Raw genomic sequence first — 57,671 nt, forward strand, 5'->3', positions numbered from 1 at the left:
TGTGTCTTGACGAGTACGTACGAATACGATTGAAGCGTCTGTCTCTTCAGTTTCAAGCATACGAGACATGGCTTCGTCTTTTTCTACGCCTTTAACAACCCAGAACTGCTGCTCTACTTTGTCTACTGTGTGGTTTTTTCCTGCAACGTCAACCGTTTCTGGATCACGCAGGAAACGCTCAACAATGCTTTTCAGCATAGGAGGCATAGTTGCAGAGAATAGAACGCGTTGTGCTGATTCAGGAGCGTGCTCCATGATCTCAGTTACGTCATCAACGAAGCCCATATTTAGCATTTCATCGGCTTCATCAAGAACAAAGGTATGTACTTCGTCAAGGTGTAGACGGTCACGGTTGATAAGATCTTGAACACGGCCAGGTGTACCAACAACAATGTGAGCACCGCTCTTAAGAGCACGCATTTGATCAACGATAGATGCACCACCGTAGATTTCAAGAACTTTTAGGCCCGAGATGTTCTTACCAAGGTTTTTGACTTCAGCGGCTACTTGAATTGCTAATTCGCGAGTTGGCGCCAGAACAATTGCTTGAGGCTTACGTTGTGCAAGGTCAAGCTTGTTAAGAAGAGGTAGAGAGAAAGCTGCTGTTTTACCAGTACCAGTCTGAGCTTTACCTAGTGCGTCTTTACCAGCCAATAGGTGCGGGATAGCAGCAGCCTGAATTGGAGTTGGTGAAACAAAACCCATACCATCAAGAGCTGAAAGGATAGAGTCGTTAAGCGCTAGATCGCTAAACTGAATTACAGAATCTGTCATTGGGATCCTACTATATAATGTCAACAAAAGGTCCCACGAGCTCTACCAATTCCAATACCAATCCAGTTGAGAGCTGATTCCGTTCAGATGCGGAAAAGTCGTAAATCGCATCAAGCCACTAGGGACGTAAGAATATCGATGCCGCTAACTATTTGCTCATTATTGCAGTGCATGTCAATAAACACATAGTTAGTAGCATCAATATAAGGGTGCGGATTATTCCCTAAAGGCACAAAAAAAGCTAGAAAAAATTGAATTTCATCACAATTTTTTCCTGATGTGAGAATTTTTGTCTACATCTCGTTCACCTAAGCGCTTGGTTAGGGTGAATTATGGTCAACTTCTTTCATTGCTAACTGTTTGAATTGTTCATGAAACACCAGATTGTCATGCTTCTAAGCTAGCAGGGGCATGGGCTGAATGGTATAGTGGGCGCAATTTTTCGGTTAGTGACTTACTCGGTAAAACAATATAAATGTTTCAAGATAACCCTCTACTGGCTCAACTTAAGCAGCAAATCCAAGAAACTTTGCCTAAAAAAGAAGGCACGATCAAAGCGACTGAAAAAGGCTTTGGTTTTTTAGAAGTCGATAGCAAGACAAGCTACTTCATTCCGCCTCCGTACATGAAAAAATGTATGCATGGTGACAGAGTGAAAGCGATCATCCGTACAGAGAAAGAGCGCGAGCAAGCAGAGCCAGAAGAGCTATTGGAACAAGGTGTCCACCGTTTTATTGGTCGCGTTAAGCTGTTTAAAGGCAAGTTAAACGTGGCACCAGATCACCCTCAACTTAAAAAGTTATCTTTGAAGGCGAAGACGCGCAAAGGGATCAAGAGCGATGATCTAAAAGAAGGCGATTGGGTTGTTGCTCATCTTACGCAGCACCCATTAAAGGGTGATAACGGCTTCTTCGTTGAGATTAGCGAAAAGATCACAGATACCGATGATAAGATCGCGCCTTGGTGGGTAACACTGGCTCAAAATGATTTACCTAACAGCGAACCTGCGGGTATCGATAACTGGGAGATCAAAGATGATGCGGATCTAGAACGTGTTGATATGACGCATGTTCCATTCGTAACCATCGATGGCGCATCAACCAAAGATATGGATGATGCACTGTACGCTAAGAAAACAGAATCTGGTGATTTTGAGCTGACGATTGCGATTGCTGATCCAACGGCTTACATCACACCAGATAGCGAAATGGATAAAGTGGCGCGTGAACGTGGCTTTACGATTTACCTACCAGGTCGCAACATCCCTATGCTGCCTCGTGACCTAGCGGATGAGCTATGCTCGCTAATGCAAGACGAAGTGCGCCCAGCGCTTTGCTGTACGGTAACAGTGGCTAAAGACGGCGTTATCGCTGATGACATCAAGTTCTTCGCTGCGAACATTAAATCACACGCTCGTCTTGTTTATGATCACGTGTCAGATTGGCTAGAAAATGGCGAATCAACCGAGTGGCAACCAAACGAAGAAATCGCACAAATCGTTCGTGACCTATATAACTTCTCTTTAGCGCGTGCAGATTGGCGTGAACAGAACGCGGTGGTGTTCCCAGATCGCCCAGACTACCGTTTTGAACTGAGTGAAGATAACGATGTTGTCGCTATTCATGCAGACGTGCGTCGTAGCTCTAACCGCTTAGTAGAAGAGGCAATGATTACAGCAAACATTTGTGCGGGCAAAACTCTGCAATCAAGCTTTAATTCCGGCGTGTTCAATACTCATGCCGGCTTTAAACCAGAGAAAGTTGCAGATGTCATTACGCTGATTAACCCTGAAGGTGAGCTACCATTCACGGTTGATTCTGTTGCGACACTTGAAGGTTTTGCAGCGCTTCGCCGTTGGTTGGCAAACCAAGAAACTTCGTATCTTGATAACCGAATTCGTAAATCACAAGCTTACAGTGAAATCGGTAACCAGCCACTTCCACACTATGCAATGGGGCTTAACCTCTATGCAACGTGGACTTCGCCAATTCGTAAGTATGGTGACATGATCAACCACCGTATGCTCAAAGCGCACATCCTAGGTAAAGAGCCTATTCAAATCGCTGATGAGACTGTTGGTGAAGAGCTGGCGCTGCACCGTAAGCACCACAAAATTGCAGAGCGTAATGTAGGTGATTGGTTATACGCGCGTACATTGGCTGAAGAGCCTGCGAAAGAGACCAAGTTCAACGGTGAGATCTTTGATATTAACCGTGCAGGCATGCGTATTCGCCTAATTGAGAATGGTGCCGCTGCGTTTGTCCCTGGTACGCTTATTCTTGCTAACAAAGAGCGTCTTGAGTGTAACGGTGAAAGTGGGACAGTCTCTATCGACAAAGAAGTGACTTACCGTTTGGGTGACGTACTCGAAGTGGTACTAACGGATGTTAATCAAGAAACGCGTAGTTTAGTTGCCAAACCGACTCAAATCTTTGAAGACGTTAAAATCGTAGAAGAAGCGGCGACACCAACTGAATAGTATGTTTCGATGAGAACTTAAAGGCGCCATCAGAGCGCCTTTTTTAATACCTGGTTAATGATGGTGATTGATTGAGTGAATAATGAGTTGGTGAAGTATATGCATTGCCAATTACAAAGCGCGGACAATTCCGTACATTTATTGTAAAGACCCTTATTGAGTATTCCTATAGTTTTGTAGTCGATTCAATCCACTAAGGAATATTAGGTAAGATTTATGAAAAAGGTTATTTTGCTGGCAGCTCTTATTTCACTCCCAACCTATGCCGCTCAGAAGGTTGAAGGGTTTTATATCGGTGCAGGTATTGGTGATACAAGTTACGACGATGATGGATTTGGTAAAAGTGTTACTAATGGGACAACTTCAACCGAGATAGATGGTGCTTCGTTTAAACTGATTGGTGGCTATCAGTTTAACCAAATTGCGGCGATTGAAGCACAGTATACAAAATACGGCACAGCAAACACTAAATTGTCTAACACCAAAGCTCTAACGATGGACAGTGAATCTCTCATGGTTGCGGCTAACTTAGGTTACACCTTTGATAATGGTCTAAGACCTTATGGCGTTATCGGTGCTGGTATTGTTAGCTGGGATGTGCGAAATGCCGGTGCGACAAACTATTTGGTTAACAAATCTTCAAGTACTTTTGCTGTTCGTGCAGGGTTGGGCCTTGAGTACGCACCTGCGATGTTTGACGGTTGGGCAGTTCGAGCAGGCTACGAAGTGGATGCATTTGAAGCGGAAGTAGAAGATTCATTAACCAAGAAGACAAGTTCACACACACTTGGAATGGGTTCTTTCTATGTAGGGTCTACCTATAAATTTTAAGCAAGAGCGCTACCACTAGGAGGGGGGGCACTCTCCTAGTCTTGCCAAAACATCTCTTTTGGATCTTTATCAATTTCGCGCATGATCGCGGTCAAATCGCTGCTTTGTGCAAGATAAGGATATGGGATCCATTGCTCAGTACTTGAATCTTGCTGTATGAACAACTGCCACTGATTTAGCTCACTGTTCCACGAGACCTTCGCGATAGGGTTCATGTAATCGCAGTGGCTCGAATCAAGCAGAAAGTGTTGCTTGATAAAAATTACCCCATTGTTCATGGTTTCAAAACTTGCCTTGCCTAACTCTGCGGGCATGCTTTGATTACGTTGCTTACATATTAGCTGCGCTCGGCTTTCGACTTGACGCTGTAGTAGACTCACTAGCCCCATGATGTTCCCACTTCACAATATGAGTATCTGTGTAACAGGTTACACTCCCCTAACCTAAGCATAGTATGTACAAGATATTTCATTGTCTGCATAGGTTTTCACAAAAATGTCATCTAACCGCAATAACATAGCGCTGTATATTTATTTAGATATTTGACCAGTCGTCGTATCAGTTGGGAGTTTATTATGGTTCGTGTCGCTTTGGCTGCACTTTTGTCTACATCACTGCTTTCATTGCCAGTATTGTCAAAAGAAGTGAATGTTTCTGGTTCAACTTCGGTGGCTCGCGTCATGGATGTTCTAGCTGAAGATTACAACAGTAGTCACCCTGAAGGTTTTGTAGCGGTGCAGGGAGTCGGTTCTACTGCAGGGATAACCTTGGTTAAAAAAGGAGTTGCGGATCTAGGGATGAGCTCACGTTACTTAACTGAAAGTGAGCAAGATGAGTCTCTGACGGTAAAGCCTATTGCGTTTGATGGATTAGCGGTAGTGGTTAACAAATCCAACCCGATACAAAATGTGACGCGTGAGCAGTTGTTTGACATTTACAAAGGAAAAATTACCAATTGGAAGCAACTGGGGGGGCACGATCAGAAGATTGCCGTTGTGACGCGTGAAGCATCCTCAGGATCGCGATACAGCTTTGAAAGCTTGATGGGATTGACAAAAATCATCAATAGTCGCTTAGTGTCTGACATCAACCCAGATAACTTAGTGGTAAATAGCAACAGCATGGTGAAGACGATTGTTAACCACAATAAACAAGCGATTGGCTTTGTTTCAACGGGTTCCGTTGACCGCTCTATCAAAGCGATCCAATTTGACGGAGTTGAAGCCAATAAGAAGACCATAGCAAGTGGGCAATACCAGCTGTCTCGCCCATTTCTAGTGCTGTACGAGACTGAAAAAATGAATGAAGATTTAAAGTCATTCATCAACTACCTAAATAGCGGTCACGCGAAGGCGCTGATTGAAGAGTATGGCTATACGCCAGTTAAGCATTAACATAAATGCAAGATAGAAGGAGGGCTGCGGTCCTCCTTTTTTCTTATAGCTGTATCCCAAGTGTCGGTATAAGAAGGGAAAATATAGTCTAAACTCATAGAAGACCTAGCCAACTGGAAAGTTAGATGTCCTCATGGGTTACCAAAGTGCTTGTGTTTTGCCTTGCACTGTTTTCTGGACCATCTGTTTTGAGCTCAAGTGAGCCCACGCATAATGCGACCAAGGTGGTTCCTGTGGTCAAGATCAGTGGAGCAATCGGCCCTGCTGTGGGTGACTACGTCATCGAAGAAATTAAACTTGCTAATAAATTAATCAATACGTCTGCCCTGATCATTACTCTTGATACGCCTGGTGGGTTAGTGAGTAGCCTAAGAGACATCAATCAAGCGATACTCGCTTCCCAAGTGCCTATCTTGTGTCTGGTGCACCCTCAGGGGGCACGTGCAGCGAGTGCGGGCACTTTTCTCCTGTATGCATGTCATATCGCCGCAATGGCACCCGCAACCACACTAGGTGCTGCGACCCCGGTCAGTATTGGTGGAGGATCAAGCCCACAGCCAACAGATGAGTCACCGAAAGAGCCTTCGGCCATGGAGAAGAAAATGCTAAACGACTCGATTGCTTACATTCGTTCATTGGCCCAATTGCGTGGCAGAAACGCCGAATGGGCAGAAAAGGCGGTTCGTGAGGCGGCGACTCTCTCATCTAGTGAAGCATTAGAGCAAAACGTGATAAACATGATTGCCGACACGCCAGAACAATTACTCATCAAGTCTGATGGGCTGATGGTTAACTTAAACGATGAGGACACCCCGCTAACAACTGCGGAAGCGGAGCTTGCATATAAGACACCCGATTGGCGTCATCAATTTCTCTCTACCATTACAGATCCAAATATCGCCTATATATTGATGATGATAGGTATCTATGGCCTATTGCTAGAGTTCTACAGCCCAGGGTTCGGCGTGGCTGGCGTGACCGGAGCTATTTCTCTACTGATCGCGACTTATGCTTTTCAAATGTTACCAGTCAACTACGTTGGAATTGGCTTGATCTTACTTGGTATCGGACTGCTCGTTGCTGAGTCATTAATACCTAGCTTTGGTATTTTCGGTTTCGGTGGAGTTATTGCCTTTGTGCTGGGTTCTATATTTCTTATCGACAGCGATCTCCCGGAGTTGCAGGTTTCGCTAAATCTAATCTACTCCATTGCATTGATTTCAGCTGCACTTGTCGTATTTGTACTGCGTAGAATAATGCAACTAAGAAAAAGTCAGGTTGTCAGCGGGATAGAGAACCTTATTGGTCGGCAGGCGGTAGTTGATAGTCACTTTACCACAGACGGATATATCCTTGTTGAAGGGGAGCGTTGGGCCGCACATGGTGATGGTCAGTTTTGTCAGGGAGAGGTTGTGATTGTGGAGGCCATTGATGGCCTAATTTTAAAAATTAAGAAACAGCAAGGAAGTGACTATGATGGAACAAATAATCACTAGTGGCATGCTGACTCCAGTACTGATTGTGGTACTGGTGTTTATGGTCGCGTTCAGCATGTTCCACGTGTTGCGAGAATACGAGCGTGGCGTCATTTTTTTCCTCGGACGCTTTCAAATGGTCAAAGGCCCCGGGTTGATCATTGTTATTCCCGTAATTCAACAAATCGTTAAAGTTGATATGCGGACAGTGGTGATGGATGTACCTAGCCAAGATGTTATTAGCCGTGACAACGTATCTGTTCGTGTCAACGCTGTCATCTATTTTCGAGTGGTTGACGCTCAAAAGGCGATCATCAACGTTGAGGATTATTTAGCGGCGACGTCTCAACTTGCACAAACGACATTACGTTCTGTCCTTGGGCAGCATGAGTTAGATGAGATGCTAGCGAATAGAGATATGCTTAATACCGATATTCAGACCATACTCGATGCCCGTTCTGATGGATGGGGGATTAAGGTATCGGACGTGGAGATTAAACACGTCGATCTCAATGAAAATATGATTCGTGCAATAGCAAAACAAGCAGAAGCCGAGCGCGCGAGAAGAGCGAAAGTGATACACGCGTCAGGTGAGATGGAAGCGTCAGAAAAGTTAGTAGAGGCCGCTAGTAAGATGGCGACTCAGCCTAATGCAATGTTGCTACGTTACTTGCAAACTTTGACGGAAATTGCAGGAGAGAAGAGCTCTACCATCGCTTTTCCACTGCCTATGGAGTTAATGGAAGGATTGTTTAAACGGAGTGGCAGTAGTGACAAAGAAGAATAGCCTGAACAACAGCAAAAATTGGCTCTCTAATCAAAAGAGAGCCACGCTTGCATGGGTTATTTAGAGACAGTTCTGAGCTGGTGCCCCTCTACATTAACAACCACATAGCTAACCAATTGCCCGTTGATGTCTTTTTGGTTAGTTGCCGTTGGTTGTCCATCAACTTTTAACGACGAGTAATCACCATAGAACCAAGCTTCCCACTCGAGAGAATTAGCTGAAGTGTTGGTCACACTTGTTTGATCAAGCCCCTCATGTCGAATGGTAAGCTCATGCTCGCCCATGATTAAGTGTTTAGCTTCTAGCCACTCAATGTCTTCTGTTAGATGTGAAGCAGTAACGATTCGATCTTCAGATGCATTTGGCTTAATACCCATTAGTCCTTCAATGGTGTTGGAAATAAAGGTGAATGATAGCTCAGGATAGTCTCCGTTCGTTCCTTGAGTCGGGCGTTCGTGCGGCTCGTCCTTGTTGTCCATGATGTATTGCATCCACTTCCAAGCTTCTTCATTGCGATTATAAGGGAAGTACGTCTCAGGGATGTAGGTATAGGCTTCGATGTTGTTCGGTGCTTCAGGAGTAGAGCCGATACCATCGCCAAGGTTAGCAGCGATAAAGTCGAGATATTTGTCATTGCGCTCACCCGGATTAGTAATGCGTTTCATCGGCATAAACCAGCTGTTTTCTTTACCAAAGTCATTTAGACGCAAACCGTCTTTTTGCACAATGTTGACGTAGTTCCCTAGTGGCTCGTTGGGATCCGCTATACTCCATTCTTGATTAAAATAGGTTTTAAGCTGTTGCGCTTTTTCACTCCAAACCGCCGCTTGACTGTATTCTTGGCGAGCTTCAAGCATTTTTGAGTAGGCTAGGGTAGCTTGATATTGAGAGCCAATAGCGTCGCCGGCTTCAATTGGAAATTCACCACGTTCATTATAGGTTGCCGAACCCTCGAATATCCCCCCATACCCCTCCGCGATACCATTGGGGTCTTGGTCGTCGTGAAGAGCGATATAGTCAGTTAGCACTTTTGTATAGAATTGCCAAAGGTCTGAATCTTTGATATAGCGTTTGTCACCTGTCCAAAGGTATTGCTGCCAAGCTTTTTCTACAAACTCGAATTGGGCTGGTACTTCTCTTACAAACCAAGAATCGTCAACGTAATCGATAGTGTGGGGTGTGCCATCAAAGTTCACTGCCCAAAGTGTGTACCATTTTCTTGACTCTGTAGAGTGCTTGGCAAAGGTCTTAAACATTGAGAAGTTCTCAGTATCTAGACCCGCCAACTTAGCTCCACTTGCCTGATGCAAGAAGTCACGCGAGTAAAAAGCGGTTCGATCAAAATATCCCGCCCAATAAGAAGGGATGTAATCAGCTGTTCCGGTACCATCGTTATTGTTTTCATCTCGGTTCACTAGGTCGTGTTGCCCTGTCATTACAAACCGTTCAGTTTTATCCATTGCCCACGAAAAAGAGTCTTGTAGTTTTACATTCGAAGAGGTGACAACGAGTTGCTTGGGTTGTTCTATGGCGATAAGTACCCAGTTTTCTGGCTTGTGGCCCTCTGCAGTTAGCTTGACTTTAATAGGGTGAGTAAAGTCGAGAGTGTCTCCCTCTTTGATTGAAGTAACGCTACCGTCTGATATTTTAAGGTTGCTGATAGTAACTTGGGTCAAGTCTGTCCCGTATGGCACCTGAAACTCAATGCGTTTGTTGTTTCGGTTGACGTTTGTCAGGCTAGATTGCTCTCTTGCATTGAATTGTACGATTTGATTGAAGCTTAATGGTTTGTTTTTGTTACTTTTAACTAAGCTTACGTTGTCGACACTCACGCCGCCTTTGTCAGATCCAGTTAGTGAGACTTTTATCTGTTCGCCTCGCTCTAACGCGATATGTTTAAGCGTATTCAGCTTATATTTTTTGCTTTTCTTTACGGGTTTACTGAATAAAACTTCATCGTAAAGGTTTATAATAGACATTGTGGCATCAGTGGAAGGGCTGACTACATAGGCAGACAGGTCATAATATCCTGTTTCTAAGATGGTGATTGTTTGGCTGATGCTATGACTGGTTCCCATTGCGATTCTGCCGTGGTATTGACCTTGGTAAGCCGAGTCATTTTTGATATTGGCGAACCAATAATCCCAGCCAAGCCCCTTGTTTTCAAAGCTAGGATTCGTGATTAGGTTGACGTTATGTTTGGCATAAGCAACGCCAGACGCAGCAATCGTACAGGCGATAGCGTAGGTTAATAGGTTGCGTTTCATAAACTTCTCGTTATTGATTTATTAGAGGTAGGGAAGGTTTGTATATTAAAAAGCGGGCATTACCCCGCTTATTTACTATGTAGCTTGCGCAGGATTGACGGCTTTTGGTTTGCCGACTATTTCTGTTTCGCTGTCCGTAACATGCTGGTACTTTTCGGTAAGCTGGTCTTGGATGTTTTGGTGGAACTGACCGTTTAATTTGTAGAAGCGGAAGTAAACAACCAATGCTATCGCGAAGAAGAGTGCGGGTAAGCCAACCATGATGCATTGCATGCCAAATACTGTCTCTGGGCTTTGCTCAACGTTCGGCACATAGTCGACGGCAGTAAGCGCAATACCAATAAAGAATGCGGCGAAAGCTGACCCTGCTTTTACAACCAAAGTTTGAACAGAGTAAGCGATACTTTCACAACGTTGGCCGAGTTTGAATTCGCCATAGTCTACCGTGTCCGCCACCATGATAACGTTCAGTACCCAGAACAGAGCGGTTCCGATTTGTAGCAGAACACCTGCTGCGGAAATTAAAAGGATACTTTGTTTATCGTACATACCCACATAGATAAGCACAGCACTACCCAAAATCGGCAGAGTTGAGGCGCACGCCCACAAGACTCGGCGAGAAAACATTTGGGCGAGTTTAGGGAATAGAACTAGCGTGATTAGGTTAGCAATACCAGCGTATGCCATGTAGTAAGGGAAGAGGTCTTCGTTGCCGACGACATAAGTAAAGTAGTAAACAGCAAACGCGGTAATGATGTTGGTCGCAAGGTTGTAAGACAGCGCCATACACAAGACGCTGGTTAGCTGATCGTTCTTGTAGATAAGCTTAAGGAGTTTGTTTAATGTAACTTTTTCTTCGGGTTGACTATGGTCGAGCTTGCCAGTTGAGTAGCGCTCTTTAACATTTCTCAATGTGATATAGGTTGAGATAACAAAACAACCAATCAGTAGCAGGGTGAATACTTGGAAACCGTAGCCTTTATCTTCGCCTCCCACATAGTTTACAAACGGTATTGCGATGGCTGCGGTGACAAGCCAAGCAAGGCTAGCAAAAAATCTAGGGTAAGGGACGAGATCTTCTCGTTCTCGTTTATCTAAGGTCAGAGTAGGGACTAAAGACCAGAAAGGAATGTCCATTAAGGTGTAGGTCATACCCCACAATATGTAGGTAACAGCCGCATAAGCAATAAGCCATGGGCCTTCTATATGGTGGGCGCTAAACAGCATAAACAGCACGATTGAGTTGGTAATCGTGCCAATTAAAATCCAAGGTTTGAATTTACCCCATCGACTACGAGTATTGTTTACAACCCACCCCATAATTGGGTCATTGACGGCATCCCAAATTCGGGCGACGAGAAAGATGGTACCAACCGTAGCAGCAGAGATGCCGACTACGTCTGTGTAGTAAAACATCAAGTACATGTAGACAATGGTAATGGCAAAGTCCTTACCAAATGCCCCAAAGCCGTAACTCAGCTTTGTGTTCATTGAAATGCTCATGGGTGCTCCTTACGCCTCCTATACAGAAGGCGTATCTTGTTCACGTTATATTGTTATTAAAATAATTTGTTATTAGAAGTTAAGCGTGTGGGTAAACCCAATCTGGCAGCCAACCTCGATGTGCTTCGATTAAGTCATCAACCAATGCATAGATCTCTTCCAAGCCTAAGACTGCTGCTGTATGAGGGTCGAGCATGGCTGCGTGATAAATTCGGTCACGGTTTTCGGTCAAAATTGCTTCTGTGAGTAGCGTTTGTACATTAATGTTGGTTTGCATTAATGCTGCAAGGTGGTTTGGCAGACGGCCTGCTTTGATTGGCTGAACTCCATTTGCATCCACAAGACAGGCGACTTCAACACAACACCCGTGAGGTAAGTTGTCAATTAGAGCCTCGTTCTTGACGTTGCCATAGACGACGCTCGGCTCACCTGTCCAAATAGAGTTCATGATGGTACTTGCATACTCATGAGATTCATTGACCGTAATTTCATCCGCATTTTTAAACGCTTGCAAATCTTTCTTCCAATCAGCAATTTGTTCTACACAACGTTTTGGATATTCATCAAGAGGCACTTTATAACGTTCAATTAAATCCGGACGATTGGGTTTAATAAAATATGGAGTGTATTCAGAAAAATGTTCGGATGATTCAGTAACAAAATAGCCGAGCTTCTTAAACATTTCGTATCTAACTAGGTTAGTGCAGCGACCGTTATGATGAAGACCAGGTTTAGGAGCCTGACCGCTTTCAAAAGCGGCGAGTAAATCCGGGTAAATGTCGACATAGTCACCTTGATCTGTTTTTTTCTCTAGAGTTAAGTAGTACGCCATGTGGTTGATTCCAGCACAGGTATAACGTAGATCTTGGTAGTCTAGTTCAAGATCGCGAGCTAACTCTTCTGCTGTGCCTTGTACGGAGTGACATAGGCCAACCTGTTTGATGTTTGGGTATTTCTCATACATCGCCCAGGTATTCATAGCCATTGGGTTGACATAGTTGAGCATAGTTGCGTGAGGGCACACTTCACTCATGTCTTCACATACTTTCCACAGATGGGGAATAGTACGTAGAGAACGCATGATTCCTCCAGGGCCAAGAGTATCCGCGATGGTTTGTTCCAAACCGTGTTTCTTGCACACCTCAAAGTCCGTCACGGTACATGGCTCGTATCCCCCTATTTGGAAGGCAATTACGACGAAATCTGCGCTATCTAGTGCTTCTTTTTGGTCGAGGTGACAGCTTATAGAGCCGGTTGCTCCAGCGGATTGCATTAGTTTACTTACAACAAGGTAAGATTCTTCTAAACGAGTACCGTCTATGTCCATTAGCGCAATATGGGCGTTCTTCAATGCAGGCTTATGGAACACGTCGCCAAGAATGTTTTTGACAAAAATGGTCGAACCAGCACCGATGAAAGTGATCTTAGGGCTATTCATTATCTTGTTCCTTATTTATCACGTATTTGATTGGATAAGTACACATTACCTGCGTAAGCCGCACCGATTCGTCTCACTTAAAAACCGCAAACTCCTATTTCCTAATATTTATCCTCCCTGTTTCGTTAATCTTATTTTTTGGGACACATTGAAGATAAACCGGGACGGAAAACTAAGTTATTGATCATAAGAATGGTTGTCGGTTAGAAGGTGGTTTGACAGTATGGTTTAGCATGATCGCGGTCTGCGTATTTTATTGATAGGTTTGCTACAAGTACGTCATAGATGATTTAAAGGAACGGGCAATGGGTGACGACAATAGCGATGCGACGCATATAGTGACTCAAAACGAGTACACGGAAGATAATATGTTGGTGAGTCCGCTTTCTCTATACTCATCTTATGAAAAGATAGACGTTGAGTTTCGAGCTCCCCATTCAATGCCGGGTTATCATTGGCATGGTCAAGTTGAGGTCAATATCCCGTTTGGTGATGATGTCGAATATATCGTTAATGGTACACCAGTAGTAATAGAAAATGGTGCTATTGGCCTATTCTGGGCTTCAGTGCCACACCGACTAACCAATCCTGGTAGCAGCCACAATATGGGTATAATCAATATCCCCATTCATCAGTTTATGTCTTGGCCATTGAGTCGCGATCTCGTCAATCAAATCACTCATGGTTGCGTTTTACAATCGGAGTCTAAAACACTTATCAGTGAATTTGAGTTGGAGCGTTGGGCAAGGGAAATGAGCGATAATTCAGAAAGCAGGAGGCAACTTGCCACTGATGAAATCGGCTTGATGCTTAGACGAGTTTGCATCGACGGTTGGAAGCAGTTGGTGTCGACCCAAGCGGATAAATCGGCAAAAAAAGGCGTTTCCAAGCATTCTCAGTTTTATGTCAGCCAGATGCTCGAATATATAGCGACTCATCATAATATGCCGCTAACGACAAAGAAAATTGCCGAGCATGTAGGGCTTCACGCCAATTATGCGATGAATGTATTTCAACGAACGATGCAGATGACGATTAAGCAGTACATCACAGCGATGCGAATCAATCATGCAAGGGCATTGTTGAGCGATACGGACAGAACTATTTTGGATATAGCTCTGACGGTGGGGTTTAATTCTAGCAGCAGATTCTACGAAACTTTTCAAACCTATATAGGCGTCACACCTACTCAATATCGCAAGCTCGCTAGAGAAGAGCACCGCTGGAGTCTTCATGGCAGCAATCCTTTGTATGATCTTGAGAAAGGGGCATGTGATGGCAAACGACCCGTTGGTGTGGCAAGCAACAGCAGATAATAAAAAAGCTCCTCGAAAGGAGCTTTTTCAATCAAGCGGGTAATTACTCGAAGCTAAGGCCAGCTTCTTTGTACAAGCGGCGACATGCATTGCCATCGCTATGGAATAGATGGCAACGGTGAGCTGGAATGCCAACAGCGAGTTTGTCACCCGGCTCAACATCTAACGTGTCTGGTTGGCGATAGATCATGTCAGCATCAGCGGCATCGATATGTAGGTAGGCTTGAGTTTCGTTACCAAGCTTCTCAACAATGTTGACTTCACCTTCGATGGTTGCATCACCTTCGTTTGCAGGTAGTAAGTGCTCAGGGCGAATACCTAGCGACATGCGCTCACCGCGAGTTACGGTAGTGCCATCAACAGGAATCCAGAAAGCTGTACCGTTGGCAAGTTGAACCATCACGCGATCTTTTTCTGCTGCTTCAATGAAGACACTCATAAAGTTCATCTTAGGTGAACCAATGAAGCCCGCAACAAAACGATTTTCAGGGTAATGGTATAACTCTAGCGGGCGACCAACTTGAGAAACAAAACCAGCGTCAAGAACCACGATTTTGTCTGCCATTGTCATCGCTTCTACCTGATCGTGCGTTACGTAGATCATGGTACAACCAAGTTTGCGCTGCAATTTAGTAATTTCAGAGCGCATTTGTACACGTAGCGCCGCATCAAGGTTTGAAAGCGGTTCATCAAGTAGGAATACGTTAGGCTGAGAAACTAGTGTACGGCCGATAGCAACACGCTGACGTTGACCACCGGACAGTGCTTTAGGTTGACGCTCAAGCAAGTGGCTAAGCTGAAGAATTTCAGCAGCGTGTTCAACACGTTTGCTGATTTCACCCTTGTCAGCTTTAGCTAACTTCAGACCAAAAGACATATTATCGTAAAGGTTTAGGTGCGGGTAAAGTGCGTATGACTGGAACACCATGCCAACACCACGTTTTGAAGGTTCAACCTCATTCATGCGTTCATCACCAATGTAGAGATCACCCGAAGTGATATCTTCTAGACCAGCGATACAACGTAGCAATGTTGATTTACCACAACCTGATGGGCCAACAAAGACGACAAATTCGCCTTCTTGGATATCTAAGTCAACATTCTTGGAAATCAGTACGTCACCGTAAGCTTTACATACATTTTTTAACGTGACACTCGCCATCTAGCTCGTCCTCGATCAATTTTTTATATTTTACTGCCTAACATTATATGAATTATGGAGTAGGCAATAATAGTAGGAATTTGGTAAGGAATGGATTCTATATAATATAATGTAAGAAAATATGGGTGAAGGAGTTCCTCACATCACCCACCAAGCCAAATTCAGGTTTGCTTTCCCCCGTGTGACACAAGCTTCTCCCCCGAACGAATCAGTTTCCTGAATACCTACGTGACTTGTGCACTCATTTGCAAACCCTAGCGGCATTGTAACCAGTCACCATGAATCACGTGTTACTGGAAAGGGTTCTTACCATCCACTCTTGGATGTCTGTAGTTTGCGTAATTCACCCTTCAACTGCATCCTCCCAAGCCAAGTTTTTGTAGGGGTAGTAGGAGGGGAGGAGGTATGAAAGGGTATTGAAGATGTTGCGAGATCGAGTTCAAATATTTCCGTTCGGTTACATTGAAATCGATCACACAAAGAGATGGTTTTGAGACTTTGGTCACCAACCTGTGACGATGGCGATCACGAAAATAGTCCATAATAGCTAGGGCGTAGGGAGTAGGAGGATGAGCCTTTTGTCAGTTTGGCTGAAAATAAGTGCTGAAATACGGCGAAACCTCTGGTGGAGCCCTACAACACAAATATAAAAAGGATATGAACATGAAAAATGCCCTAAGCACAGTAGCACTTGGAACTCTTGTTGCTCTTGGCTCTTTTGGTGCAAATGCTGCTATCGAAGAAGGTCAATTAACAATCTGGATCAACGGCGATAAAGGCTATAACGGACTTGCTGAAGTAGGTAAACAGTTTGAAGAAGACACAGGTATTAAAGTGACAGTGGCTCACCCTGATGCGCTTCAAGATAAGTTCCCTCAAACAGCGGCGACTGGTGACGGTCCTGATATTGTGTTCTGGGCTCACGATCGCTTTGGTGGTTACGCAGAAGCGGGTCTACTGGCTGAGATCACTCCTTCTAAAGATCTTAAAGAAGGCATCGTAGATTTCGCATGGGATGCAGTGAAATACAACGGCAAAATCATTGGCTACCCAGTAGCGGTTGAGTCTCTATCTCTTATTTACAACAAAGACCTAGTGCCAAACCCACCTAAGAGCTGGGAAGAAGTAGCTACGATTGATGCAAAACTTAAGAAAGACGGCAAGTCTGCAATTATGTGGAACCTTAAAGAACCGTACTTCACTTGGCCACTAATGGCTGCTGATGGTGGTTACGCGTTCAAATACGGTGCTGCAGGTTACGATGTGAAAGATGCGGGTATCGCAAACGACGGTGTTAAAGATGCAATGAACTTTGTTAAAGGTCTTGTAGACAAGGGCGTTATCTCTTCAGACATGGATTACTCAGTTTCTGAGTCTGCGTTTAACCAAGGTAAGACTGCGATGACAATCAACGGCCCTTGGGCATGGGGTAACATCGAGAAGTCTGGTATCAACTACGGTGTAACAACGCTACCGAAGTTTAACGGTCAGTCCTCTAAGCCATTCGTTGGTGTACTAACCGCTGGTATCAGCACGGCTTCTCCAAACAAAGATCTAGCAGTTGAGTTCATCGAAAACTACCTACTGACTAACGATGGTCTACGTAAAGTTAATGACGATAAGCCACTAGGAGCTGTTGCTCTTAACTCTTTCCAGCGTGAACTAGATGCTGACAAGCGTATCGCAGCGACAATGGACAACGCGATGAACGGCGAAATTATGCCAAATATCCCTCAAATGAACGCATTCTGGGGCAGCGCGAAAAATGCAATCATCAACATCGTTGATGGCCGTCAAACTGTAGATGCAGCACTTGCAGATGCAGAAAAACAAATGACTAAATAATTCAGTTTTACCTTTTTAAGGAGGGGGTAACCCCTCCTTCATTTTCAAGTTTTATTATCGCTAGCAGGTTCTTTTATGCAGTCAGTTCAAGGTACAGATGCGATGTCGTCTACAACAACGAGCTTGCCATCAAGTAAAAGTGTATTCATCAAATGGGGCTTACTGGGCTCTGTAGGTATCATTAATGGATACGCAACGATTCTAATGTATTCTCGCGGTGAGTTGGCCTTTGCCCTACTTACCCTAATCCTAACCGCACTCGCGTTATTCATTTTCGGTAGTAAAAAGACCTACGCACATCGTTATATTTACCCAGGTATTGCAGGCATGATTTTGTTCATCCTGTTCCCACTTGCGTACACCGTTGGTCTTGCTTTCACAAACTACAGTGCGAAAAACCAGCTTTCCTATGAACGTGCTCAATCGGTTCTAATGGACCGCACTTTCCAAAGCGGTGACAGCTATCCATTTACGTTATATAAAACGGACGAAGGTCACCGCCTTGCTGTTAAGAAAGGTGATCAGCTTCTAGCAACCGATACGTTCAATCTTGCGACGCTATCTACTTCAGGTATGGATCTCTCTGTTGTAGATTCAGTGGCGGGTGAGAAAGAAAAAATCAAAACCATTATTAAGAACAAGTCGCTGCTCGGTAGCCTAGATCTCCATTTACCATCAGGTGAAGATATCCGCATGAGTGGCTTGCGTAAGTTTGCAGCAGTCGTGCCTCTTTACACCCTACAAGATGATGGCGAAACACTACTTAACAACCGAACTCAAGAGTATCTACGCCCAAATATGGAAGTAGGATTCTATCAACCAGTAGATGAAAATGGTCAGTTTGTTGGTTCAACCGTATCACCAGGCTTTATCGTTGATATCGGTACGCACAACTTCGAGCGTGTATGGAAAGATGATGGTATCAAAGAACCTTTCATCAGTATCTTTATCTGGACAGTACTCTTTTCAGCACTGACTGTTGGTCTAACAGTAGTGATTGGCTTGGTGTTGGCGAGTGTCGTACAGTGGGAAGAGCTGAAGGGCCGAGCAATTTACCGTGTTCTGCTAATCCTTCCGTATGCGGTACCTGCGTTTATTTCGATTCTGATCTTCAAAGGTTTGTTCAACCAGAGCTTTGGTGAGATCAATATGGTGCTTGAAGCCCTGTTTGGTATTAGCCCTGCTTGGTTCTCTGACCCTATTATGGCTAAGAGCATGGTGCTGGTTGTTAACGTATGGCTTGGCTTCCCTTACATGATGATTCTGTGTATGGGTCTGCTAAAAGCGATTCCAGAAGATTTGTTTGAAGCGTCTGCGATTGACGGTGCTAACTTTATCGACAACTTCCGTAAAATCACCATGCCGTTGATGATTAAACCGCTAACGCCGCTGTTAATCGCAAGTTTCGCATTCAACTTCAACAACTTCGTATTGATTCAGCTTCTGACTCAAGGTGGTCCAAACATGATTGGTACCTCAGAGCCAGCCGGTTATACAGACCTTCTAGTAAGCTACACCTACCGTATCGCGTTTGAAGGTGCTGGTGGTCAAGACTTCGGTCTAGCGAGTGCAATTGCGACGCTTATCTTCCTATTAGTAGGTGGATTGGCACTACTCAACCTACGTTTCACTAAGCTGTCTCAAGATTAAGGAGTACCGGATAATGGCAATGGTACAAGGTAAATCACTTAAATACCGTGTATGGGCGACACATGCAGCCCTATGGATTTTTCTTTCGGCGATAATCTTCCCATTATTAATGGTTATTGCGATTTCCTTCCGTGAAGGTAACTTTGCGACGGGTAGTATTATTCCTGAGAACCCATCTCTAGAGCACTGGAAACTGGCGCTTGGTTTCTCGGTAACCAATGCAGATGGTAGTGTTACACCACCTCCATTCCCAGTGCTACTGTGGCTATGGAACTCGGTCAAAGTGGCGGGCATCACTTCAATTCTAATCGTTGCTCTATCTACAACCTCAGCATATGCGTTTGCTCGTATGCGTTTTAAAGGTAAAGAGACCATCCTTAAGGCGATGATGATCTTCCAGATGTTCCCTGCAGTACTAGCGCTCGTGGCACTTTATGCCCTATTCGATAAGCTAGGTCAGTACATTCCGTTCCTTGGTTTGAATACACATGGTGGTCTGATTTTCTCTTACTTGGGTGGTATTGCTCTGCACGTATGGACGATTAAAGGCTACTTTGAAACGATTGATAACTCGTTAGAAGAAGCGGCTGCGCTTGATGGCGCAACACCATGGCAAGCATTCAAATTGGTACTACTACCATTGTCGGTGCCTATCCTTGCGGTTGTATTCATTCTGTCGTTCATTGGTGTGGTTGGTGAAGTTCCGGTAGCATCTTTACTACTTTCTGATGTAAACTCATATACATTAGCGGTTGGTATGCAGCAGTATCTATATCCACAGAACTATCTATGGGGTGATTTTGCAGCAGCAGCAGTGTTATCTGCACTACCAATTACCGTCGTATTCTTACTTGCACAGCGCTGGTTGGTCGGAGGATTGACCGCTGGTGGTGTGAAAGGTTAATAAGAACGATAAGGGCGACCGCGAGGTCGCCCATTTTGTGTCTCCGCTCAACAATTTTGGTTTGGCCGCCGATCAGTTAAGTAGAGAGCAGAACTGGCGTTACGCATAGCTGGCTGTTAGCTAGATTCCTTACTATTTCACTACTAACAGTTTTTGTAACCAAAACCCGGCTATGTCCCGGGTTTTTTTGTACCTAAATAACGCTAAAACAGGGGCAGTATAAAGTGCTTACTTTGGAATGAAATCGCCAGGGTGAGTCGGTGCGACTGGGTATAGGTTCTGGTTTGTAATGATGGGTGTTGTTGCATTTACTTGCGGTGAGCAACACGCTGTTTGTTTAGAGTTCTCGGTTAGAAGGAGCGCATCCAAGGTATTGAAGTAGTACGTAGATGCTCTCTTGAGATAGTGCCACTTTTCGAAATAGGTCTGCGAAGGTATCGTCGCCACCAAAGCAGGTGCGGATATAATGGTTGATCTCATCTTCACCGTAACCTTCGACATACATGGTACGAACCCATTGGTATTCAACAGCTTTTAAGTTTGATAGTGTAGTTTCACTCAAGGTGGTTTCACTGAGTTCCAATAGAGGTTCCTTCATCCGCGATCTTTGTTTTAGTCAGCGGATTTAATCAAATGAAGATGAAGGAAAAATGACAGAAATGTGGCGTTGTGGTTACGGGTATTAGAATGGAGGCGCAAGGCCCCCAACTTGGAAGAAAGTTCACTATTTTAGGTACTTAACGTGTGCTTCCATCTCTTCACCAATCTCTTTACGCATATTCATTAAGCGGATTGCTGAGTCGCGTAATTCGATATCTTCTGGTGTTTCTGGTACCCACTCAGGCACTGAGGTCGGTGTTCCATTCTCGTCTACTGCAACCATGATGACGATGCAGTGGGTAGTTAGACGATTGTTCATTTCTTTAGGATCACTCGCTTGCACGTCAATGGCAATATGCATTGAGCTACGACCTGTATAGATGACTTTGGCGCTCACTTCGACAAGGTTGCCCACATGTATTGGCGCAACAAAGCGGATTCCACCTGCATAGGCAGTGATACAGTACTTACCACTCCAAGCCGCAGCATTGGCGTAGGCTGCCAAATCGATCCATTTCATCACGGCTCCACCGTGAACTTTGCCTCCAAAATTCACATCTCCTGGTTCAGCAAGAAAGCGTAACGTAATATCGCGTTGACCTTTGCTCATCCGTTAGTCCTTAGTTGTTATTATTTTGCGTGTTCCATCTTTAATAACAAACTGATTAACTATCTGCAACAATTATTGACATTAAGTGTCTCCATAGTCGCGAGGGATAAAGGCCAAGCAGCTATCAACGCTTCATATTTACTTTGATACGTCTTCATATTCTCCCTCTAGTACCGAGCGATCATTTTGCTGCGAAGAAGCAGAGCGATTCATCTTAAGCGATTTCTCGATCTTTTTACCTGTGATGACCGCTGCAATGGTCAATGGAATCACCATGATCAAGCTAAACAGAAGGGTGAATACACCAATAAACAATGCCAGAATACCAGAAATGACTCTATTCATAATTATTACCTCTCAATGACATGGCTAGATTAACCTAGGGTAAATGAATCAAACATGAACAGGTACACAAATTAAGGTGAATACAAAAAAGCCACTTTCTAACAAGAAAGTGGCAACTACGGGGGATTATTATAGGTATAGTGTTGTGGAGTTTTGCCCCAGAAGCTCCGGGGCGATATTCTTTTGATTAATCTGAGAAGCCCAAATCGCTTACCCAAATTAATGAATCCCTGAGCTTATTTTGTTGGGTAAGTCTTGTAACGAACGCCCATCATTTGTTCCATACAGTGAACAACCTGACAGCTGTAGCCAAACTCATTGTCATACCAGATGTATAGCACGCAGCGGCTGTCTTGAGCGATGGTCGCAGCACCATCAACAACACCAGCAAAGCGAGAGCCCACTAGGTCAGTTGAAACAATTTCCGTCGACTCTGTGTAGTCAATTTGCGCAGATAGTTCAGACGTCAGTGCCATTTCACGTAGGTAGTTATTTAGCTCTTCTTTATCTGTGCCTTGTTTAAGATTCAGATTAGCAATCGCCATTGATACGTTTGGCGTTGGTACACGGATAGCGTTACCTGTTAACTTGCCTGCAAGCTCTGGTAGGGCTTTCGCTACCGCTTTCGCCGCGCCCGTCTCGGTTAGAACCATGTTCAAAGAAGCACTACGACCGCGACGCTCGCCAGAGTGGAAGTTATCGATCAGGTTTTGGTCATTGGTAAACGAGTGAACCGTTTCAATGTGGCCAGAAATTACACCAAACTTGTCGTTGATTGCCTTAAGTACAGGGGTGATCGCATTGGTGGTACAGCTTGCTGCAGAGACGATGGCGTCTTCAGGCTGGATAACGTTGTCGTTAACCCCAAATACCACGTTCTTAATGTCGCCTTTACCTGGAGCTGTAAGCAGAACTTTTTCCGCTCCTTTACATTCTAGGTGCTGTGCTAAACCTTCGGCATCACGCCATACACCTGTGTTATCTACGACCAGAGCGTGGTTGATCCCGTAGCTGGTGTAATCGACTTCTTCTGGCTTATTTGCGTAAATAAACTGAATGTAGTTACCATTGGCAATGATGGCTTTGCGCTCTTCATCAACAACGATACTACCGTTGAATTGACCATGAACTGAGTCGCGGCGCAGCAGGCTTGCACGTTTTTCTAAGTCACCTTTCTTACCGCCACGTACAACAACAGCGCGCAGTCGAAGTGGGTAACCAGGGCCAGATTTTTCAACCAGAAGGCGAGTTAATAGGCGGCCGATGCGACCAAAACCATACAATACAACGTCATGCGGCTCAGAGACTGTTTCGCCATTCATTGCACCTAGTAGAGATGTGTGAAGGAAGTCTTTAACACCATGAGAGTCATCACGACCTTGCCAGAATTCATGGGCAAGTTGACCGATATCGATGCGACATGGAGAAAGTTCCATTTCAGCAAGCGCTTTGATGAGAGGAAGAGTTTGCTCTGGAGTAAGAGCAGTACCTGTATAGCGACGTGCTAAACGGTGAGTTTTAATGATGTCGATGGTCGCTGCATTAACCAGTGTTTTACCAAAGAGTAGAACTTCGACGCCTTTGTGACGGTAAAGTTGACCTAGAAGTGGAGAAATAGTTTCCGCAATCGTTTGGCTCATTTGCCAATCTAAGAGGTGTTTCTCTGGACTCATTGTTTGTATGGACCTTTCACGTTTTTTGGGGACTGACTCTATTTCACCTGTAGGGGAGTGAATAGAGGAAATGTATTAATTTTGTAATTTTTATGCGGCAGGATTGTAAGGCCTAACATCTTATTCTGCTAGCAAAATTAATTCAGGTTATTTTGGCTGTGATGGTACTCACTTGTGGCGAATTTCACTATAAATTGTAGGTGGTAGTGCCTATTGACATTTTTAAACAAGCAATCTTAATTTGTACTAAAAAATACTAGAAGCACATAATTTATGTAATACGGCATAATAAAAATCTTTTCAATTAGATCTGTGTCACTCTATCTACTTAAAAGGTAAGCGATAAACCAATAGATAACAGATCGACTTTGGTACTAAAGGGTTTAGTCGGATCTTGCGGCACGGTGAAGTGTCCACTGATCACGTTTTCTCTACCGTAGAAACGTTGCCATTCGATTGACGTGTTTAATTGGGGTGTCCAATCGTAGCGGAACCCCACTAAATAGCTTTCTGTATCATGTGTCAGTCGCGCCTGCCCGTACTGAATATATGGCGTAAGGTTTTCGAGTTGATAGTCAACACTAATGTACCAGTCTGAGCTGAAGTTCTGTGAAAGCATAGTCTCTGCTTGGAAATGGAGTTGTCCGAAATAGTGGCTAATACCAAGTGAGAATACGTCAAGGTCGTAAGACTTTGGGACTGTGCGTAATCCTGTAAGAGTTGCTCCAAGGTTGACATAGGCAATGTGTAGTAAGCTATCGCCGTACAAAAATTCAGAGCTAAAACCAAGGGCTCTGGAAATTTCTAACGAAAACGGTGCGCCATATTGGTTAACTTGTTCTTCGCGTGGGATAGCGATATAAGGAGAGAATACAATTTGATTACCATTATCAAATGCATGCAACATGTCTACAGAAACTCCTTCATAGTAAGTCAGCCCAAGGCTATTGCCGTATACTTCTGGCGGTAAGCGTATCCACGGGTACGCGCTAGAAACATAGTAGTACTCAGACATAATAAACATCGGAGTTCGTAATCGGCCAACTTTTGCTCGGAATGACTCTGTACTGTATTCAATCAATGCTCTTTCAAGTTCAGGAGAGGAAAACGTATCCTCTGGTCTTTTAACTACTTGAACCGTAGTACGAAGTTTCGAAGAGATTCGCCAATCGGCTTGAACACCTAAGGTAGTATCACAATCAAAACACCATTCATCGGTAATGTTTCGTCCAGAAAGAATGGGGAGTTGATTGTCACTCTTCGAAGCAGCAAATGTCCCAAACCCACTAAGCTGAATATTATCTGAAAGCGTTACCTGAGCCAGGCTGAGTGTAGGAATACCCCAAAGCATAACAATGGTTAACAACAGATAGCTATAATTAGTCCGCAAGCTGATATATGACATAGGCGTCCTCTGGAAGCAGTTCTTTAGGAACATACGCGATACCATTTGCGTTGTTCTCTAGCCAATGGAGAATGAGTTCGAGTGATTCATCAGGAAGTTCTACCGGGACAATCGCTTTACCTGAGAAAGATAATTTGGCCCAAATTGCAGACATTTGAGTCGGAGATTTATTGAGGAGTTTGCGGTAGAAGTATTCACGATTTTCGGAATCACGGGGAAGATCAAGGAGACGAACAGGAATACCATTTATGTGCGAAACGCGGCCACGATAAAGTAATTTGACTTGATTTGAGCGTAAAGCCTTAAGGTCTGGGTTGAGCGTAATAACAGCAAAGCTATTCGCACTGGCTTGAAAAGCGAACCAAAACAAAAGAGTTGAGAGTATTAGCCTGATCAAAATATCCTTTTCTTTCTGACGTTGATGGTTAATTAAAATGTTTTTTACTTGTCTGGTAGTCAGTCAGCCTTATTGTTTGTTGTTATTTCTTACGCCCCTGATTGAATAATCAACTAGACTTAGATTTCTATAGTCTTAAATTGATTCAAGGAATGAATCCGGATGTTACTGACTAATATGTCTATTAAAAGTAGACTATTTAGTCTGTGTCTGATACCTACACTTGTCATCATCGCTTTCAGTGCTAACTTAGCTAAGGACTTTCAAGACAGGCTACATAGCTATCAATTAGTCGATGAGAAGAATGAGACCATCACACTATTGGCTGAGTTTTCTCATCACCTGTATGTCGCTCTGAATCAACGTTTAGCTGGCCAAAACGCGAATGCATCAATAAATCGCGCTCAGCAAACAATGGCGTTAATTGCCAAAACAGCACATACCTCAGATCATGTCCATCACGGGATTCAAACTCCAAATCAAGCCAGCAGTTTTATTGAAGAGTTGCAGTATTTGTTACCTGAATTGGTCAACTCTGACTCAGCTTCAACGATAGAGTTGGGCCAATTGATCTATACCATCTATCACGATTTACTTGTGGAAGTGCATAGTTTAGAAAGTCATGGCACTTCTCTCAGTGTTCATCATCTTGATTTGGTTTTGTCGGATCTAAGTTGGCTGTATTTTTGGATGGAAAGGGAAGCGTGGCTAACTCAAGAAATCCGATGGTTGGAATGGCAATATTCGGATTATGCAGAGGAATACTTTCGTATCAGAGAAAGGCAACAGCTTTACCTCGATAAGTTTGTCAGTTTGGGTGCGGATTCTCAACAGGTTCAGGTGCTTCTTGATCTCTTCGCGAGTCGAGAATTTCAGCGCGGTACATTGGCGAAAGAAGTTTTGTTGAGCCGTTCTGGAGAGAATATATCGCCATCAGAATTCGTTGAGATAATTAATACAAGGAATAAAGCTGTTGAAAAAAGACTCATCACCTTTTCCCTTAGCCTACGAGATCAGATTGCGGTTAGTATTCGCAATGCAGAAAAAGGATTATGGTTAATCGGAATCTCCGGCTGTTCAGTATTTATCATCATGTTTGCTTGGGGAGCAAGTACCGTTTATAGGATCAATTCTAAACTTGCCAAGATCATTTTGGTAATGGGGCATATGAAAGAGAAAGATGGTGCAGAGAAAATACCGATAGACGGCAACGACGAGTTCTCTTCATTTGCCAAACGATTGAACCAGATTATCGAGCAACAAAATGAATATGAGCGAAACTTGGTACAGGCAAAAGAGCGTGCTGAGGCGGCCAATAAAGCCAAGAGCATTTTTCTTGCCAATATGTCTCACGAAATTCGTACACCGCTTAATGGTATTATCGGAATGACAGAGATACTTTCTGATAGTCACTTGACCACGGCTCAAAGAGAGATATTGGCCGACGTTGATATCTCGTCACATGCGTTGTTACTGTTGATCAATGATATTCTTGATTTGTCCAAGATAGAGTCAGGGAACTTGGTGTTAGCCCCCCACTGTGTTGATCTAAGAGAAACCGTGTATGAAACCATAAATATGGTGTCAGCAAATGCACTCAAGCAACAAGTAGAAGTCCAAGTCTCTTTTTCTCTCCACCTACCTTCATTTATTGATGTAGATGACTTTCGTTTCCAGCAAGTGCTGATGAACTTATTAAGTAACGCGATCAAGTTTACCCGCAATGGCGTAGTAGCGATCGAACTTACTGCTGAATCACAACAACTCGTATGCCATGTCATTGATAATGGTATCGGGATTTCTCATGACAAGTTAAGTGAAATCTTCAAACCGTTTACCCAGGAGGATGGGAGTATTACTCGACGTTATGGTGGTACAGGACTTGGGTTGGCGATATGTCGTCAGTTAGCCGAACTAATGGGCGGCAAGATTGAGGTAAACTCAACTACTGGGGTTGGCAGTCGCTTTTCATTGACCATTCCGTTAACTATTAGCGAGAAGCAGCCAGAACCCATTAATTTGGCAGCACATGGCATTCTCGTTAGCAATGACTCCAATTACCTTCAGTTAATCAAGGTGGAAAGTGCCCGGCTTGGTGTTCAACTTGAGGTATACAACACAGTTGAAGACATCCCTTTGAAGGGTGATGAGGTGCCATTCATTCTCTATTGCACGGAACGCAGTCGAAGTGCAAGAAAAGATGTCACTAAGCTAAGAACCTATTACCCTTCGGCGGAAGTCATCGGCTTGAGTCATCATCTATTTACCAAGCCAGAATTAGATGTATTGCTTGGCGGTTCAATCGCGTTACCAATTCTAGGGCACCGATTTGAGTTTGTTCTGGAAGCAGCATTAAGCAAGCATCAACTAAAAGACATCTCGGAGACAAGCTTTGAACCAGATATTCACTTATCGGGAGTAAAGAAAGTTCTGATTGTTGAAGACAATCTAATGAACCAAAAAATCGCCTCATTTTTTCTTAATAAAATTGGCATTGAATACGTGATAGCAAGTAACGGACTAGATGCGCTTAACGCAGTTAAAACGGGTGACAGCTTTTGTGCAATTCTGATGGATTGCATGATGCCGATTATGGATGGACTAACTGCAACAAAGGAGATTCGTCGATGGGAGGCGGATAAAGGTAAACAGAAAGTGCCGATTATCGCCTTAACGGCGAGTGTCTTGCCTGAAGAAATTCAAAGCTGTTTCGAAGCAGGTATGGATGCGTACCTTCCTAAACCCTATAAATCTCAACAGCTATTCGACACTTTTGAGCGTTTAAAGGTTACCCTTTAATTTGCATGGTCTATCTGTTCCAAATCATCAAGCGGTAGCCAGTTAACTTTTACACCAGCTTGAAGGAACATTTCTTGGCTTACTTTGATCTTATCTCCCCATCGGGAAAGGAAGTCTTGTGTTTGCTCTGGACAGTGAACCGCTGAAATACCAGTCTGAATGATCTTAGCCGCACAATTAGGACAAGGAAAATGGGTGACCCAAATCTCACACCCGTCTAAGTCACGCTTTGCAAAAAGGATGGCATTCTCCTCTGCATGAAGTGTTTTCAAATACTTCATTTCGCGATCATCGGTCATCGCACTGTCTGAAATACCGTGTGGGTAACCATTGAAGCCTACAGAGACGATACGGTTTTGCTTCGTTATTACAGCGCCGACTTGAGTGGAGGGATCTTTACTCCAAGAGCCAACTAGTTCTGCCATTTGGTAAAAGCGTTGTGCCCATTTTGAAATCATTCAATCTTCCTCTAGGAGATAGTTAATGGATAGACCGGGTAGGTTTATCGCGAGTATTCAACGTTGTGTGATATGGATCTGCTTATAATATCCTAGTTTAACGTCGTATAGTCCAGAAAAAACCGCTGGTAAGTGAAGTTACCATCTGATGAGCCAAATGATAGTGGGATTTTGGTCACCTTTTGTCAATTGTAGAAGGTCTGTTTATATCGGATATTCCCCCGGGTTCGTGTGCGAGATCTCTTACAAAGGCGTGAGTAATGTGAGAAGCGATCACTGAGAAATTGGGCGCGTTGAGTTGTAACGTCATGAATAATAAAAGTATGTATATTTATTGAACTGCAGGCGGGGTGTGGGAAAATGAATAACAGCGTTGTGAAAACAGTAGCGAAGCCATAATCTTAAGTTGTCAGCAGGGAGCAGACACGGAACAGGAAAGACCCAAGGATTGGTCATCTTCAGGACGAAGATTCGATTATTCAGGATGAATAATTGGCATGGAAAGCGAAGGACATTGGCTGGACGCTAGTAACTAGGATGGTTACACAAGGATAGACAATGGACGCTTAACGGACTAAGGCAATTTCTATCAGGATGATAGAGTCAGGGACACCGCTTAAGGATAAAGCGATGAGAGTTAGCGAGGATAGCTAACGGGCTGGATTGCCAAGGACACCGCTAGGATGGCGATGATAAGGAAAGTGCTGAAGGATTCAGCGTACTATCAAGGAATAGATGCAGGGAGCACCTATTAGTAGCCGGATTGCTGCGAGTAAGAATAGAACCCCACTAGGCGAGAGCTTAGTGGGGTTTTCTTTTGTCTAGATAAAACATGACTCATTCTAGACTAAAAAAGGGAAGCAGCCGCTTCCCTTTATGCATTTCACACTAATGTCCTTTTAGCGTTTGAACGTCACTTCTTCTTGGCTATCAAGATGGATATGAGTCTTTGCTGGCTGTGTTTCAGCAATCACTTTACCGTTGCGAACAGAGTAACGTACCGGTACTTGGCGACGTACGGCATCAAAGCCATTCTCTGCCGGTAGGATTAGTAAGCTACCTGGTTTGCCTCGCTCTATGCCATGTTTGTCTTGGATGTTTAAAGTACGCGCTGAATTAGTGCTGATTAAATCCAAACCATTGTTGATCTGATCGTAACCCATGACCTGAGTAACATGTAAACCCATATGCAGTACTTGTAACATGTTTGCTGTACCTAATGGATACCAAGGGTCAAACACGTCGTCATGACCAAAGCAGACATTAATGCCAGCGTTTAGCATCTCTTTCACACGAGTCACGCCACGGCGTTTTGGGTAATCGTCAAAACGGCCTTGCAGGTGAATATTGACTAGTGGGTTAGCCACAAAATTGATGTCTGACATCTTTAACAGTCGGAACAAGCGGGATGCATACGCGCCGTTGTATGACCCCATTGCTGTAGTGTGGCTCGCTGTCACTCGGTCGCCCATTTCATATTTGTGTGCTAGTGCGGCAACAGTTTCAACGAAGCGTGATTGCTCATCATCAATTTCGTCACAGTGAATATCGATCAGGCGGTCGTACTTACGAGCGAGTTCGAACACATAATGAAGTGACTCGACACCATACTCGCGGGTAAATTCGAAGTGAGGAATCGCACCGATAACATCAGCGCCTAATTGCACCGCTTCTTCTAGCAGTTCTTTGCCATTTGGGTAAGACAGAATACCTTCTTGCGGGAAAGCGACAATTTGAATGTCGACCCACTCTTTCATCTCTTCTTTAACCTCAAGCATTGCTTTCAACGAGATTAAGGTTGGATCAGAAACGTCTACATGAGTACGAACATGTTGGACACCGTTAGCGATTTGCCACTTTAGGGTTTGTTTCGCGCGGCTTTTGACATCTTCAATTGAGAGGAGCTCTTTGCGCTCCGCCCAACGTTCGATACCTTCAAATAAGGTACCCGAGATATTCCAGCTAGGCTCACCTGCCGTTTGAGTGGTATCTAAGTGAATGTGCGGTTCACAGAAAGGTGCGACAGCTAAGCCGCCCTCGGCATCTAGAATATTACCGTCAAAAGCAAGGTCTGCATCGTTGTCGAGAATCTGCTTGAATTGACCGTCTTCAATAAGAATCTGCTTCAGACCTTCTTGATTGCGTAGCATTGCGTTTTTGATCAATAACTTTGTCATGATGCTTCCTTACGCTGTTTGTGTTTTCAGCGCGTGTTTGTTGAGTAATGGATTGAGAATTGCGTAGCAAAGTGAACCGCCTAGCACAGCGTTCAGGGGAACAACTCCAGGAATAAACTTGCCTGCAGCAACGCCGATTGCGACCGCAATAATGCCTGCCCAATTAATAGTTTGGAACTGCGCGTTTGCAAAATCTTTGTAACGTTTACGGTTGATTAGGAAGTCTGCGATGATAACGCCACCAATCGGTGGAATTGCCGTCGAAAGAAATGTCAGCCAACCGACAAAGTTATTGTAAAGCCATAGCGCGAAGATGGTGCCAATGATGCCGTTCATGATCGACATAGTGGTACTAGAACGACCTGTAATGTTCGAGAATCCAAGGCCAGAGGCATACAGCGCGTTTTCGTTCGTCGTCCAGATATTCAAGCCAAGCACAATGATAGCCGGTAGTAACAGGCCTTGAGCAATCATGACGTCAGAGATGTCCGCTTGACCCGTTACTGCGGCACCTGCTGCGCCGAACATGAACATCAGCGAATTACCGATAAAGAATGCCACCATAGTGACTAATACGGCGCTGGTCGGTTTTCTACCAAATCGCACGAAGTCGGCGGTTAGTGTGCCCGCACTAACGAATGAACCAACAACCATAGCTAGAGCGACTGAAAAGTCTATTGGAGTTTCAGGTTGAATTTGTTTGAGTTGTTCAAAGCCGCCAACACTATCGACTGCAATCGATACAGAGTAGCTGCCAAGAATTGCAATCGCAGGTACGGCAATCGCTGACAAGACCATTAGAGCCTTAATACCGAAGTAGACCGTGGCTGTCATCAGTAAACCAGAGACAACAATTAATGTATTGGTATCAATACCTGTCGCTTTTTGCACTGGGATGGCGAACATCGCAACACCGACGCCAAACCAACCGACTTGAGTACCACCTAATAGAGCAGAGGGGAGCCAAGAGCCTTTTGTACCAAAAGAGAAGCGCGCAAGAAGATGAGTAGAAAGACCAGTAGAAGCGCCAATGTAACCAAGAAAAGAAGTGTAAATACCTAGAATGAGGTTACCGACGAGAACAGCGAGGAAGAAATCATTAAAGGAGAGGCTAGTGCCGAGGGAGCCGCCTGTCCACATACTAGCGGAGAAAAAAGTGAGTCCAAGCATTACCATGGTAAGTGAAGCGACTCCTTTCCTTGCCGTTGTCGGCACGGGTCCAAGACTGTAGTTATTGTCCGCAGCCATTTATAACCTCCGCAAATAGATTATTAATACAAATTGTAGGTAGAAAATAGTTAAACGGCGCGTATTATGGTGATATAAATCATGGAGTCAATGACTTATTGATGACTTAATCGATTGCTCTAAATGTATGCTTGATAATTGTGTTAATAATCAATGGATTATGGTTTGTTAGAATGAATAAAAAGATCTCTTTACTTATGTTTTTCAGTATAACTGGCGTCAATTGGTTGGTGAAACTATAGTTATCTACTTTAGCTTGATATATATGCTGTACTGTTTACATTGCGCCAGCCCAAAGAGAGGGTTTGTGAGTCTTTAGAGCGATTTTTATGTCTGAATGACTATGGTTGAGTAGATTGATAGATATAAAGTGGCATTTATGATGCTTTAACTCCTATATGGATTTAGAAAGGTTATTTTACTACGTTATCTAGTTGTTGACCTTTGTCATTCTATAGACCAACGAAGGAAGGAGTATGAAGTGTTGTGTCTGACTGCTCAGAATAGGAAGTTGCCAACTCTTTTGGTTGCATGCTCTGTAAGTGATATATATGGGAACAATAGTGCGATGAGCTGATAGGTTATTCACCTAACCCATAAAAAGAAAAGGCCAACCTCAAGAAGTGAGATTGGCCGATATATGTGTGAACAAATGGGTTCACTAACAACGTCAGTTGGCTAGGTGACCCTCGGCTTAAATAAGGGTCACTATTACCTTTGCACTATATGTGCCAACTTTTATAGCACCAAATTGCGTTAAAATTGTGCGTTTTTGTGACGTTTTTACCATTACATTTGCATATCGAAATTGCAAAATGCAAATAACCTTAAAAATGCTAATCATATAATTGTAACTAAAGGGTGGATTCAAGCACAGTTCTACCTAAAACCTAAGCCAACTATTGTTGCGCTTAGTACTAAATAGAGTAGAAGAAATAAAGCTGGGACTTCATACGAATGATGATGCCGCGAATTGCATCTAGAAATGCCATAAAGCCAATGGGTTTATCGCCACTGATCCAAGCTAAGCCAACAGAGCCAACAGGGATGTCATAGTCGTCAGTTTCTTCAATTTTCAATCTAACAAAGTGATGCTTATTTTGTAGGTTTTGACCCGTCGTTGTACGCACTGGTTGATCAAATCCAAGTAAGTTACCTTGAGATTCACCCGTTGCCTCCACAATCCCCTCAACCTGAGCAGAGAAGATCTTGCCCGGGTAAACAGAAGAAGCAAACTCTGCGGCATGGCCCGGCTTAACATTTCTTATTGCCTGATGATTCACACGCATAAGTACATATTTCTCATCGGTGTACATTTGAAGTCTAGGCATCATAGAGACACGTTGCCCTTCACGAAGAATAAAGTTAGTAACGAAACCGTCAGCCGGAGCGTATACCTTGGTGCTGTCTAAATCCCATTGTGCTTTAGCTAGCTTCTCACGAGCCGTCTTCCAATCGGCTTGTTTACTTTTTACGGTCAACTTGGCCTTGGTTATTGCGAGTTTAGCTTTATCGGCATCCACTATTCTGGTATTTAGTTCGGACTCGATGGTTGAAATATTGTGTTGTGCTTTCTCGACAGCTGTCTCTTGTTTGTCGATATCACTTGCGGTGATGGTATTTTCCACGACACGGTTTTGCTCTTGATAACGCTTAAGCATTTTAACTTGCAGTTTGTGATCGACTTTTGCTGCTGCTAAACGGCTTTCTGTGGTCTTCACCTCTTGTTGCATAGATTGATACGTTGCTCGAGCAATCGCGATATCTTCTTTTGCTACTTGGTAAGCCACGTCTGCTGATTCTTCCGCGACTTGCGCTTGATTGAGCGAAATTTGGTATTGGGTAGGATCGATTTCGTAAATGAGCTGACCTTTTGAAACTTGCTGGTTTGGCTCAATATAGATTTTGTCCACTTTGCCTGTCACATTCGGAGAATCAGGACGCAGTTGTATGTGCGGCGACTGAACCACGGAACCACCAGAGAGATCCATTGGGGTAAAGTTGATCAGGCCAACCCAAACAAACATTAGCCAAGAGGCGCCACCTAGGTAAGCGAATGACTTAGTCGCTTTGTTCCAAGGCATACCAATAAGGCGAAGCAAATAAATAAACAGTGCCCAGACGGCTAAACCTTCTAACATTACGCTTCTCCTTCATTGTTGTTACTTTTCGGGGCATGACGCCAGGTATCGCGCAGGTTGATGATGGCTTTTTCCATATCAACGAAGGCGAGAATAACGGCGACAACCCAAACCCAGTGCCAGATGAAACCAATCCATGTGAGTGCCGTTATCAATCCAATTTGATGATGATCTTTGCTATGGGCTTTATTGATTGGTAGTTCGTGGAATTTCCAAAATCCAAATAATGCAGCGCCAACGGTGGCAACAAGAACAACCGTTGCGACAACGTGCAAAACTGTATCGGCATTTGTTCCGACGAACGGGACACTTAGTAAACTCATTCAAGGCTCCAAAGTAATAACAGAGCTTGATTGTGATCTAGAATTGAAAAAGTCGATGGGTTGTGACAGATTAAATCACATGATGCAAGATATTGAGTTGATCTGTAAATGGATAAAGTGAGATTTATGCGAGCCATAGGTATTTACAACATGCACCTAGAAGCTCACAAGCGTTATAATTTGGAAGAAGGCTCCCTTGGGATACCCGATGAGATTTTTCATAATCCGATGACGCTTATTCCCCTTTCGGAAGTTAATCAATGGTTTGCCAAACTTGAACATAACACGGGTAATCCGGACATTGTGCTTGAACTGATGCAAGACAATGACATTGCGCGAATAGGGGCAATCAGTCACTGGTTATTGTCAGGCTTTGACTTTGCGTCAACGATACGGCGTATGAACTATGGTCTCAATAGCTTGCAAAATGGCGCATTTTTATCGGCTGCTTTAAGTGGATCCATCATTAAGTGGACTTACCGCAATCCACACGTCAGTCCTCAGGTCAAAGTCCACGATAGCGTTCGCATGGCAGTCGCGCTGGTTAAAGTGATGAGGCTCTATCTTGGCTCGAATTATTCCCCTTTAAGAGTACGTTTATCAGGGACTCGCAAGAACATAGAGAAGTATCGAGCGTTCTTTGGGTGCGACATTGACTGGAGCCATTCAAGTACTGAGATTTGGTTTCACTCCGAGGTTCGTTTAGCCACCAAGCAACAGTCCAGTATCCGTAAGGGGCGACTCGCGATGAATTTCTCTGACTTGGATGAACTGCTCAACATGCCGGATCCAGAAGATGAAGTTAAAGTGATTTATGAAGTACTTAACTACAGTCGTTTTCATGGTTTACCGACACTTGAGCACGTCAGCAGCTTATTGGGTATGTCGACACAGCAGTTTCAGCGAGCACTGCGCAAGCTTGGAATGAACTTCTCGACCGTCTGCGGATATGTGCTGAGTAACATTGCTGTCTCTATGTTGACCAAAGGCGTCGCTATTGATGAGATCGCGCGTCGGCTTGGTTATCAGAACACTGCAAGCTTCAATCGAATGTTTAAGAAAAATAGAGGACTAACGCCCATCCAATATGTTCAGTATTACTGCTTAGATGAGCGTTAAGCATGATGTCACTTGCCTTGTTGGTCGTGCCAGCGTGAACCATAGGCTAGGCTGTAGTCTGGCGTTTGGCTGTGTTTGGAATCTGGCATTGCCTTTAGAGGACCAACAACGGTTCGATATGGTAGGAATCCAGCAAAAGCAGTGAGACCCATGTCGCTGAGGTCATCATTGACGTCTCCTTTGCTTACTTTTACTGAAGCTTCGGTTAGAGGAATGGCGAGCAACATCGTGCTGTTTAGCTCTCGCTCGCTGCTGAGCCTGACGTCATTGGTTCTTCCAGGTGCGATTTGCTCAACAAAATGATTCAGCAATCGATTTTTTTCGTGCTTATCTTCTATCGTTGTGAACTGACCAAGTACAACTGCACTTCGATAATGAGCGCTATGATGGAACGCGCTTCTTGCCAAAACCCAGCCATCGAACAAGGTGAATGTTAAACAGGTCTTGGTCCCACTTTTTAAATTGCGCATCAGTCGGCTGTTGTTTGCACCGTGAATATAGACGGTATCTTCTACTCGCCATGCCAGCATCGGGATGACATAGGGTTGCTCACTGTCCGAGATAGCGATGTGTGCCACTAATGACTCGTCAATAATGTCGTACAACGCTTGTTGCTCGGTAACCGCTTTATGAGCCCCTTTCTTAAGTTCAGTTCTTTTGGTTGCTGATAACATTGCCTTGCCTCCTGCAAATATTTGATTTGCAGAAAATGTACCTTTAAATTGGTACTAAATTTAGAGCCACTTCTATTTAATGGATGGATCCACTTATGGCATTGATCGATATTGGCGATCTTCAATTAAGTATTGAGAGTTGCACCAAGCAAGAGGCGTTGTTCAACGCTGTTAGGGATAAAATCGTAGGTCAGTTATGGGGAAAGGGGCTAAAACTTCCGTCAACACGCAAATTGGCAGAGGAGCTTAACCTAAGCCGAAATACGGTGATCCATGCGTATGAACAGTTGCATGCTGAAGGTTATTTGGAGAGCCGAGCTGGCTCTGGCTACTTTGTTGCGCTTGAACTGCCAGACCAGTTCGTGACCACGGCTTATCAGTCCATTGAACCAAGCCGCCCGGTTAAATCTGCTGATTACAGTCGCGCGTTTTCGCCTGGTGTTCCGGACCTCGGCGAATTTCCAATCCAGAAATGGCAAAGATTGCTGTCCCGCCATATCAGCCGAGTAACCCTACTAGGTGGGCAAGATATTCAAGGTGACGGCAGCCTTCGACAAGCACTTGCAAGCTACTTGGCTACGAGCCGTTCAGTGGTCTGCGATCCGGATCGAGTAGTCATTACGTCGGGAGCACAGCAAGCATTGACGATAGCGGCTTTACTGACCTTGAAAGAGGATCACAGCATATTGATGGAGCAGCCAGGCTATGCGCAGATGGCTAAAGTTCTCAACTTGCTTAATTGTGATTGGAGCCCTGCGGTCGTTGTCCCTAAATCGGGTTTGGATTTAAACCTAGTTGAAAGCAGCAGTAGCAAGGTGATTTATGTCACCCCAAGTAACCAATATCCGCTTGGCACGACCTTAGACATTAATCAGCGTTTAAGGCTGATTGAATGGGTGAAAAACCGTAATGGCTGGATCATTGAGGATGATTACGACAGTGAATTTCAGTTTGCTCACCGTCCATATCCAAGTCTTCAAGGCTTAGCGGCTAAAACAGGTCATGATCAACACGTCATTTACGTAGGTTCACTAAGTAAAGTGATGTTCAATGGCTTACGACTAGGTTATCTGGTTTTACCTAAATCCATGGTTGAACAAGCGCTAAGTATAAAAGATGCGCTAAGTGGCGACTCTCCAAGTCATACTCAAGCTGCTCTAGCGGATTTTATTGCCGAAGGCGACTTGGTTCGTCATATTAGAAAGATGCGTCGTTTGTACAAACAAAAACATCAAATGATGCTGACTATGATAGAACGATACTTTCAAGGGAGTTTGGAGGTGATCAGCCAAGCGGCAGGGCTGCATGTCACGGTGAGGTGGCGAGGACATATTTCTGAAACCGACTTGGCTGCACGTGCGAGCTCTTGTGGCGTTGTGATTCGCCCTTTTTCTTATTACGAGCAGCATGAAGGCGGAATGCAACGTGATTGGTTTGGCGCTGTCTTAGGCTTTGGTAATGTCGGTCTAGATGAAATAGAGCCAAGTATCCGTACCCTTGCCGAAATCTTCAATTCATGATGTTATTGATTGAGGTGTAATTAGAGGTGGAAGGATTGGTATGTGCCGATGGTTAGCTTATCAAGGAGAGTCAATTTATTTGGATGAGTTGATTTATGAACCTGAACATTCATTGGTTCATCAGAGCTTAGAGGCGCGCAAGGCAGTCACAAGAGTCAATGCTGACGGCTTTGGGTTAGGGTGGTACACAGAGCGAGATACGCCAGGACAATTTCACGAAGTGCTGCCTGCGTGGGGAGATGAAAACCTTTGCTCTCTTACTCATCATATTCGGTCTCATCGATTTATGGCTCATGTTCGTTCATCAACAGGTACACAAGTCTCACGGTCTAATTGCCACCCATTTATCAGTGAAAACTGGATGTTTCTCCACAACGGGCAAATTGGTGGTTTTGAGCAAGTTAAGTTTGAGTTGGAACGCCAGCTATGTGAATCGTTGTTTTTGAAACGTATGGGTACGACAGATAGCGAGTTAATCTTTCTGCTTATGTTGCAAAATGGCTTAAAGCAGAACCCTGTCGAAGCGATTAGAAACACTTTATTAATGATCTGCAACTTGATGACTGACAAGCAAATTGATGAGCCACTAAAAGCTTCAATTTGTATCTCGGATGGCAACCAGTTTTGGGCCGTTCGTTATAGCTCAGATCAAGAAGCGCCAACGGTTTTTATCAAACAAGATGGCGCGAATATTGTCTTGGCTTCAGAGCCGTTAGAAAAGAGTCCTGAATGGAAAAAAGTAACCCCTCAGAGCATTCTTAGCATCTGCTCAGACAAAGTGGAGTTATACGCTATTTAAGTTGGTGGCGTTTTCCAGCTTCTCCCCAATTAACTTGAGAATCGAGAGAAGCATGGAACAACCCATCAAAATGAAGTCTTATCTGCCTTGAGCTAATTGTTAGCAGACCAATTTCTCATGCTCTACTATTGATAGAGTAGATACCTAATCAATGAGAAAAATTGATTAGGTATTTTGTAAGGTGGGAGGCAAATTATGGTTCGAATGTTATTGGTTTTGTCGTTGTGTACATTGAGTTTTTTTTCCTACGGGAAAGAAACACTCAAAATTGTATATTATGACTCTTTCCCTCCTTACTCATATATAAATGCAGCAGGTGAGATGGAAGGGATACTTGTAGACATAGCAAGAGAGATCCTGGAAAAACAAATGAATCTTGATGTGTCGCACGAGGGCTTTCCATGGAGTCGTGCGCAAAGAATGGTGTTCAATGGGCAAGCGGATGCGTTTATAACAGTACCGACACCAGAGAGGCTTAAATACGTCAACGCGGCTAAAGAACCGGTATTCAACGCACCAATAAACTTGTTTACCTACAAAAACCATCTGCATCAGAATAAGCTAGAAAAAGTTTCAAGTTTAGAAGACCTGAAAGAGTTCGTGATTTTAGATTATGTAGGAAACGGTTGGGGAAACGAAAACTTCCCCCAAGAGTCTTACACTAGGATTATCGAATCTGATCTCTCTGTCGCATTACAAATGCTTGCCAAGAAAAAAGGAGATGTTGTAGCCGTTGACAAAGTTGTCGCCGAGTTTCTCTTATCGAAACATGATCGCCGTAACTTAATCACTGAGCTTCCCGTTACTTTGACTGTTGTCCCTTTTGCGCTGTGTATTTCTAAAGCATCTGAGTTCGCTACCGTACTAGAGGAGTTTTCCGAGCAAGTGCTGTCATTTCGTCAACAAGGTGGAGAAAGAGAAATACTGGCCAAGTATAAGTAACGTCATACACTATTTGATCCGCTGGCTGCGCGTGACTTTTTCCATGGTAGGCTGAGTAGTGCAAAGACGGTGACAGCATAGAGCATCGACCAACCAAGGCAAACAAATACAGCCGAGCATAGAATCAAAGAAACGGCAGCAAGGTATCGACTCAAGCCTGAGAGTAGCTTGTAGGCCGCAAGCATTGCTAGAAGGTAGACCAATACAAAAATGCCATTGGCGAGCTTGAGGAAGAATTCCAAATCCAATCCTGACAACTCTCCCGCGACACAAGAAAGCAGAGCAACACCGCCAACAGCAAAGGTAGCATTAGCTGGTACACCTTTAATTGATAGCCTAGCTAGCGCGCTATTTGGGCTGTACTCCTTGGCTTGTGCCCATACCATGCGAGATAAGCTTTGAGTGTAGAGATTGACACTAGCAAAGCATGCCCCAAAACCCACGATACTGATTAAGGCTTTGAACTCTGGGCCAAACAGATTTTCAGAGATCCAAGGAATCGATGTGCTATCAAACACAGGTGAACCGTAAGCGCCCATCTTTAACACTATGATTGAACATATCCAGTACGTTGCTCCTGCGATAAAACAGCCAATTACAATCGCAATAGGAAAGTCTCTTTGAGGGTTCTTAAACTCTTCTCCCATATGGGCGAAAGCTTCTATACCGACGAAACACCAAAACATGACTCCTAGTGCTAGGCCGACAGACCACAGGCGATCACCACTAAGAGGCGGCAAGATTAAATCCTGAGAACTAAAGCCGCCTTTCCACCAGAAAGCAGCGACAAGAGCAAAAATAGATAAGGCAATAACGGTTTGTAACCTGCCTGAAGATTTGGCGCCAGCGAGATTCACTCCGACAAGCAAAGCCACAGTCAGCATCTGGGCAAACAGAGCAGAGTTGATACTTTCCGGCATTAGCTGCTGCAAAAATCCAGCCGCTAACGCAATGGCGGCCGGTACACCGACAGGAACGACACTAAGAAATAACCATGCAACGTTTTTCTCAAGCTTAGTATTAAATGCCTTACGGACAAAATAAGCGGTACCGCCAGCACTTGGGTAACGTTTACCAAGCTGGGCGAAAGTAAGCGCAATAGGGCAAATTGCAATAAATAGGATTAACCATGCCCAAAGGGACGCTTGCCCTGCGATACCTGCGGCGATTGCTGGCACCATAAATAGCCCAGTCCCTAACAGCGTTGTCGATAATTGGCCGATACCAGATAGCAATGTTATCTCTTTTTTCAGCTCACTCATTATGCTCTCCCTGCATCGTGTTCAGTTTCAAAACAAGGTTATCTTAAGCGGCTTAGGTATGCATTAGTCAATTCGTCACCGATAGCGGTCACATTGTCTGTTTGTGGTTTTAGAACTGTCAATTTGACTGCTTTCATCTCTGGCAATTTTGTGTCACATTGCAATCAACCAACAGGATAAGTTGGCGTAAACGGGAATTAAAACATGGACAAATTTGATCGGCAAATCATAGATATTCTGAAACTTAACGCTAGGGAGAGTGTGAGTGATATCGCTCGAAAGGTGAACCTCTCACGTACCGCAGTAACGGCGAGAATTCAAAAGCTCGAACATGAAAAAGTGATCCTTGGTTATCATGCAGATGTGGCGAAAACCGAGAACAAAGAACTTATCAAAGCGTATCTTGCCCTTAAGTTTGATATGTCGAGTTCGACTCAGTACTGTGAAACCTATGCCGATCTGATTTATCAGATTGATGGCGTAAAATGGTGCCATGCGATTAGCGGAGAAACTGACATGATGCTGTACGTCGAAGTTGGTTCAATGACTCGACTTAATGTTATTCGCGATGAGTTACAAAAGATTCCAGAACTGCGCCATCTCATGACTCACACGGTACTCAATGAATTTTTTAATACGTTAAACGCGTGACCTTCAAAATATGCTTAACAATCTTAATCTCAATTTGCTCCGCTCTTTGCATGTGTTGCTCGAAGAGTGCCATGTTAGTAGAGCGGCAGAGCGCCTGCATGTCACTCAGTCTGCAATGAGTAGGCAATTGTCACAGCTGCGTGAAATATGTGGTGATCCTTTACTGGTTAGGGATGGAAACCAACTGATACCGACACCACGTGCGCTGGAGATGAAAGATAAACTGTGCGAGCTACTTGGCGAGTTTGACGCCTTGCTTGCAGATAAGCCATTTGATCCTCAAGTTTGGCAGCAAGAGTTTGTCCTATCTTCAAGTGACTATGTCGCTCAATACATAGTGCCGGATGTCGTTTCTGTGGTTGTAGATCAAGCGCCTAAAGTCAATATTGCCTATCGATTATGGCAGCCCAATTTTTTAAGTCAGTTTGAGTCAACGGGTATTCATTTAGCTTCAACCATGTTGGCAGAGAAGCCAGAAAACCTAAGTAGTATAAAGATAGGTCAAGACAAGTCTGTATGCTTGATGAGAACAGATCATCTTCTTAGTGATGCAGAGAGTATTTCCTGTGAAGAGTTAGTCTCTTACCCCCATTTGAAAGTGACGGGTGGAGGAGACAAAGACTCCAATGCAGACATTGCCTTGAATAAGCTTGGCTTTCGTCGCCGGATTGCGCTTAAAGTGCCGTTTTTCTCAGCAGCAGTCAATGCGTTAAGCAGTAGTGACTATCTTATGGTAGTGCCGGAACACATAGCACGAAATCTAGCCAAAGAAGCCCAACTTGTGTACAAGCCTTTGCCTTTTGATACCGAAGCTCATCACTATTGGTTAATGTGGCACCCGAAATACGACCAGGATAAGGCGCACCAATGGATGCGAGAAAAAGTACTTCATGCGATGCAAACTTCGCCATATTCTATTGGTATGATTTGAAATCATGAGTGCCATGATTAACTTTGATTTCAATTCATTAATTGCATGCTTTAACGTGGCTGTTATTCAGTAGTAATGAAACATTTGATCTAAAGGATTCTGGTATGACGTTCACGGTATGGTTATCTCTATTCACTATTTGTATTCTCGGAGCCATGTCTCCTGGGCCGAGTCTTGCCATGGTTGCAAAACATAGCCTCGCCGGAGGGCGACTGAATGGTTTAGCTGCGGCTTGGGCACATGCAATCGGTATTGGCATTTATGCGTTCATCACCTTAATTGGCTTGGCGGTGGTGCTTCAGCAATCTCCTTTATTGTTCAAAACCATTAGCTATGCCGGTGCTGCTTATTTGGCTTATCTTGGTTACAATGCTTTGCGCTCGAAAGGTGGCGTAGCGGCAAGGCTTGAGTCAGGTGAGCAAACGAGTATCTGGCAGTCTGCCAAAGAAGGTTTTTTGATTTCTTTACTTAGCCCAAAGATCGCGCTTTTCTTTATTGCTTTGTTTAGTCAGTTTGTGGCAGTGGGTGATAGTGTTGCCGCTAAAGGACTGATTGTCATGACCCCTTTAGTCGTAGATGGCTTATGGTACACCCTGATTACATTTTTGCTTTCCAGTCCGCGATTAATTGATAAAATCCGCTCAAAAGCTTTGTTAATAGACCGACTGTCAGGCGCGGTTTTGATTTTGCTTGCTGTACGCGTAATCCTGACAGTTTAATTCCCAATATAACAAAGGCTAATGCTTCGAAGTTTGAATTCGATGTGATGGGTCTAGATTGGGTAGTCTGTTGGCAAAGTGTCGCAAAAGGAGAGTTAAGAATGATAAGACTGGCGATCATTGGTACTAACTGGATTACCGACCAATTTGTCGAAGCAGCTTTAAAGACAGGCGAATATCAGTTAAGCGCGGTGTATTCACGTTCGTTGGAGAGTGCAGAGCAGTTTGCTGAAAAGTACGCTTCACCTGTTTTGTTTGATGATTTAGATTTAATGGCGACATCACCGCTCTTTGATGTCGTATATATTGCAAGCCCTAACGTATTGCATTGTCCTCAAGCCATGCAAATGATGAAAGCGGGAAAACATGTAATTGTTGAAAAGCCAATGGCATCGAATCTCACCATGGCTAAGCAGATGTTTAAAGTGGCGGAAGAGAGTAATGTGCTGTTATTCGAAGCCTTTATGTCAGCGCATATTCCTAACTTCAAGCGCTTGAAAGATGAGCTGTCGTCGATTGGTCAGATCCGCAAGGGCTTTATCACTTACTGCCAATACTCTTCGCGCTATCCAAAGTACTTGGCGGGAGAAAACCCAAATACGTTTAATCCAGAATTTGCCAATGGTTCAATTATGGATATTGGCTTTTACTGTCTGAGTTCTGCGATTGAGCTGTTTGGCGAGCCGAAATCAGTTAAAGCTACCGCTCAGCTTCTTGATTCTGGCGTTGATGGTAGTGGTAGTGTTGTTCTCGAATACGATGGTTTTGAAGTGGTGCTTCAGCACTCGAAAACCAGTGACTCTTATTTACCAAGTGAGATTCAAGGTGAAGAAGGGGTATTGTTGATGGAAATGATATCAACCGCGAAGAAGCTGACTAAGTTTACACGTGGCAGTGACATCGGTATTGATCTTAGTGTCAAACAAGAACCTAACCCAATGTACTACGAAGCACTTGAATTTGCCTCTCAGTTCAAGCAACAATCAATGAATTCAAGCTGCACTCAACGTTCGTTAATTGTAGCAAAACTACTTGAGGAAATTCGTCGTCAAACAGGCGTGGTGTTCCCTACAGATAAAAACAACTTTGCAAAAAAGAAATAGAGAGAGTCAGATGCAAGCTGAAGTAAAGTGGATTGAAGAGTTTAAGTTTCTAGGACAATCACAATCAGGCCATTCTATCGTGATGGATGGCAACGGTGGAGCCACCGCTCCTAGCCCGATGGAAATGGTGTTGATGGCTGCTGGTGGTTGTAGTTCAGTTGATGTTGTCGATGGCCTAAAAGAAGCAGGTCAAGCCGTGACTGCCTGTAACGCAAAGCTGACTACAGAACGTCGTGAGACCGCACCACGAATTTTCACACAAGTAAACATTCACTTTGAAGTGTCGGGTGAAAACCTTGCTCCAGAAGTGGTCGCGAAGGTTGCGGCTGACTCTTTAGAAAAATATTGCTCAGTGTGTTTGATGCTAGGCAAAGGCATTGAAATGACACACAGTTGGGAAATTATCTAACTCCTATTTAGCTGCTTAAGCCGAGCGCTAAGCTCGGCTTTTTTGTTTGAGAAAATCAAAATGATTAACCGTCCTCATAAGTTCACCGTGGCAGGTGTAGTCGCTATTCTTCTTTGGAGCAGCGTCATGGGCTTTGCCAGAGCGGTGACTGAAATGCTAGGTCCGATTGGTGGCGCTGCATCTATCTACACTGTGGCATCGCTATTTCTCGTTATGGTAATGGGAGTGCCCAAAGTACAAAATTACTCGCTTCGCTATGTCGTGATCGGTGGAAGCTTATTTGTAGCCTATGAGATTTGCCTTGCTTTAGCTCTGGCAATGGCAAACTCGCGTCAACAAGCGATTGAAATGTTGGTGATCAATTACTTGTGGCCTGCACTTACGGTACTACTGGCTGTAGTAACAAGTGGTAAGAAAACCAGCATTTGGGTTTATCCGAGTATTGCTTTAGCGTTCTTTGGTGTTGCTTGGAGCATTACTGGTGAGCAAGGGCTTTCTATTGCCCAAATAGCCGCCAATGTAGCAACTAACCCGGTCACATATACAATGGCATTTGTTGGCGCATTTCTATGGGCAATCTACTGCAATTTAACAAAGCGGATCTCTAATGGACAAAATGCGATTAGCTTGTTTTTCATTCTGACAGCAGTGACTCTATGGGTTAAGTATGCGTTAAGCGACGAGACAGGCATGACGCTTAATCTTGAATCTGGAGGGTTGTTGCTGATCTCAGGTATCGCTATGGGGAGTGGTTATGCATTGTGGAATTACGCCATCATTGGCGGAAACATGGTGTTATTGGCGACTTTATCGTATTTTACGCCTGTCCTTTCGACCGTGATTTCATCTTTTATTCTCGGGCTTGTACTGACGCAAAGCTTCTTGCAAGGTGTTGTTATGGTAACGATTGGTTCGTTGATGTGCTGGTGGGTAACGCGTGAATCATCCAAACCGAATCATGCTAAATCGGTTACCAAGTAATCTCTATTGGTGTACCAGAGGTGACGAGATCAAGTAACTCATCCATCTCTTGATTACTTATTGCAATACAACCATCCGTCCAGTCGAAGCTTTGTACATATTTGACTGGGCGAGTTTCTCCATTCTTTAAGCCGTGTATTTTTATATTCCCGCCGGGATCTAAGCTCAGTGAGCTAGCATAAGCCACGTCTCTGTCATTAGGGTAGCTGATGTGAATTGAGCGGTAAAACTCAGAGTCTTCAATCACAAAGTCTAAATAATAGCGCCCTTCAGGTGTGCGTTGGTCTCCCTCATACCTCTTATGACCTTTGGGTTGCTTTCCAAGCGCTATACGAAACTCTTTTATTACTTGATCGTTAGCAATCAGATACATACGTCGTTTGGATTTATCAACCTTGATCAAGTCGACATCTGCCCATGCAGGGAAGCAGAGTGCCATACTAATTATATATAGCCATTTAGCCACAATGATTCATCCTGTTGCTGCCTTATTCTTTTAGTGTACTTCACAAGCTTCGTGGTTGGTACGCAAGCACTTCAAACTCTCATCGAAAAGTTGAGTTGCAGCAAAAATGAAATATATGGAAACAAGGTCATACAAAATGCAGTAGGTATCATATAAGGATATATTCATTAAAGCTATTTGCGAGTCACTTAACAACAGATTGCAAAGATGTTTGCTTGCTTATTTGTAGCTGATACGTTCCTAAGCGTATAGCAGCAATAAAATGGTTTAGGCTAGGGTTATGCTTCCACGGGTGCTTATTAAAGATGTTATGTCTGCCAGAAATCAACGGTTTCTGGCTAATGCTCTATTCCAGTATTTAGATGAGTTAGTGGAACCTGAAAATATTGGTATATTTGCCGAACTTAAAGGAGGGCAAATAGGAGAGTTCTTGTATAAGCGTGGGCAACCTTTGCCTATTTTACGCTACCCGGAAACGTTTTGGGCTTGGGCCTCACAGTTCGATACCTCCGATGGCCTGATTCCTTTGGCTATGAATACTTGTCAGTGGGAATATGTGGTAAACATGGGGGCTGACAGTTATATCTTCATGCTCGACAACCATCCTGAAAGGCGTATTTACCTTATTGTTGAGAGCATGAATGTAGAGAAATTCAGCCAACTCAACCAAAATCAGTATTTCGATACCCTTAAAGTTATGGCTTCTCGTTGGCAATGTGTTCGCGCTGAAACGGAAGCGGCCAAAGAGTTTAAGCAGCGTGACATCAAAGAAGCCAAGTACCTTGATGTTATCAAGCAACGAGAATTGTTTATTGACAATATGAAACTCGTGCAAACGGCCGCGGAAGAGATATCTAATCCTGCTAACCTCGATCAACTCTATCGTTTAGCCGTAGAGGTGATCAGAGATAGGCTAGGTTTTGACCGGGCCGTGTTTATGTTACTTGATATTAAAAAACGTTGCTTTAGTGGAACATACGGTACCGATGAAGAGGGCAACACGGTGAGTGAGCATCACACCCAATATGACCTTCATCAGCTAGAAGAAACGTATATTGATGCACTATTTGAAGGCAAAGAAAATCTTATTATTGTCGAAGAAGCACCTCTATATACGGCAGGCAAGGTCGTCGGTCAAGGTTGGAATGGTATGCTGATCCTTCGTGATGGAGAAGAAATCATTGGTTGGATAGCGATGGATAACTATATAAATCGCACGCCAATTACCTCTTATCAGCGCCAGATGCTCGAATCTTTTGGAACACTGCTTTCTCAGATTTATATTCGCAAACGCCAAGAGCAAAACGTGCGTATGCTTCATGCCAGTATGGTTGAGCTTTCTCGTTGCATGACAGTCAGTGAAGTGTGTAAGTCTGCGGTGACCTTTGCCATTAACCGCTTGGGGATTGATCGCTTCGCTGTTTTTCTCACCGATAAAGACTGTACACATATGCAAGGCACTTGGGGAACAGATATCCAAGGTAACGTGGTCGATGAGTCTTACTATCGCTCAGAGACAATAGACCGTTCGATTGTTCAAGCTGCGCTAACTAACCCCAATGAAGTGGTGTTTGAAGAATCCGTTCCGATCTACCATGACTTTCATATTGTTGGTTTTGGTTGGACAGCGATGACCATGCTGGTTAGCAACAGTGGAGAGCCTATTGCGTTTATCGCCGCAGATAATCTGATTAAACGATCGCCATTGACCCATCAGCTACGTGAAGTAATTCGAATGTTCTCATCAAACTTGACCGAAGTACTACTCCGAACGCGTGCGCAAGAGGCAATCCACGAGTTGAATGAAAACCTTGAGCAAGAAGTCAAAGCACGAACGAGAGATCTGCAAAAAGCCAACGAGCAGTTAGAGAGAATGTCTAAACTTGATCCACTCACCCGCTTAGGTAATCGTCGTATGCTTGAATCAATGCTCGAAGAGATCTGCTTTGAAGGCGACGACAGCACGTCATGTTATGGCTTGATCTTAGTGGATATTGATTATTTTGGGCTGTACAACAACCATTATGGGCATATGCAAGGCGATATCGCCCTAATGCGTATTGGCAGTATTTTACAAAACTACACTCAGTCGGAGCGAGAAGTCTTTTGTCGAATCGGAGGGGAAGAGTTTGCATTGCTCATTTCTAGCAAAGATGCCGAACAGGTCGACCGCTTATCTGAAAACATCCGCAACCAGATCGAGCAAGAAAACATTGCTCATGAGCAAAGCTCCGTGCACAAATCTCTTACCGTTTCTATCGGTTACTCGGTAATGGAACTTATCCAAAGTGAGTTCAGCTTTGATAAGCTCTACAATTCTGCCGATAAATCACTATACAAAGCTAAAAATGGGGGGCGAAACCAAGTTATTGGTACAGTTTCGACGTTTGAACAGATTTAGGCCTACTCACCAGTCAAGCTAGGCCTAAATGATCGTTGCTTATTTATGGCAGTTAACGCTTTATATATCGCCTTGATCTCATGTTGCTACGGTTCAAATCTTGTTTGTCATTTTTATAACGGCGGCAAGATGTTTTTGTTTCGACTTGTTGGCGGATTTTTTTCACCTTGTTTGATCAAAGTAATCAGCGTTTTTGCCTGCCAAGTCACGTCAGAATCTGAGTATTGGCTTTGGTTCATTTCCATCACTTGATGCTCAATTTTTTTCTTCAACTCTGTACTCAAATCAGGAATTTCATCGAACCAAGTTTTGATTAAGAAGCTAGCCTTGACCTTATCGTCTTCTTTTAACGCTGTTAACAACTGCTCTGTTGTTGTGGTCGCCTTTTGCGTTGGAGTAATATGCGCTTGAGGTTTACGACGGTATTTAACCAGTAACACTAGCGTGGCTAACCACAATGAAGCGAATAGGGCGGTGAGGTAAGGCCAAAAACCTGCATCATACACAGTTACGGTTTTGACTGTGTGGTTTTGAGGAACGGGGGAACTGATTGGCTCGTTGTTTAGGGTTGAACCGGGAGCGACATCAAGCACTAACCCTTTTAAATCAGACTCTTGCGCTGATTTGTTTTGGCTATCCCACCAGTTCAGTTTAATATCGTTAAGCTCAACCTCGCCTTGCTGCTCGGCGATGATCACCTGCTTAACCGTCATACGAGTAGTGCCATCTTCAAGTTCGCTAAAGGTTGGCTTCTCTTGGTAAACCCGGACTGTACTAGGGTAGTTGACTTTTAGCTGGGGAAAGCGCTCAGAGGCTAGCCCTTGGATATCTAGATGAAGTATACGAGTAATAGACTCGCCAACACGGGTACTATAAACCGCGGATGCATCTATGTTCTCACCATTTGAATCTAGCCATTGCTGCGAGAGTGACAGTGATGCTGCAGGAAGCCAAGCACCCTGGTAGTTGCTTGGTATTGGATCGACCTGAATCTTAAACTGCTGCGCGGGGGTATCGGCTGAAACCAATTTAGTGGTGCCACTACGATTATCTCCATAAACCACACTACCTTGGAAGCCTATTCCGCTCAGTTGGTATTCGCCCGCCATATCTGCCGTGACTCGGTAACTTTGATCGACAACGGTGACTTCTACGCCATCTAAAACACTTTGATATTGTTTCGGTTCACCGAGTGCGGTGAGTGAAACGCCTTGCGCTTGGGGGGGGATGACATTAGGGTTTTGTAAGCGTCTAGGGTCAGCTTTTACTATCAATCGGGTGTTAAGTTGAGCACTTTCATTGGGGTAGAGCTGCGCTTTGCTTAAGTGGCTTTGTACTTCAATTAAGTCACTTATCTTTGGCTCATTGCTATCAGCCGATATTTGGATTTTGATAGGTTGAGACGATACGCCATCGATAGTAAAAGCTGGAATGGTCGCGATACCGAGACGATGGGCCGCTAGAGTGATGTTCCACTCGCTTCTCGTAGAGCGATCGCCATTGATAATATTGATTGAGCTGCCAAAGCTAGGACGCCCTACATAAAAATCGCTATCCAGCGCGCTTAAATCTAAGGCATCCGACGAGACCTTTTTATTGACCACCACACGCAGTTGGAAGACTTCGTTCTTTACCACCTTGTTTTTGCTAACTGTCGCCATGACAGTCGTCGCAAAGGCCAATGGACTAGTGAAAGCGACGATCAAAGCGAATAGAGCAACACAGAGTTTATTTTGTCTCTTCATTACCATTTCTTACCTGTATCTTGTGGTGGTTGTTTTTGTTGAGCTTGGAGGATCATTTGCGCGCGCAATAAGCGACTCGGATCTCGAGCGCTCTCGACCTGTTGTAGTTTTCTCAGTTCGGGCTCAATCGCTTGTTGACTATCCGACTCTGGTATTTGATTTTTTGAATCAATGGGTTGCGTATCTTCTTGTTTCATCTCTTTGTTATTCGCGTCAGCGGGAAGACCATCTTGTTCAGCACTATTTTTAGACTTTGATGATTGCTCTGTCTGCGGATCAGATGGTTGATTCTGAGGTTGAGGTGGCTCGGAATCAGACTGCTCATTGGGTTGCTGGCTAGCGGATGGCTTGTCTTTATCTGATGCGCTTTCGTTTTGTGAAGACTGCGTTTGCTCGGAAGTTTGTTCTTGTTCAGAGTTATTTTGTTGTTGACTCTGACCCTTACTCGACTCATTTTGTTGCTGTTGCTGTTGCTGTTGCTGTTGCTGTTGCTGTTGCTGTTGCTGTTGCTGTTGAGCTTGACGCACGACTTCAAGGTTATGCTTGGCATCTTGGTTGCTCGGGTCTTGATCTAATATCGATTGATACAGATTTTCAGCTTCATCAAGTTGGCCGTTTTGTGCATAGGCATTAGCAAGGTTGTACCGCCCCTCTTGGCTCGTTGCGCCTTTCAGGGACTTAATTGCACCTTCATAATTTTGGGCCTGATACTGAGCAATACCTTTCCATTCCTGTTGAGAGAATTGCTCTGCCGCTTTGTTATATTCTTTATTTTCAAAGTACTGCATGGCTTGCTGATCTTGGTTGAGCCAAGGACTTGCCATTGCTGGTTTCGGGTTCAGCAACGGGATAAAGATCAGCGCAGCACTAAAGAGTATACCTTTGCGAAATAGTAATAGGGCAGGGACAATAAGCAGCGGCAGCAACCAATAACCTTGATTGATCTGCTCTGTAACGGATTGGTCTTTGTTCATATTACCTGTGGAGTCGATATGTGAAGTGAGTTGTGTGATTTTTTCGACGTCACTATTGGTGATCTGGACTGGAACAAAATAACCATCTACGGAAGACGCTAATGCTCTCATATTGTCAAAGTTCGATTTGGCGACCACGGGTTGACCGCTCGCTTTGGTCATCAGTGTGCCATCACTAAGCTTGATGGGGGCTCCAGAACGAGAGCCCATTCCTAGCAATACGAGTTGCCAGTTCGTGCCGCTGAGCAGCGATTGGATGTCATCGCGCTCTTGGTCATCGATATCATCAGCAACTAGAACAATATTCCCCTGCGCTAAACCGATATTGGTCATCATTTGTATGGCGAGTTCAACTCCTGCGGCCGCATTGGCTCCAGGGTAAGGCATTAGCTCTGGGGATAAATTGGGAACCTGATTGGCTATGGTGAGTGAGTCACTGGTCATAGGACTGATTCGATAAGCATCACCCGCATAGGCAACGAGCCCTGTACTACCTTCTTGCCAATTTTCTAGTAAGTCGGAGACTTTATACTTGGCCTGAGTGAGTCGATTTGGCTTGATGTCAGTGGCATACATTGACATCGACATATCCATTACCACTACGCGGGCGCTGGTGTTGACAAAGCTTGGACGTTTTTGTTTGCTAAAACTTGGTCCTGCTAGTGCTACGATTGTGATAAGCCCACACACTGCCATTAGATTAAGTGCTATTTTGCTTGTTTGGGTGACTTGCAGCCCCATAGCCTTTGCCAAGTGAGGGGCTATCAGTGTTTGTGAGCGATTTCGCCTAGTCAGCCAGTAGATTAGACCCATCCAAGGCAGTGTGGCGATCAGCCATTGTGGGTAGAGGAAAAGAAAACTAGACATGATTCCTCCGAATGAAAACAAGAAAGGTGAAGCACAATAGCGCGGCGGTAAGTGGCAGTCCAAACCACTCAGTTTGAGGCCGCCATGTTTGGGTCGCATTGGTGACAGGTTCAAGGTTATTGATGGTGTCGTAAATGTCTGCTAAATCGTCTGCATTGCGTGCTCGGAAGTATTGACCACCTGTAATATCTGCAATCTCTTTTAAGGTCTTTTCGTCGAGATCTTGAGCGGTGTTTACTTTGCGAGTCATAAAGAACTCTTTGACCATCATTTCACCAGCGCCTACACCAATGGTATAGATTGTCGCATTGTACTTTTTAGCAATGTTAGCTGCTTCGATAGGGTCAAGGACACCGGATGTATTACTGCCATCGCTAAGCAGAACCATCACCCTTTGTGGAGCGTCGCTATCAATGAAGGTTTTTGTTGCTAAACCAATACCTTCACCAATGGCCGTTTTTTCACCAATAAGTTTGAGCACGAGAGAATTGACCTGCTCTGAAATAGTATTGCGATCTAGCGTTAAAGGGGTTTGCAGGTAGGCATGATCAGCAAAAAGTACTAAGCCAAGACGATCTCCCTTGCGTTGCTTGGCGAAATCACTGACCACGCGTTTGACTGCGCTTAATCGATCGATATAACCCTCTTCTTCATCTTGCATATCTTTCTGACTCATAGAATAAGAGAGATCCAATACCAGCAGTAGGTCACGATGCTTTGGTGAGGTTGTGACTGGCTCTCCATACCAAACGGGTCGAGCGATTGCTGCAATTAGTGCCAGCCAAATAACACAACAAAGCAACTTAGCAAAGTGATTACTAGGTGAAGTGTTGTCTGTCGACTCAGGCATATAAGGAAGTTGAATAGCGGCGGCCGACTTTGTTGGCGGCGCGATATAGTAAATGAGCAGTGGTAAGGGCAAAAGGAAAAATGCCCACCACCAAACGAAGCTAATATTAGCCACGTGTAACACTCCTTCTTTTCTTCGGTGGTAACGCCTGATTTACCCAGTCGCTGCAATCTTTAATGAGTTCTTCAGCATTGGAAATTGGCTGTTTACTGTACAAGGCTTGTTGCCAAGAATTGTAGTTGGCACTAAAACGAGGCGTAGATAGTTGGCTATCAAGAAACACGTACCACTCTTTGCCTGTTAGTTGGGCTATCTCTTCACGAGGAAAATAACAAAGTGCTGCTTGCCTGACTAATTCAATTGCCTCGGATGGTCGCTGATTTCGCGCGAGCAGGCGTAAGGCGGTTTTTTTCGGCGCTAAGCGTTTTTTATTCCAGCGAATAATCAACCAAGTTGTCAGGGCTAGCGTGAGCAGACCACCAATTAGCGCCCACCAACCCCAAGCGAGTGGCAACCACGCTGGGGGCTCTGGTAAATGCATTGGGTTTAGCGGCAAAGGTGAAGTTTGAGTCTCGGTGCTCATAGTTAAAGTCCATGTAATTGTTGAGTCAATGCAGCATCACTAGAGAGCGACGAAAAACTGATGCCCATCCTTAGGGCCATTTTTTGTAGTTGAGTCTGCTGCTGATCAAACGCCTTTTCTATACCAAGGCGAGTTTTGCTAGAAGAAAAATCAAGCCAGCGTGTTTGCAGTTTATTAGAGACTTTTTCTGTCCCCCTATAGGCGGTGTACCCTCTTTCTAGAGGATCACTAATTTGAATCATGCGAACGCGATTGTGCTGACTTAGGCGGCTAAGCTTGGACTCATGTGTGTTGTTAAATCGAGAAAAATCACTTAAGAGAATAATCTCACTGCCTTTGGGGCAAACTCGTGCAAGTGCTTGTAGAGCGTGGTTCACATCGTAGATAGCCCCTTTCTTCTCAGACAATTGTTGCTGGTGAATGTTAACCAGTGACTGTATTAAGGCTAATGCTCCTTTGTTGCGAGCAGTGGGTTTTAGCTCGATAAGTTGCTCGCCAGTATCAATCACAGCCCCTACTCGGTCTTGTTGAGAGATACTAAGCCAAGCAATCAAACTCGCCATATGCGCCATTTGTACAGACTTCAGCATCAACCTTGACCCAAACATCATAGACGCAGATAGATCAAGATAAAGCACAATCGGTTTTTCACGCTCTTCAGAAAAGAGTTTGGTATGTGGCTTCCCCGTACGGGCCGTGACACGCCAATCAATGGCACGAATATCATCACCTGCTTGGTATTGGCGAACTTCGCTAAAATCCATCCCCCGGCCTAGTTGGCGGCTTTGATGCTGGCCTAACATCTGTGCCCATAAACTCTTGGCAGGTGGCAACCATTGAATGCACTGTTGCTTATAGTAGAGAAGTTCATTAAGAGTGAGATTAACCCCATCACTGTAGGGAGGTAATGTGCTATTCATCAACTCTACCTAAGCGCTACCGACGAGCGACAACAGCTTATTTATGACTTGATTAGGAACTATACCTTCCGCTTGTGCCTGATAGCTGAGCAACAAGCGGTGACGCAATACAGGAAACGCCATTGCTTGTACATCTTCAGGAGACACAAAATCTCGACCGTTTAGCCAAGCATGGGCGCGAGCACAGCGATCAAGAGCAATTGTCGCACGCGGGCTGACGCCCATCTCTAGCCATTGCTGCAAAGAATCATCGTATTGGCTTGGCTGACGCGTCGCCATCACTAAGCGAATAATGTACTGCTCAATCGTCTCGGCCATATGGGTCTCTAGCACTGATTGGCGCGCGGCGAAGATATCGGCTTGTGATATGTTGGGAGGCGCGATTTTGGTCTCACCTTTCGCTTCACCTCGGTTTAAGCGCAGAATTTCTAACTCGCTTTCGGCATTAGGATAGTTAACGTCAAGGTGAATTAAGAATCGGTCGAGTTGCGCTTCAGGAAGTGGATACGTACCTTCTTGTTCGATTGGGTTTTGCGTCGCCATAACCAGAAACAGCTCGGGGAGCTGGTAGGTACTGCGGCCCGCAGTAATTTGTTTCTCTGCCATTGCCTCAAGCATTGCTGCTTGCACCTTGGCCGGAGCGCGATTGATCTCATCGGCTAAGATCAACGAATTGAAAATAGGCCCTGATTGAAAGGTAAACTCACCTGTTTCTGGGCGAAAAATGTCTGTACCTGTTAGATCGGCGGGAAGTAGGTCGGGGGTAAATTGGATGCGATGAAAGTCACCTTCAATACAGTCCGCCAGTGATTTAACGGCTCTGGTTTTTGCAAGACCCGGAGGACCCTCAACCAATATATGACCATCGGCTAGGAGCGCGACGAGCAGTTGATTCACCAATTCGCTCTGACCAATGATTTGGCTATTTAGGTATTCGCGTAGTTGTTGTAGAGCGTGTGAATTCATGATCTTGTTTCTCCTCATTTTTTCACTTAGTAGCTCGTTAGCTTAAAAAGTTCCGCTCAAGATTAAGGTTAAATTTTGAGTGACGGAATTATCATCATCTGGAATTTCAAGCTCCAGAACAAGTGCAATTATTTCAGATAGTTAAAATATGGGGATAAAAATCTCAGATCCAACTTTTCAATATTGAAAACTTACCTCGCATGAACTGTGTCACGTCAGTGGCTAAAAACCATTCACCTGGTGATTATTTGGTAAAGAAAATTGTCAATTAGTCGATATACTAAGCTGATTGGAGTAAGCGCTCTTACGTGGGGAGTGTTTGCCAATACATAATTAGATAATTGCTTCTTAAGGCAGGACAAATGGAACTAAACTCAATTAGCATAAAACAGAAAGTAGTGGCTGGTATTACCTTCGCTGTTTTAGCATCGACCATTATTGTAGGAGTGATGGCTCAACGCCAAGCCCGTGACGTGCTTGAGCACCGACTGATTGATATTGAGCTGCCTTCTATGCTCGAACAAATCAGCAGTCAAATAGATAACGAAGTTAGGCAACTCTTATTCGCTGCGGAACAGATTGCCAACAACGAGTTCGTTAAACAGGCAATTGACACAACGGATATCTCGCCAGAAGTAGAAGCTCGATTGGTAAAACAACTTAACAATGTGCGTTCTCAATACAATCTAAACGATGCTTCTGTGGCTAATCGTGACACCGCGTATTACTGGAACCAAAATGGTTTCTTGCGTCAGCTTAACCAGCAGCAAGACGGATGGTTCTTTGGCTTTACTCAATCTGGCAATACAACGTCAGTCAGCATCTTCCAAGAAGCCAATGGTGACGTGAAGATGTTCACCAACTATCAAGTACTAAATGGTATGTCGATGTCTGGTTTGTCGAAGTCAATGGATGACATGGTCGCGTTATTAAACGGTTTTAAGATTGAAAAAACTGGTTTTGTCTTTCTCGCTGACGCAGCTGGTACGGTGCAGATCCACCGCGATAGTAGCAAAGCCAAATCGACTTTAACAAAGTTATTCGGCAACGAATCTTCGGCGCTATTAGGTAAATCGAGCTTCAATCTAATCAATACAGAGTATGAAGGTCAGAACGTATTTGTTGCTAGCACTTACGTCCCTTCTATGGATTGGTTTGTTATTGGTGTCGTTCCTGTTGAAGAAGTGTTTGCAGACTTAGATGCCGTAGCTAAGCAAATGATGTTCACAACAATCGTTGTTGCGGGTCTATTTATTTTTATGGGAATTTTCTTAGCAAATAGCATTGCTCGTCCAATCCGAGAGATCGCAGCACGCTTTGCGGATCTTGGGAAAGGCGATGGTGATCTTTCTCAGCGTATTGAAGTGAAAGGCAGCGATGAAATTGGCCAATTGTCTGATGGGTTTAATGGCTTTATAGAGAAGATCCATGACTCAATGAAAGAGGTGGCTTCAACTAGCCATGCGCTGCAATCTGCGGCTGATGGTGTATCAAATAAGGCCAATACCACCCATGACAACAGCCAAATCCAACGTGATCAAACCATTCAAGTGGTAACGGCAATCAACCAAATGGGTGCGACGATTAGTGAAATTGCGGGTAACGCGGCTACGGCGGCGGAAACAGCCAATCATGCGTCAGATAATACTGAAGTGGGTCAAAAGGTAGTTAGCCAGGCTAAAGACGCGATTAGCCGTTTAGCGCTAGATATAGAAAACACTGGGCAGGTCGTAGAGCAGTTAGCATCGACTACGCAAGAAATTGGTTCCATTTTGGATGTTATCCGCGATATTTCAGAACAAACCAATTTACTTGCATTAAATGCGGCGATAGAGGCTGCGCGTGCGGGCGAGCAAGGTCGCGGTTTTGCCGTGGTAGCTGACGAAGTACGTAACCTAGCCAGCCGTACTGCAGATTCTACTGAAGAAATTCAGAAGATGATTAATCAACTTCAAAGCGATGCCAAAGACGCAGTAACCGCGATGGCAGCAGGTAAGAGTGTCACAGGTGAAGGTGTTTCTGCCTCTGATGAGGCGGTAGAGGTTCTGGTTAATATCTCAGAGCGCATTCATGACATCTCAGATCGTAATACTCAAGTTGCTACCGCAACGGAAGAGCAGTCTACCGTGGTTCATACCATCAATCAGAACATTGAAGAGATTAATGCAATTAACGAAATGACCACGGGGACAGCAGAAGAGCTTGCGGCAGCAAGTGCTGAGCTTAAAGAGCTTTCGCTTCGCCTTGATACAATGGTTGGCAGCTTTAAGCTATAAGCACTTTGCAACACTGGTATAACTGGGTCTAAGTCGTTAAACTTAGACCCAGTTTTTATTTATAGGGTAAGTGGGATCATGAGTGATTTCGAAAAAGAACTAGAGCAGATGTCACAAGAGATGGGCGATGAGCCTGAAGTGGCGCTACCATCGCTGGGAGAGCAAAAAGCGATTGCCGCAGAGCTAAAAAAGCTTGAAGCAGAAGGCAAGCTAACACCTGAAGTACTTGAAGAGTATTTTGGTAAGTTCTACACAAAAACTGATACACCGATTCATTAAGCTACAGCGTCTTAAAAGGCATGTATCACAGTTTCTTAAGTCGCCGAAGGCGGCTTTTTTTGTACCTAAAAACGTCGGAGTATTCAAAATGATATGCAACAAAATGATTTGTTTGACTCCCTTGATGCTCACCGATAACCTAAATGTTGAGCCCATGCACCTGTAGAGTTACAGCAACTTAGGTGAATGCCTTGTTCAAGAATGATGAATAAAGGAAGTGAACAATGTTATAC

General features: G+C 44.2%; 50 protein-coding genes (2 of these 50 running past the window's edge). 24 read left to right on the plus strand and 26 right to left on the minus strand.

Translation table 11 applies throughout. The features are described from left to right. Positions 1–774: the beginning of a DEAD/DEAH box helicase gene (locus APB76_RS07070; RefSeq protein WP_054960982.1), read on the minus strand. Its footprint begins 1,152 nt before the window's first position; the window shows 774 of its 1,926 coding nt (coding positions 1–774); its start codon is at positions 772–774; its stop codon lies off the left edge, out of view. A 475-nt stretch (positions 775–1,249) separates the two neighbouring features. On the opposite strand from APB76_RS07070, the gene rnb reads away from it, so the two are divergent. After that, positions 1,250–3,253 (plus strand): exoribonuclease II, encoded by a 2,004-nt coding sequence (rnb, locus tag APB76_RS07075; RefSeq protein WP_054960981.1) that lies wholly within the window; start codon positions 1,250–1,252, stop codon positions 3,251–3,253. A 216-nt stretch (positions 3,254–3,469) separates the two neighbouring features. Next, a complete protein-coding gene (locus APB76_RS07080; protein ID WP_054960980.1) occupies positions 3,470–4,084 on the plus strand; it encodes a porin family protein in 615 nt (204 codons plus the stop codon). Positions 4,085–4,119: 35 nt separating this feature from the next. Here the strand turns inward: APB76_RS07080 and APB76_RS07085 are convergent, their stop codons facing one another. Further along, complete coding sequence (locus tag APB76_RS07085; RefSeq protein ID WP_049844822.1) at positions 4,120–4,473, minus strand: DUF3024 domain-containing protein; 354 nt, start codon at positions 4,471–4,473, stop codon at positions 4,120–4,122. Positions 4,474–4,659: 186 nt separating this feature from the next. Between APB76_RS07085 and APB76_RS07090 the strand changes: the two genes are divergently transcribed. The 3 genes from APB76_RS07090 to APB76_RS07100 all read left to right on the plus strand — a co-directional run bounded on the left by APB76_RS07090 (position 4,660) and on the right by APB76_RS07100 (position 7,740). After that, positions 4,660–5,478, plus strand: a complete 819-nt coding sequence (locus tag APB76_RS07090; protein ID WP_054960979.1) for a phosphate ABC transporter substrate-binding protein — start codon at positions 4,660–4,662, stop codon at positions 5,476–5,478. 125 nt (positions 5,479–5,603) lie between these two features. Then, the gene (locus APB76_RS07095) at positions 5,604–6,974 is read left to right on the plus strand and encodes an NfeD family protein (RefSeq protein WP_054960978.1); all 1,371 of its coding nucleotides are present in this window, start codon (positions 5,604–5,606) and stop codon (positions 6,972–6,974) included. Beyond that, on the plus strand, positions 6,952–7,740 hold the full coding sequence (locus APB76_RS07100; protein ID WP_054960977.1) for a slipin family protein: 789 nt from the start codon (positions 6,952–6,954) through the stop codon (positions 7,738–7,740). The genes APB76_RS07095 and APB76_RS07100 overlap by 23 nt, the downstream gene beginning before the upstream one ends. A gap of 56 nt (positions 7,741–7,796) precedes the next feature. On the opposite strand, the gene APB76_RS07105 is transcribed toward APB76_RS07100, so the two are convergent. From APB76_RS07105 to melA, 3 genes are all read right to left on the minus strand, one after another. Next, positions 7,797–10,007: a glucosidase family protein gene (locus tag APB76_RS07105; RefSeq protein ID WP_054960976.1), complete on the minus strand. Its 2,211-nt coding sequence runs from the start codon at positions 10,005–10,007 to the stop codon at positions 7,797–7,799. A 75-nt stretch (positions 10,008–10,082) separates the two neighbouring features. Next, on the minus strand, positions 10,083–11,510 hold the full coding sequence (gene melB / locus APB76_RS07110) for a melibiose:sodium transporter MelB (RefSeq protein WP_054960975.1): 1,428 nt from the start codon (positions 11,508–11,510) through the stop codon (positions 10,083–10,085). 79 nt (positions 11,511–11,589) lie between these two features. Beyond that, positions 11,590–12,948: an alpha-glucosidase/alpha-galactosidase gene (melA, locus tag APB76_RS07115; RefSeq protein WP_054960974.1), complete on the minus strand. Its 1,359-nt coding sequence runs from the start codon at positions 12,946–12,948 to the stop codon at positions 11,590–11,592. A 305-nt stretch (positions 12,949–13,253) separates the two neighbouring features. On the opposite strand from melA, the gene melR reads away from it, so the two are divergent. After that, the gene (gene melR, locus APB76_RS07120) at positions 13,254–14,264 is read left to right on the plus strand and encodes a transcriptional regulator MelR (protein ID WP_054960973.1); all 1,011 of its coding nucleotides are present in this window, start codon (positions 13,254–13,256) and stop codon (positions 14,262–14,264) included. Between the two features lie 43 nt (positions 14,265–14,307). Here the strand turns inward: melR and malK are convergent, their stop codons facing one another. Further along, positions 14,308–15,426 (minus strand): maltose/maltodextrin ABC transporter ATP-binding protein MalK, encoded by a 1,119-nt coding sequence (gene malK / locus APB76_RS07125; protein WP_054960972.1) that lies wholly within the window; start codon positions 15,424–15,426, stop codon positions 14,308–14,310. 663 nt (positions 15,427–16,089) lie between these two features. On the opposite strand from malK, the gene malE reads away from it, so the two are divergent. The 3 genes from malE (at position 16,090) to malG (ending at position 19,825) form a co-directional block, all read left to right on the plus strand. After that, on the plus strand, positions 16,090–17,271 hold the full coding sequence (gene malE, locus APB76_RS07130; protein WP_049844831.1) for a maltose/maltodextrin ABC transporter substrate-binding protein MalE: 1,182 nt from the start codon (positions 16,090–16,092) through the stop codon (positions 17,269–17,271). A gap of 75 nt (positions 17,272–17,346) precedes the next feature. Then, positions 17,347–18,921, plus strand: coding sequence for a maltose ABC transporter permease MalF (gene malF / locus APB76_RS07135; RefSeq protein ID WP_049844832.1), 1,575 nt, complete (start codon positions 17,347–17,349; stop codon positions 18,919–18,921). A 13-nt stretch (positions 18,922–18,934) separates the two neighbouring features. Next, entirely contained in the window at positions 18,935–19,825 is an 891-nt protein-coding gene (gene malG / locus APB76_RS07140; protein ID WP_049844833.1) for a maltose ABC transporter permease MalG, read from the plus strand. 337 nt (positions 19,826–20,162) lie between these two features. Here the strand turns inward: malG and APB76_RS07145 are convergent, their stop codons facing one another. From APB76_RS07145 to APB76_RS07170, 6 genes are all read right to left on the minus strand, one after another. Beyond that, positions 20,163–20,408, minus strand: coding sequence for a hypothetical protein (locus tag APB76_RS07145; protein WP_049844927.1), 246 nt, complete (start codon positions 20,406–20,408; stop codon positions 20,163–20,165). Between the two features lie 141 nt (positions 20,409–20,549). Then, positions 20,550–21,035, minus strand: a complete 486-nt coding sequence (locus APB76_RS07150) for an acyl-CoA thioesterase (RefSeq protein WP_049844834.1) — start codon at positions 21,033–21,035, stop codon at positions 20,550–20,552. A 138-nt stretch (positions 21,036–21,173) separates the two neighbouring features. Then, on the minus strand, positions 21,174–21,380 hold the full coding sequence (locus APB76_RS07155) for a hypothetical protein (RefSeq protein WP_054960971.1): 207 nt from the start codon (positions 21,378–21,380) through the stop codon (positions 21,174–21,176). 236 nt (positions 21,381–21,616) lie between these two features. Further along, entirely contained in the window at positions 21,617–23,053 is a 1,437-nt protein-coding gene (locus APB76_RS07160; protein ID WP_054960970.1) for a glyceraldehyde-3-phosphate dehydrogenase, read from the minus strand. 328 nt (positions 23,054–23,381) lie between these two features. Further along, a complete protein-coding gene (locus tag APB76_RS07165) occupies positions 23,382–24,458 on the minus strand; it encodes a hypothetical protein (protein WP_054960969.1) in 1,077 nt (358 codons plus the stop codon). Beyond that, complete coding sequence (locus APB76_RS07170; protein ID WP_049844838.1) at positions 24,433–24,855, minus strand: hypothetical protein; 423 nt, start codon at positions 24,853–24,855, stop codon at positions 24,433–24,435. The genes APB76_RS07165 and APB76_RS07170 overlap by 26 nt, the downstream gene beginning before the upstream one ends. Before the next feature lie 162 nt (positions 24,856–25,017). On the opposite strand from APB76_RS07170, the gene APB76_RS07175 reads away from it, so the two are divergent. After that, complete coding sequence (locus APB76_RS07175) at positions 25,018–27,654, plus strand: hybrid sensor histidine kinase/response regulator (RefSeq protein ID WP_054960968.1); 2,637 nt, start codon at positions 25,018–25,020, stop codon at positions 27,652–27,654. On the opposite strand, the gene APB76_RS07180 is transcribed toward APB76_RS07175, so the two are convergent. The 5 genes from APB76_RS07180 to APB76_RS07200 all read right to left on the minus strand — a co-directional run bounded on the left by APB76_RS07180 (position 27,651) and on the right by APB76_RS07200 (position 34,001). After that, positions 27,651–28,112 (minus strand): dCMP deaminase family protein, encoded by a 462-nt coding sequence (locus APB76_RS07180; protein ID WP_049844840.1) that lies wholly within the window; start codon positions 28,110–28,112, stop codon positions 27,651–27,653. The genes APB76_RS07175 and APB76_RS07180 overlap by 4 nt on opposite strands. Before the next feature lie 899 nt (positions 28,113–29,011). Beyond that, the gene (locus APB76_RS07185) at positions 29,012–30,289 is read right to left on the minus strand and encodes a cytosine deaminase (protein WP_054960967.1); all 1,278 of its coding nucleotides are present in this window, start codon (positions 30,287–30,289) and stop codon (positions 29,012–29,014) included. 9 nt (positions 30,290–30,298) lie between these two features. Next, positions 30,299–31,537 (minus strand): cytosine permease, encoded by a 1,239-nt coding sequence (gene codB / locus APB76_RS07190; protein WP_054960966.1) that lies wholly within the window; start codon positions 31,535–31,537, stop codon positions 30,299–30,301. A 917-nt stretch (positions 31,538–32,454) separates the two neighbouring features. Further along, positions 32,455–33,678 (minus strand): HlyD family secretion protein, encoded by a 1,224-nt coding sequence (locus APB76_RS07195; protein WP_054960965.1) that lies wholly within the window; start codon positions 33,676–33,678, stop codon positions 32,455–32,457. Then, positions 33,678–34,001: a hypothetical protein gene (locus APB76_RS07200; protein WP_054960964.1), complete on the minus strand. Its 324-nt coding sequence runs from the start codon at positions 33,999–34,001 to the stop codon at positions 33,678–33,680. The genes APB76_RS07195 and APB76_RS07200 overlap by 1 nt, the downstream gene beginning before the upstream one ends. A 108-nt stretch (positions 34,002–34,109) precedes the next feature. Here APB76_RS07200 and APB76_RS07205 point away from each other — a divergent pair, with 108 nt between their 5' ends. Next, positions 34,110–35,120, plus strand: coding sequence for an AraC family transcriptional regulator (locus APB76_RS07205; RefSeq protein ID WP_193395075.1), 1,011 nt, complete (start codon positions 34,110–34,112; stop codon positions 35,118–35,120). Positions 35,121–35,128: 8 nt separating this feature from the next. Here the strand turns inward: APB76_RS07205 and APB76_RS07210 are convergent, their stop codons facing one another. Beyond that, the gene (locus APB76_RS07210) at positions 35,129–35,794 is read right to left on the minus strand and encodes a pyridoxamine 5'-phosphate oxidase family protein (protein ID WP_054960962.1); all 666 of its coding nucleotides are present in this window, start codon (positions 35,792–35,794) and stop codon (positions 35,129–35,131) included. A gap of 95 nt (positions 35,795–35,889) precedes the next feature. Here APB76_RS07210 and pdxR point away from each other — a divergent pair, with 95 nt between their 5' ends. From pdxR to APB76_RS07225, 3 genes are all read left to right on the plus strand, one after another. Further along, a complete protein-coding gene (gene pdxR, locus APB76_RS07215; protein WP_049844847.1) occupies positions 35,890–37,314 on the plus strand; it encodes a MocR-like pyridoxine biosynthesis transcription factor PdxR in 1,425 nt (474 codons plus the stop codon). A 40-nt stretch (positions 37,315–37,354) separates the two neighbouring features. Continuing rightward, positions 37,355–38,113, plus strand: a complete 759-nt coding sequence (locus APB76_RS07220; protein WP_054960961.1) for a class II glutamine amidotransferase — start codon at positions 37,355–37,357, stop codon at positions 38,111–38,113. A gap of 195 nt (positions 38,114–38,308) precedes the next feature. Further along, the gene (locus APB76_RS07225) at positions 38,309–39,055 is read left to right on the plus strand and encodes a substrate-binding periplasmic protein (RefSeq protein WP_054960960.1); all 747 of its coding nucleotides are present in this window, start codon (positions 38,309–38,311) and stop codon (positions 39,053–39,055) included. 2 nt (positions 39,056–39,057) lie between these two features. On the opposite strand, the gene yjeH is transcribed toward APB76_RS07225, so the two are convergent. Continuing rightward, complete coding sequence (yjeH, locus tag APB76_RS07230; protein ID WP_054960959.1) at positions 39,058–40,317, minus strand: L-methionine/branched-chain amino acid transporter; 1,260 nt, start codon at positions 40,315–40,317, stop codon at positions 39,058–39,060. A 204-nt stretch (positions 40,318–40,521) separates the two neighbouring features. Between yjeH and APB76_RS07235 the strand changes: the two genes are divergently transcribed. The 6 genes from APB76_RS07235 (at position 40,522) to yddG (ending at position 45,111) form a co-directional block, all read left to right on the plus strand. Further along, positions 40,522–40,968 carry an Lrp/AsnC family transcriptional regulator gene (locus APB76_RS07235; RefSeq protein ID WP_054960958.1) on the plus strand — a complete coding sequence of 149 codons (447 nt, stop codon included), beginning with the start codon at positions 40,522–40,524 and terminating at the stop codon, positions 40,966–40,968. Positions 40,969–40,978: 10 nt separating this feature from the next. After that, entirely contained in the window at positions 40,979–41,899 is a 921-nt protein-coding gene (locus APB76_RS07240) for a LysR family transcriptional regulator (protein ID WP_049844852.1), read from the plus strand. 104 nt (positions 41,900–42,003) lie between these two features. Next, complete coding sequence (locus tag APB76_RS07245; protein WP_049844853.1) at positions 42,004–42,618, plus strand: LysE family translocator; 615 nt, start codon at positions 42,004–42,006, stop codon at positions 42,616–42,618. Positions 42,619–42,719: 101 nt separating this feature from the next. Further along, positions 42,720–43,721 carry a Gfo/Idh/MocA family protein gene (locus APB76_RS07250; protein WP_049844854.1) on the plus strand — a complete coding sequence of 334 codons (1,002 nt, stop codon included), beginning with the start codon at positions 42,720–42,722 and terminating at the stop codon, positions 43,719–43,721. A gap of 10 nt (positions 43,722–43,731) precedes the next feature. Further along, the gene (locus APB76_RS07255; protein WP_049844855.1) at positions 43,732–44,130 is read left to right on the plus strand and encodes an OsmC family protein; all 399 of its coding nucleotides are present in this window, start codon (positions 43,732–43,734) and stop codon (positions 44,128–44,130) included. Between the two features lie 60 nt (positions 44,131–44,190). Then, positions 44,191–45,111, plus strand: a complete 921-nt coding sequence (yddG, locus tag APB76_RS07260; RefSeq protein WP_049844856.1) for an aromatic amino acid DMT transporter YddG — start codon at positions 44,191–44,193, stop codon at positions 45,109–45,111. Here yddG and APB76_RS07265 read toward each other — a convergent pair. Continuing rightward, positions 45,101–45,550, minus strand: a complete 450-nt coding sequence (locus APB76_RS07265) for a L,D-transpeptidase family protein (protein WP_049844857.1) — start codon at positions 45,548–45,550, stop codon at positions 45,101–45,103. The genes yddG and APB76_RS07265 overlap by 11 nt on opposite strands. A 307-nt stretch (positions 45,551–45,857) precedes the next feature. On the opposite strand from APB76_RS07265, the gene APB76_RS07270 reads away from it, so the two are divergent. Next, positions 45,858–47,978, plus strand: a complete 2,121-nt coding sequence (locus APB76_RS07270) for a sensor domain-containing diguanylate cyclase (protein ID WP_054960957.1) — start codon at positions 45,858–45,860, stop codon at positions 47,976–47,978. A 113-nt stretch (positions 47,979–48,091) separates the two neighbouring features. Here APB76_RS07270 and APB76_RS07275 read toward each other — a convergent pair whose 3' ends face one another. Genes APB76_RS07275 through APB76_RS07300 form a run of 6 tightly spaced genes read right to left on the minus strand, consistent with a single transcriptional unit; the run spans position 48,092 to position 54,883 of the window. Next, positions 48,092–49,723, minus strand: coding sequence for a BatD family protein (locus APB76_RS07275; protein ID WP_054960956.1), 1,632 nt, complete (start codon positions 49,721–49,723; stop codon positions 48,092–48,094). Further along, a complete protein-coding gene (locus APB76_RS07280) occupies positions 49,723–51,564 on the minus strand; it encodes a VWA domain-containing protein (RefSeq protein WP_064429690.1) in 1,842 nt (613 codons plus the stop codon). Before APB76_RS07280 ends, APB76_RS07275 begins: the two co-directional genes overlap by 1 nt. Next, complete coding sequence (locus APB76_RS07285; protein ID WP_054962072.1) at positions 51,557–52,528, minus strand: vWA domain-containing protein; 972 nt, start codon at positions 52,526–52,528, stop codon at positions 51,557–51,559. Before APB76_RS07285 ends, APB76_RS07280 begins: the two co-directional genes overlap by 8 nt. Further along, positions 52,521–52,997, minus strand: a complete 477-nt coding sequence (locus APB76_RS07290) for a DUF4381 domain-containing protein (protein WP_049844862.1) — start codon at positions 52,995–52,997, stop codon at positions 52,521–52,523. Before APB76_RS07290 ends, APB76_RS07285 begins: the two co-directional genes overlap by 8 nt. Before the next feature lie 2 nt (positions 52,998–52,999). Beyond that, positions 53,000–53,917 (minus strand): DUF58 domain-containing protein, encoded by a 918-nt coding sequence (locus APB76_RS07295; protein WP_049844863.1) that lies wholly within the window; start codon positions 53,915–53,917, stop codon positions 53,000–53,002. A gap of 9 nt (positions 53,918–53,926) precedes the next feature. Then, entirely contained in the window at positions 53,927–54,883 is a 957-nt protein-coding gene (locus APB76_RS07300; protein WP_054962073.1) for an AAA family ATPase, read from the minus strand. Between the two features lie 362 nt (positions 54,884–55,245). On the opposite strand from APB76_RS07300, the gene APB76_RS07305 reads away from it, so the two are divergent. The 3 genes from APB76_RS07305 to APB76_RS07315 form a co-directional block, all read left to right on the plus strand. Then, positions 55,246–57,159, plus strand: a complete 1,914-nt coding sequence (locus APB76_RS07305) for a methyl-accepting chemotaxis protein (RefSeq protein WP_049844865.1) — start codon at positions 55,246–55,248, stop codon at positions 57,157–57,159. Positions 57,160–57,237: 78 nt separating this feature from the next. Next, the gene (locus tag APB76_RS07310) at positions 57,238–57,438 is read left to right on the plus strand and encodes a hypothetical protein (protein ID WP_049844866.1); all 201 of its coding nucleotides are present in this window, start codon (positions 57,238–57,240) and stop codon (positions 57,436–57,438) included. Positions 57,439–57,662: 224 nt separating this feature from the next. After that, positions 57,663–57,671, plus strand: partial view of an anthrax toxin-like adenylyl cyclase domain-containing protein gene (locus APB76_RS07315; protein ID WP_049844867.1) — the 5' end (the start) only. It continues 1,155 nt past the right edge of the window; the window shows 9 of its 1,164 coding nt (coding positions 1–9); it begins with the start codon at positions 57,663–57,665; its stop codon lies beyond the right edge, outside the window.

The organism is Vibrio bivalvicida, assembly GCF_001399455.2.
GTDB lineage: Bacteria > Pseudomonadota > Gammaproteobacteria > Enterobacterales > Vibrionaceae > Vibrio > Vibrio bivalvicida.

What these genes read in the sequence shown, in the direction of transcription:
- rnb (WP_054960981.1), top strand. Translation starts at nt 1,250, where the DNA reads ATGTTTCAAGATAACCCTCTACTGGCTCAACTTAAGCAGCAAATCCAA.
- APB76_RS07080 (WP_054960980.1), top strand. Translation starts at nt 3,470, where the DNA reads ATGAAAAAGGTTATTTTGCTGGCAGCTCTTATTTCACTCCCAACCTAT.
- APB76_RS07085 (WP_049844822.1), bottom strand. Translation starts at nt 4,473, where the DNA reads ATGGGGCTAGTGAGTCTACTACAGCGTCAAGTCGAAAGCCGAGCGCAG.
- APB76_RS07090 (WP_054960979.1), top strand. Translation starts at nt 4,660, where the DNA reads ATGGTTCGTGTCGCTTTGGCTGCACTTTTGTCTACATCACTGCTTTCA.
- APB76_RS07095 (WP_054960978.1), top strand. Translation starts at nt 5,604, where the DNA reads ATGTCCTCATGGGTTACCAAAGTGCTTGTGTTTTGCCTTGCACTGTTT.
- APB76_RS07100 (WP_054960977.1), top strand. Translation starts at nt 6,952, where the DNA reads ATGATGGAACAAATAATCACTAGTGGCATGCTGACTCCAGTACTGATT.
- APB76_RS07105 (WP_054960976.1), bottom strand. Translation starts at nt 10,007, where the DNA reads ATGAAACGCAACCTATTAACCTACGCTATCGCCTGTACGATTGCTGCG.
- melB (WP_054960975.1), bottom strand. Translation starts at nt 11,510, where the DNA reads ATGAGCATTTCAATGAACACAAAGCTGAGTTACGGCTTTGGGGCATTT.
- melA (WP_054960974.1), bottom strand. Translation starts at nt 12,948, where the DNA reads ATGAATAGCCCTAAGATCACTTTCATCGGTGCTGGTTCGACCATTTTT.
- melR (WP_054960973.1), top strand. Translation starts at nt 13,254, where the DNA reads ATGGGTGACGACAATAGCGATGCGACGCATATAGTGACTCAAAACGAG.
- malK (WP_054960972.1), bottom strand. Translation starts at nt 15,426, where the DNA reads ATGGCGAGTGTCACGTTAAAAAATGTATGTAAAGCTTACGGTGACGTA.
- malE (WP_049844831.1), top strand. Translation starts at nt 16,090, where the DNA reads ATGAAAAATGCCCTAAGCACAGTAGCACTTGGAACTCTTGTTGCTCTT.
- malF (WP_049844832.1), top strand. Translation starts at nt 17,347, where the DNA reads ATGCAGTCAGTTCAAGGTACAGATGCGATGTCGTCTACAACAACGAGC.
- malG (WP_049844833.1), top strand. Translation starts at nt 18,935, where the DNA reads ATGGCAATGGTACAAGGTAAATCACTTAAATACCGTGTATGGGCGACA.
- APB76_RS07150 (WP_049844834.1), bottom strand. Translation starts at nt 21,035, where the DNA reads ATGAGCAAAGGTCAACGCGATATTACGTTACGCTTTCTTGCTGAACCA.
- APB76_RS07155 (WP_054960971.1), bottom strand. Translation starts at nt 21,380, where the DNA reads ATGAATAGAGTCATTTCTGGTATTCTGGCATTGTTTATTGGTGTATTC.
- APB76_RS07160 (WP_054960970.1), bottom strand. Translation starts at nt 23,053, where the DNA reads ATGAGTCCAGAGAAACACCTCTTAGATTGGCAAATGAGCCAAACGATT.
- APB76_RS07165 (WP_054960969.1), bottom strand. Translation starts at nt 24,458, where the DNA reads ATGTCATATATCAGCTTGCGGACTAATTATAGCTATCTGTTGTTAACC.
- APB76_RS07175 (WP_054960968.1), top strand. Translation starts at nt 25,018, where the DNA reads ATGTTACTGACTAATATGTCTATTAAAAGTAGACTATTTAGTCTGTGT.
- APB76_RS07180 (WP_049844840.1), bottom strand. Translation starts at nt 28,112, where the DNA reads ATGATTTCAAAATGGGCACAACGCTTTTACCAAATGGCAGAACTAGTT.
- APB76_RS07185 (WP_054960967.1), bottom strand. Translation starts at nt 30,289, where the DNA reads ATGACAAAGTTATTGATCAAAAACGCAATGCTACGCAATCAAGAAGGT.
- codB (WP_054960966.1), bottom strand. Translation starts at nt 31,537, where the DNA reads ATGGCTGCGGACAATAACTACAGTCTTGGACCCGTGCCGACAACGGCA.
- APB76_RS07195 (WP_054960965.1), bottom strand. Translation starts at nt 33,678, where the DNA reads ATGTTAGAAGGTTTAGCCGTCTGGGCACTGTTTATTTATTTGCTTCGC.
- APB76_RS07200 (WP_054960964.1), bottom strand. Translation starts at nt 34,001, where the DNA reads ATGAGTTTACTAAGTGTCCCGTTCGTCGGAACAAATGCCGATACAGTT.
- APB76_RS07205 (WP_193395075.1), top strand. Translation starts at nt 34,110, where the DNA reads ATGGATAAAGTGAGATTTATGCGAGCCATAGGTATTTACAACATGCAC.
- APB76_RS07210 (WP_054960962.1), bottom strand. Translation starts at nt 35,794, where the DNA reads ATGTTATCAGCAACCAAAAGAACTGAACTTAAGAAAGGGGCTCATAAA.
- pdxR (WP_049844847.1), top strand. Translation starts at nt 35,890, where the DNA reads ATGGCATTGATCGATATTGGCGATCTTCAATTAAGTATTGAGAGTTGC.
- APB76_RS07220 (WP_054960961.1), top strand. Translation starts at nt 37,355, where the DNA reads ATGTGCCGATGGTTAGCTTATCAAGGAGAGTCAATTTATTTGGATGAG.
- APB76_RS07225 (WP_054960960.1), top strand. Translation starts at nt 38,309, where the DNA reads ATGGTTCGAATGTTATTGGTTTTGTCGTTGTGTACATTGAGTTTTTTT.
- yjeH (WP_054960959.1), bottom strand. Translation starts at nt 40,317, where the DNA reads ATGAGTGAGCTGAAAAAAGAGATAACATTGCTATCTGGTATCGGCCAA.
- APB76_RS07235 (WP_054960958.1), top strand. Translation starts at nt 40,522, where the DNA reads ATGGACAAATTTGATCGGCAAATCATAGATATTCTGAAACTTAACGCT.
- APB76_RS07240 (WP_049844852.1), top strand. Translation starts at nt 40,979, where the DNA reads ATGCTTAACAATCTTAATCTCAATTTGCTCCGCTCTTTGCATGTGTTG.
- APB76_RS07245 (WP_049844853.1), top strand. Translation starts at nt 42,004, where the DNA reads ATGACGTTCACGGTATGGTTATCTCTATTCACTATTTGTATTCTCGGA.
- APB76_RS07250 (WP_049844854.1), top strand. Translation starts at nt 42,720, where the DNA reads ATGATAAGACTGGCGATCATTGGTACTAACTGGATTACCGACCAATTT.
- APB76_RS07255 (WP_049844855.1), top strand. Translation starts at nt 43,732, where the DNA reads ATGCAAGCTGAAGTAAAGTGGATTGAAGAGTTTAAGTTTCTAGGACAA.
- yddG (WP_049844856.1), top strand. Translation starts at nt 44,191, where the DNA reads ATGATTAACCGTCCTCATAAGTTCACCGTGGCAGGTGTAGTCGCTATT.
- APB76_RS07265 (WP_049844857.1), bottom strand. Translation starts at nt 45,550, where the DNA reads ATGGCACTCTGCTTCCCTGCATGGGCAGATGTCGACTTGATCAAGGTT.
- APB76_RS07270 (WP_054960957.1), top strand. Translation starts at nt 45,858, where the DNA reads ATGCTTCCACGGGTGCTTATTAAAGATGTTATGTCTGCCAGAAATCAA.
- APB76_RS07275 (WP_054960956.1), bottom strand. Translation starts at nt 49,723, where the DNA reads ATGAAGAGACAAAATAAACTCTGTGTTGCTCTATTCGCTTTGATCGTC.
- APB76_RS07280 (WP_064429690.1), bottom strand. Translation starts at nt 51,564, where the DNA reads ATGTCTAGTTTTCTTTTCCTCTACCCACAATGGCTGATCGCCACACTG.
- APB76_RS07290 (WP_049844862.1), bottom strand. Translation starts at nt 52,997, where the DNA reads ATGAGCACCGAGACTCAAACTTCACCTTTGCCGCTAAACCCAATGCAT.
- APB76_RS07295 (WP_049844863.1), bottom strand. Translation starts at nt 53,917, where the DNA reads ATGAATAGCACATTACCTCCCTACAGTGATGGGGTTAATCTCACTCTT.
- APB76_RS07300 (WP_054962073.1), bottom strand. Translation starts at nt 54,883, where the DNA reads ATGAATTCACACGCTCTACAACAACTACGCGAATACCTAAATAGCCAA.
- APB76_RS07305 (WP_049844865.1), top strand. Translation starts at nt 55,246, where the DNA reads ATGGAACTAAACTCAATTAGCATAAAACAGAAAGTAGTGGCTGGTATT.
- APB76_RS07310 (WP_049844866.1), top strand. Translation starts at nt 57,238, where the DNA reads ATGAGTGATTTCGAAAAAGAACTAGAGCAGATGTCACAAGAGATGGGC.